General features: G+C 71.0%; 53 protein-coding genes and 1 other RNA gene (1 of these 54 running past the window's edge). 14 read left to right on the forward strand and 40 right to left on the reverse strand.

Features of this window, described 5'->3' with window-relative positions; all coding sequences use genetic code 11:
* Positions 1-125: 125 nt before the first annotated feature.
* The 3 genes from ABD295_RS06290 to ABD295_RS06300 all read right to left on the reverse strand — a co-directional run bounded on the left by ABD295_RS06290 (position 126) and on the right by ABD295_RS06300 (position 3,837).
* A complete protein-coding gene (locus ABD295_RS06290; protein WP_344302819.1) occupies positions 126-380 on the reverse strand; it encodes a hypothetical protein in 255 nt (84 codons plus the stop codon).
* 74 nt (positions 381-454) lie between these two features.
* Complete coding sequence (locus ABD295_RS06295) at positions 455-3,190, reverse strand: winged helix-turn-helix domain-containing protein (RefSeq protein WP_344302820.1); 2,736 nt, start codon at positions 3,188-3,190, stop codon at positions 455-457.
* Positions 3,191-3,219: 29 nt separating this feature from the next.
* Positions 3,220-3,837 (reverse strand): helix-turn-helix domain-containing protein, encoded by a 618-nt coding sequence (locus ABD295_RS06300; RefSeq protein WP_344302821.1) that lies wholly within the window; start codon positions 3,835-3,837, stop codon positions 3,220-3,222.
* Between the two features lie 76 nt (positions 3,838-3,913).
* On the opposite strand from ABD295_RS06300, the gene ABD295_RS06305 reads away from it, so the two are divergent.
* The 5 genes from ABD295_RS06305 (at position 3,914) to ABD295_RS06325 (ending at position 9,254) form a co-directional block, all read left to right on the forward strand.
* The gene (locus ABD295_RS06305) at positions 3,914-4,891 is read left to right on the forward strand and encodes an NAD(P)/FAD-dependent oxidoreductase (RefSeq protein WP_344302822.1); all 978 of its coding nucleotides are present in this window, start codon (positions 3,914-3,916) and stop codon (positions 4,889-4,891) included.
* Positions 4,884-5,114 (forward strand): putative antibiotic biosynthesis monooxygenase, encoded by a 231-nt coding sequence (locus ABD295_RS06310; RefSeq protein WP_344302823.1) that lies wholly within the window; start codon positions 4,884-4,886, stop codon positions 5,112-5,114. Before ABD295_RS06305 ends, ABD295_RS06310 begins: the two co-directional genes overlap by 8 nt.
* 143 nt (positions 5,115-5,257) lie before the next feature.
* Positions 5,258-7,498 (forward strand): MMPL family transporter, encoded by a 2,241-nt coding sequence (locus tag ABD295_RS06315; RefSeq protein WP_344302824.1) that lies wholly within the window; start codon positions 5,258-5,260, stop codon positions 7,496-7,498.
* Positions 7,495-8,391, forward strand: a complete 897-nt coding sequence (locus ABD295_RS06320; protein ID WP_344302825.1) for an ABC transporter ATP-binding protein — start codon at positions 7,495-7,497, stop codon at positions 8,389-8,391. Before ABD295_RS06315 ends, ABD295_RS06320 begins: the two co-directional genes overlap by 4 nt.
* Positions 8,388-9,254, forward strand: coding sequence for an ABC transporter permease (locus tag ABD295_RS06325; protein WP_344302826.1), 867 nt, complete (start codon positions 8,388-8,390; stop codon positions 9,252-9,254). Before ABD295_RS06320 ends, ABD295_RS06325 begins: the two co-directional genes overlap by 4 nt.
* Before the next feature lie 228 nt (positions 9,255-9,482).
* Here ABD295_RS06325 and ABD295_RS06330 read toward each other — a convergent pair whose 3' ends face one another.
* Positions 9,483-10,139, reverse strand: coding sequence for a response regulator transcription factor (locus tag ABD295_RS06330; RefSeq protein ID WP_344302827.1), 657 nt, complete (start codon positions 10,137-10,139; stop codon positions 9,483-9,485).
* Positions 10,136-11,272, reverse strand: coding sequence for a sensor histidine kinase (locus ABD295_RS06335; protein ID WP_344302828.1), 1,137 nt, complete (start codon positions 11,270-11,272; stop codon positions 10,136-10,138). Before ABD295_RS06335 ends, ABD295_RS06330 begins: the two co-directional genes overlap by 4 nt.
* A gap of 108 nt (positions 11,273-11,380) precedes the next feature.
* Here ABD295_RS06335 and ABD295_RS06340 point away from each other — a divergent pair, with 108 nt between their 5' ends.
* Complete coding sequence (locus tag ABD295_RS06340) at positions 11,381-12,076, forward strand: hypothetical protein (protein ID WP_344302829.1); 696 nt, start codon at positions 11,381-11,383, stop codon at positions 12,074-12,076.
* A 182-nt stretch (positions 12,077-12,258) separates the two neighbouring features.
* On the opposite strand, the gene ssrA is transcribed toward ABD295_RS06340, so the two are convergent.
* From ssrA to ABD295_RS06425, 17 genes are all read right to left on the reverse strand, one after another.
* Positions 12,259-12,629, reverse strand: a transfer-messenger RNA (tmRNA) gene (ssrA, locus tag ABD295_RS06345).
* Positions 12,630-12,802: 173 nt separating this feature from the next.
* Positions 12,803-13,660: an amidohydrolase family protein gene (locus ABD295_RS06350; protein WP_344302830.1), complete on the reverse strand. Its 858-nt coding sequence runs from the start codon at positions 13,658-13,660 to the stop codon at positions 12,803-12,805.
* Positions 13,657-14,136 (reverse strand): SsrA-binding protein SmpB, encoded by a 480-nt coding sequence (gene smpB, locus ABD295_RS06355; protein WP_344302831.1) that lies wholly within the window; start codon positions 14,134-14,136, stop codon positions 13,657-13,659. The genes ABD295_RS06350 and smpB overlap by 4 nt, the downstream gene beginning before the upstream one ends.
* Positions 14,137-14,225: 89 nt before the next feature.
* Positions 14,226-15,557, reverse strand: coding sequence for a peptidoglycan DD-metalloendopeptidase family protein (locus tag ABD295_RS06360; protein WP_344302832.1), 1,332 nt, complete (start codon positions 15,555-15,557; stop codon positions 14,226-14,228).
* Between the two features lie 148 nt (positions 15,558-15,705).
* A complete protein-coding gene (gene ftsX / locus ABD295_RS06365; protein ID WP_344302833.1) occupies positions 15,706-16,611 on the reverse strand; it encodes a permease-like cell division protein FtsX in 906 nt (301 codons plus the stop codon).
* Positions 16,612-16,669: 58 nt separating this feature from the next.
* Complete coding sequence (gene ftsE, locus ABD295_RS06370; RefSeq protein ID WP_344302834.1) at positions 16,670-17,359, reverse strand: cell division ATP-binding protein FtsE; 690 nt, start codon at positions 17,357-17,359, stop codon at positions 16,670-16,672.
* A gap of 115 nt (positions 17,360-17,474) precedes the next feature.
* Positions 17,475-18,590, reverse strand: a complete 1,116-nt coding sequence (gene prfB / locus ABD295_RS06375) for a peptide chain release factor 2 (protein WP_344302835.1) — start codon at positions 18,588-18,590, stop codon at positions 17,475-17,477.
* A 107-nt stretch (positions 18,591-18,697) separates the two neighbouring features.
* The gene (locus ABD295_RS06380; protein ID WP_344302836.1) at positions 18,698-19,507 is read right to left on the reverse strand and encodes a hypothetical protein; all 810 of its coding nucleotides are present in this window, start codon (positions 19,505-19,507) and stop codon (positions 18,698-18,700) included.
* Between the two features lie 295 nt (positions 19,508-19,802).
* Entirely contained in the window at positions 19,803-20,036 is a 234-nt protein-coding gene (locus ABD295_RS06385; protein WP_344302837.1) for a hypothetical protein, read from the reverse strand.
* An 89-nt stretch (positions 20,037-20,125) separates the two neighbouring features.
* A complete protein-coding gene (locus tag ABD295_RS06390; RefSeq protein ID WP_344302838.1) occupies positions 20,126-20,464 on the reverse strand; it encodes a hypothetical protein in 339 nt (112 codons plus the stop codon).
* A gap of 678 nt (positions 20,465-21,142) precedes the next feature.
* The gene (locus ABD295_RS06395; protein ID WP_344302839.1) at positions 21,143-21,595 is read right to left on the reverse strand and encodes a pilus assembly protein TadG-related protein; all 453 of its coding nucleotides are present in this window, start codon (positions 21,593-21,595) and stop codon (positions 21,143-21,145) included.
* On the reverse strand, positions 21,592-22,065 hold the full coding sequence (locus ABD295_RS06400) for a hypothetical protein (protein WP_344302840.1): 474 nt from the start codon (positions 22,063-22,065) through the stop codon (positions 21,592-21,594). Before ABD295_RS06400 ends, ABD295_RS06395 begins: the two co-directional genes overlap by 4 nt.
* Entirely contained in the window at positions 22,062-22,457 is a 396-nt protein-coding gene (locus ABD295_RS06405; RefSeq protein WP_344302841.1) for a TadE/TadG family type IV pilus assembly protein, read from the reverse strand. Before ABD295_RS06405 ends, ABD295_RS06400 begins: the two co-directional genes overlap by 4 nt.
* Positions 22,458-22,459: 2 nt before the next feature.
* A complete protein-coding gene (locus ABD295_RS06410) occupies positions 22,460-22,759 on the reverse strand; it encodes a hypothetical protein (protein ID WP_344302842.1) in 300 nt (99 codons plus the stop codon).
* Between the two features lie 71 nt (positions 22,760-22,830).
* Positions 22,831-23,772, reverse strand: coding sequence for a type II secretion system F family protein (locus ABD295_RS06415; RefSeq protein WP_344302843.1), 942 nt, complete (start codon positions 23,770-23,772; stop codon positions 22,831-22,833).
* Positions 23,769-24,629 (reverse strand): type II secretion system F family protein, encoded by an 861-nt coding sequence (locus tag ABD295_RS06420; protein ID WP_344302844.1) that lies wholly within the window; start codon positions 24,627-24,629, stop codon positions 23,769-23,771. Before ABD295_RS06420 ends, ABD295_RS06415 begins: the two co-directional genes overlap by 4 nt.
* Positions 24,629-25,996 (reverse strand): TadA family conjugal transfer-associated ATPase, encoded by a 1,368-nt coding sequence (locus tag ABD295_RS06425; RefSeq protein ID WP_344302845.1) that lies wholly within the window; start codon positions 25,994-25,996, stop codon positions 24,629-24,631. Before ABD295_RS06425 ends, ABD295_RS06420 begins: the two co-directional genes overlap by 1 nt.
* Positions 25,997-26,319: 323 nt before the next feature.
* Between ABD295_RS06425 and ABD295_RS06430 the strand changes: the two genes are divergently transcribed.
* Positions 26,320-26,682 (forward strand): HNH endonuclease, encoded by a 363-nt coding sequence (locus ABD295_RS06430; RefSeq protein WP_344302846.1) that lies wholly within the window; start codon positions 26,320-26,322, stop codon positions 26,680-26,682.
* Positions 26,683-26,695: 13 nt separating this feature from the next.
* On the opposite strand, the gene ABD295_RS06435 is transcribed toward ABD295_RS06430, so the two are convergent.
* Together ABD295_RS06435 and ABD295_RS06440 are read right to left on the reverse strand one after the other, a co-directional pair.
* The gene (locus ABD295_RS06435) at positions 26,696-27,811 is read right to left on the reverse strand and encodes an amidohydrolase family protein (RefSeq protein WP_344302847.1); all 1,116 of its coding nucleotides are present in this window, start codon (positions 27,809-27,811) and stop codon (positions 26,696-26,698) included.
* Complete coding sequence (locus ABD295_RS06440; RefSeq protein ID WP_344302848.1) at positions 27,808-29,250, reverse strand: APC family permease; 1,443 nt, start codon at positions 29,248-29,250, stop codon at positions 27,808-27,810. Before ABD295_RS06440 ends, ABD295_RS06435 begins: the two co-directional genes overlap by 4 nt.
* Before the next feature lie 58 nt (positions 29,251-29,308).
* Here ABD295_RS06440 and ABD295_RS06445 point away from each other — a divergent pair, with 58 nt between their 5' ends.
* Positions 29,309-30,703, forward strand: coding sequence for a type I glutamate--ammonia ligase (locus ABD295_RS06445; RefSeq protein WP_344302849.1), 1,395 nt, complete (start codon positions 29,309-29,311; stop codon positions 30,701-30,703).
* A gap of 398 nt (positions 30,704-31,101) precedes the next feature.
* Here ABD295_RS06445 and ABD295_RS06450 read toward each other — a convergent pair whose 3' ends face one another.
* The 6 genes from ABD295_RS06450 to ligD (ABD295_RS06475) all read right to left on the reverse strand — a co-directional run bounded on the left by ABD295_RS06450 (position 31,102) and on the right by ligD (ABD295_RS06475) (position 37,573).
* Positions 31,102-32,037, reverse strand: a complete 936-nt coding sequence (locus tag ABD295_RS06450) for a bifunctional helix-turn-helix transcriptional regulator/GNAT family N-acetyltransferase (protein ID WP_344302850.1) — start codon at positions 32,035-32,037, stop codon at positions 31,102-31,104.
* Between the two features lie 32 nt (positions 32,038-32,069).
* Positions 32,070-33,404 (reverse strand): MFS transporter, encoded by a 1,335-nt coding sequence (locus tag ABD295_RS06455; RefSeq protein ID WP_344302851.1) that lies wholly within the window; start codon positions 33,402-33,404, stop codon positions 32,070-32,072.
* A 61-nt stretch (positions 33,405-33,465) separates the two neighbouring features.
* A complete protein-coding gene (locus ABD295_RS06460; RefSeq protein WP_344302852.1) occupies positions 33,466-34,227 on the reverse strand; it encodes a glycoside hydrolase family 16 protein in 762 nt (253 codons plus the stop codon).
* A gap of 45 nt (positions 34,228-34,272) precedes the next feature.
* Entirely contained in the window at positions 34,273-35,607 is a 1,335-nt protein-coding gene (locus tag ABD295_RS06465; RefSeq protein ID WP_344302853.1) for a calcium-binding protein, read from the reverse strand.
* 110 nt (positions 35,608-35,717) lie between these two features.
* Entirely contained in the window at positions 35,718-36,635 is a 918-nt protein-coding gene (ligD, locus tag ABD295_RS06470; RefSeq protein ID WP_344302854.1) for a non-homologous end-joining DNA ligase, read from the reverse strand.
* Entirely contained in the window at positions 36,635-37,573 is a 939-nt protein-coding gene (gene ligD, locus ABD295_RS06475; protein WP_344302855.1) for a non-homologous end-joining DNA ligase, read from the reverse strand. The genes ligD (ABD295_RS06470) and ligD (ABD295_RS06475) overlap by 1 nt, the downstream gene beginning before the upstream one ends.
* An 85-nt stretch (positions 37,574-37,658) precedes the next feature.
* Between ligD (ABD295_RS06475) and ku the strand changes: the two genes are divergently transcribed.
* Positions 37,659-38,576, forward strand: a complete 918-nt coding sequence (ku, locus tag ABD295_RS06480) for a non-homologous end joining protein Ku (RefSeq protein WP_344302856.1) — start codon at positions 37,659-37,661, stop codon at positions 38,574-38,576.
* A 98-nt stretch (positions 38,577-38,674) separates the two neighbouring features.
* On the opposite strand, the gene ABD295_RS06485 is transcribed toward ku, so the two are convergent.
* Entirely contained in the window at positions 38,675-39,574 is a 900-nt protein-coding gene (locus ABD295_RS06485) for a carbohydrate kinase family protein (protein ID WP_344302857.1), read from the reverse strand.
* 7 nt (positions 39,575-39,581) lie between these two features.
* Positions 39,582-40,496 carry a pseudouridine-5'-phosphate glycosidase gene (locus ABD295_RS06490; RefSeq protein WP_344302858.1) on the reverse strand — a complete coding sequence of 305 codons (915 nt, stop codon included), beginning with the start codon at positions 40,494-40,496 and terminating at the stop codon, positions 39,582-39,584.
* A 52-nt stretch (positions 40,497-40,548) separates the two neighbouring features.
* Here ABD295_RS06490 and ABD295_RS06495 point away from each other — a divergent pair, with 52 nt between their 5' ends.
* On the forward strand, positions 40,549-41,301 hold the full coding sequence (locus tag ABD295_RS06495; protein WP_344302859.1) for a sulfite exporter TauE/SafE family protein: 753 nt from the start codon (positions 40,549-40,551) through the stop codon (positions 41,299-41,301).
* 86 nt (positions 41,302-41,387) lie between these two features.
* Positions 41,388-42,320 carry an alpha/beta fold hydrolase gene (locus tag ABD295_RS06500; protein ID WP_344302860.1) on the forward strand — a complete coding sequence of 311 codons (933 nt, stop codon included), beginning with the start codon at positions 41,388-41,390 and terminating at the stop codon, positions 42,318-42,320.
* Positions 42,321-42,381: 61 nt separating this feature from the next.
* Here ABD295_RS06500 and ABD295_RS06505 read toward each other — a convergent pair whose 3' ends face one another.
* The 4 genes from ABD295_RS06505 to ABD295_RS06520 all read right to left on the reverse strand — a co-directional run bounded on the left by ABD295_RS06505 (position 42,382) and on the right by ABD295_RS06520 (position 50,792).
* Positions 42,382-43,452, reverse strand: coding sequence for an ABC transporter permease (locus ABD295_RS06505; protein WP_344302861.1), 1,071 nt, complete (start codon positions 43,450-43,452; stop codon positions 42,382-42,384).
* An 11-nt stretch (positions 43,453-43,463) separates the two neighbouring features.
* The gene (locus ABD295_RS06510) at positions 43,464-44,363 is read right to left on the reverse strand and encodes an ABC transporter ATP-binding protein (protein ID WP_344302862.1); all 900 of its coding nucleotides are present in this window, start codon (positions 44,361-44,363) and stop codon (positions 43,464-43,466) included.
* A 101-nt stretch (positions 44,364-44,464) separates the two neighbouring features.
* Positions 44,465-45,844 (reverse strand): amidase, encoded by a 1,380-nt coding sequence (locus ABD295_RS06515; RefSeq protein ID WP_344302863.1) that lies wholly within the window; start codon positions 45,842-45,844, stop codon positions 44,465-44,467.
* A 7-nt stretch (positions 45,845-45,851) separates the two neighbouring features.
* Positions 45,852-50,792, reverse strand: a complete 4,941-nt coding sequence (locus ABD295_RS06520) for an NAD-glutamate dehydrogenase (protein ID WP_344302864.1) — start codon at positions 50,790-50,792, stop codon at positions 45,852-45,854.
* A 91-nt stretch (positions 50,793-50,883) separates the two neighbouring features.
* Here ABD295_RS06520 and ABD295_RS06525 point away from each other — a divergent pair, with 91 nt between their 5' ends.
* Positions 50,884-51,372: a DUF2505 domain-containing protein gene (locus ABD295_RS06525; protein ID WP_344302865.1), complete on the forward strand. Its 489-nt coding sequence runs from the start codon at positions 50,884-50,886 to the stop codon at positions 51,370-51,372.
* Here ABD295_RS06525 and ABD295_RS06530 read toward each other — a convergent pair.
* The 4 genes from ABD295_RS06530 to ABD295_RS06545 form a co-directional block, all read right to left on the reverse strand.
* A complete protein-coding gene (locus tag ABD295_RS06530; RefSeq protein ID WP_344302866.1) occupies positions 51,351-51,497 on the reverse strand; it encodes a hypothetical protein in 147 nt (48 codons plus the stop codon). The genes ABD295_RS06525 and ABD295_RS06530 overlap by 22 nt on opposite strands.
* On the reverse strand, positions 51,494-53,122 hold the full coding sequence (gene pruA / locus ABD295_RS06535; protein ID WP_344302867.1) for an L-glutamate gamma-semialdehyde dehydrogenase: 1,629 nt from the start codon (positions 53,120-53,122) through the stop codon (positions 51,494-51,496). The genes ABD295_RS06530 and pruA overlap by 4 nt, the downstream gene beginning before the upstream one ends.
* 396 nt (positions 53,123-53,518) lie before the next feature.
* On the reverse strand, positions 53,519-53,851 hold the full coding sequence (locus ABD295_RS06540) for a DUF6912 family protein (protein ID WP_344302868.1): 333 nt from the start codon (positions 53,849-53,851) through the stop codon (positions 53,519-53,521).
* The gene (locus ABD295_RS06545) at positions 53,848-55,317 is read right to left on the reverse strand and encodes a WS/DGAT/MGAT family O-acyltransferase (protein WP_344302869.1); all 1,470 of its coding nucleotides are present in this window, start codon (positions 55,315-55,317) and stop codon (positions 53,848-53,850) included. Before ABD295_RS06545 ends, ABD295_RS06540 begins: the two co-directional genes overlap by 4 nt.
* A gap of 267 nt (positions 55,318-55,584) precedes the next feature.
* Here ABD295_RS06545 and ABD295_RS06550 point away from each other — a divergent pair, with 267 nt between their 5' ends.
* Together ABD295_RS06550 and ABD295_RS06555 are read left to right on the forward strand one after the other, a co-directional pair.
* On the forward strand, positions 55,585-55,923 hold the full coding sequence (locus ABD295_RS06550) for a hypothetical protein (RefSeq protein WP_344302870.1): 339 nt from the start codon (positions 55,585-55,587) through the stop codon (positions 55,921-55,923).
* A gap of 10 nt (positions 55,924-55,933) precedes the next feature.
* Positions 55,934-56,708, forward strand: partial view of a hypothetical protein gene (locus ABD295_RS06555; protein WP_344302871.1) — the 5' portion only. 569 nt of this gene lie beyond the right edge of the window; 775 of the gene's 1,344 nt are visible here — the first part of the coding sequence; the start codon lies at positions 55,934-55,936; its stop codon lies off the right edge, out of view.

The raw sequence follows: 56,708 nt of genomic DNA on the forward strand, positions 1-56,708 counted from the left end.
CTGGCACCACCACAAGATCCACGACCCCCGATACCAGACCACCTACCACCCCAACGGCACCATCACCCTCCACCGGCGCACGTGAGCCGGCCCTCGCGAGCAAATCGTCAAGGGCCGCCGCGCGATCAGCGCAGGTCGTCCGGAGCGGACGGGGCAGGGATCTGCCGCACCTCCACGAGCGGGATCCCCAGGTCGCGCAACCGGGCAAGCAGACCGTGCAGCGCGGCCTGATCGACGACGGGGCCGCGGATGATCGTCTGTCCCGCCTGCCCGGCATCGATGGCCATGCCCTCGAACCACGCGGCCCAGCGTTCTTCCAGACGACCCCGGATGCTGATCTCGTACCAACCTGCGTCGTCGTCGGAGGGGTCGCTGTTCACCCGGCAGACGCTACGAGCCAACCCCTCAGGGGTCTTCACATCATGTGGTGACTCAGCTGGTGATCTCGCCGCCGTCAGGGCTGACGCGGCCGGACGAGCAGGCCGAGCTGGTGCGCCTTGGTGACGGCGGACCGGCGGTTGTTCACGCCGAGCTTGGTGTAGATGTGCTTGGTGTGGGTCCGCACGGTGTTCAGCGAGACCACCAGCTCACGGGCGATGGCGGGGCCGTCCAGATCGGAGCCGAGCAGGCGGAGCACGTCGAGCTCCCGGTCGCTGAGCGGATCGAGCAGCACGTCGTCGTGAGGGAACGCAGCCGGTTGGGCTGCCACCGGCAGGCCTCCCGGCGCGGCCTGGCGCACCAGCTCCCGCACGAAGTCGGAGTGGGGACGACGTACGACGAGCTCGGCGAGCGCCGCTGCCAGCTCCGGCCCGGCATCGACGAAGAAGCGGACCCAGCGATCAGGTTCCGCCAGGTCGACGGCGTGCTCCAAGGCTGCGAGAGCCGCGTCCGCGTCACCCGACGCGCGATGGGCCAGGCACCGCAGCACCTCGATCTCGAGCACCGATCCGTCCCTGCCGCCGGACTCGGCCGCGGTCAGCAGGCGGTCCAGGAGCTTGAGGAGGTCCGACAGCCGCGCCTCGCCCGGGTGCGTGCGGTGCTCGGCCAGCATCAAGCGGGCCAGGGTCAGGTGCTCGTACTCGCGCAAGTACGACACCTCGTCGTCGGCGGCGAGCCGGTGTTCGCGCGCCCAGGCCCGCGCGGCGCTCAGGTCGCCTGCCGCCGTCAGCACCCGGGCCTTGGTGGCGTGGATCGGGTGGACCTGCGGTGAGTAGTCGCCCACGTAGACGCGTTCGGCCTGGTCGAGAAGGTCGAGGGCGTCGGCCAGGTCGCCCGCACCAGCCCGCAGCCGGGCCAGCGCCACCCGCCATCGATAAGGATGCTGCGCGAGCCCTGCGGACTCCCCGAGGTCCTCGGCACGCCTCAGGTACGTCGCGGCACCGGACAGGTCGTTGCGGTGCCACGCCACGCGGCTCCTGGCGACGAGCATGTCAGCGGTCCCGCGCATGACGTCCCCGCCCGCGGGGCGGTGGAGGTCGGCCAGCGCGAGGGCGTGCTCCAACGTGCGGTCGGCCTGCTCGAGCCGACCCAGGGTCAGCTCCATGTCGGCAAGCGCGAGCGAGCACCCGAGCACGTCCGCGATGTGCCCCACTCGGGTGAGGCCCTCGATCGCGACCCGGTAGCCCGCGGTGGCCGCTTCGAGATCGCCGGTCGCCCACGATGCCAACCCCGCCAGCGCCGCCGCGGACGCGCGGGTGAGGTGGTCGTCGGCCCGGGTCTGGGCCACCGCCTCGGCGGCGTACACGATGCAGCCCGCGGGGTCGCCCGCGTTCAGGGCCAGCGCGGCGCGGTACATCGCCAGGGACGCAGGGATGCGCGCCAGGTCATCGGGGTCCACGACGACCACCTCGTCGACGGGTCGCCGCATCAGCTCCTCGATGTGCTGCAGCCTCTGCTCGACCCCGTCGAACTCGTTGGTGGACATGAAGCCCCCGACCAACCGGATGCCGAGCACCGGGCGATCCCGCAACACCTCGTCGGGGAGCTGGTCGGCCCAGGCACGGATCACCGCCTCCCGGCGGTCGCGGGCGAGGTCCGGGATGGCGACCTCGACCAGGTCGGCGGCGCGGTCGGCGTCACCGGCAGCCAGCGCGTGCCGGACTGCGGCGACGGGCTCCCCGGCCTCGGCGAACCACCCGCTCGCTCGCCGATGCAGCTGGGCGACCTGCTCCGGACGCTCGGCGAGCAGGTGGCTCCGCAAGACGTCGGCGAACAGGTGGTGGTAGCGGTACCAGCGTCGCTGCGCGTCGAGCGGCACGACGAACAGGTTGCGGCGCTCGAGCGACTCGAGCATCTTCGCGCCGCCGGTGCCACCGCTCACCGCGTCGCAGAGCGGGCCTGAGAGGCGCTCGAGGATCGCCGTGTCGAGCAGGAACTCGCGAACCTCCGCCGGCTGTCGGTCGAGCACCTCCTCGACCAGGTAGTCCACGACATACCTGTCGTCGCCAGCGAATCCAGCGATGAACTCGGACGGGTCGTCGCGATCACGCAGCGAGAGTGCCGCCAGCTGCAGTGAGGCGATCCAGCCCTCCGTTCGTGCGCCCAGCGCGGCCACGTCGGCCTCGGGCAGGTCGAGCCCGGTCACGGTGGCGAGGAAGGCCCCGGTCTCGTCGTCGGTGAACCGCAGGTCCGCCGCCCGGAGCTCGGTGAGCTCACCCCGTGCACGCAGCCTGGCCAGCGGCAGCGCGGGATCCGCGCGGGTGCCGATGACCAGCCGCAGCTGCGGTGGCAGCCGCTCGATCAGGAAGGACATGCCGGGCTGGATCCCCGGGTTCTCGGCGAGGTGGTAGTCGTCCAGGACCAGGTCGAGGTCCTCGGCGAGCACGCTGACCTCGTTGAGCACCGCTGTCAGGACGGCCTCGATGGGCTGCCCGGCGCCCAGCAGGGACAGACCCGCACCACCAGTGCCCGGCGACGCGCGCTCCAGCGCGGTCAGCAAGTAGGACCAGAACGACTCCGGGTCACGGTCGGCCTCGTCGAGGGACACCCACGCACACCTCGCCGCGGACTTGCCCCGCGGGTTGGCGAGCCAGGCGGCCAGCAGCGTGGTCTTGCCGAAGCCCGCCGGCGCGGAGACGAGGACGAGACGACTGCGGCGTACCCACGGCAGGGCCTCGAGGCGGGGACGGGCGAGCAGGTCCTCGCGCGCGTGGGGAAGGAAGAACTTGGTCTCCACCAGCGCGATCGACACCGCGGCTCCCTCCCCTGCCGTGTCGGAGCCTAGTGTCCGTCGGGCTCGTCCGGGCCGCGGTCCGCCTGGGCGAGCGCGGCCCGCAGCTGGAGCTGCTCCCCCGGCCGTCCGAAGATGCTCAGCACCTCCGCAGGCCCTCCGCCCGTGCTCCCGAACCAGTGCGGCAGCCGGGTGTCGAACTCCGCCGCCTCCCCCGTTTCGAGCACGAGGTCGCGGTCACCCTGGATCAGCCGCATCCGCCCGGACAGGACGTAGAGCCACTCGTACCCGTCGTGGGTGCGCAGGCGCGGCTCGGACTGGCCCTTAGGGATGAGGATCTTCCACGCCTGGATGCCGCCGGGATGCGTGAGCGGTACGACGGTGCGACCGTTGACCTTCCGCGGCTTGAGCCGGATCCGCGGGTCGCCGACCTCGGGTGCCCCCACCAGGTCGTCGAGCGGGACCCGATAGAGCTGCGCCAAGGGCAGGAGCAGCTCGAGGCTCGGTCTCCGCTGCCCGTTCTCGAGGCGCGACAACGTGCTCTTCGAGATCCCGGTCCGGTCCGCGACGTCTGTCAGCGTGACGCCACGCTGCTCGCGGATCTTGCGGAGCCGGGGTCCCACGAGCTCCAGGGTGTCCGCGATGGGTGGCACGGGCGACGACGTCATCCGCCCATTCCACCGGTCGTTCCCAGATTCGGCAACATTCATTGCCGCCAGCCGCGAGCCGGACGAGCCTCGGGGCATGAACACCTACGACGTAGCCGTCATCGGCGGTGGAGCCGCCGGCCTGTCCGCCGCCCTGGTCCTGACTCGGGCGCGCCGCTCCGTGGCCGTCATCGACGCCGGCAAACCGCGCAACGCACCCGCCGGGCACCTTCAAGGATTCCTGTCCCGTGACGGCATCCCTCCGACGGAGCTGCTGGCGCTCGGCGCCGAGGAGGTGACGGCGTACGGCGGCGAGCTCCTCCACGGCACGGTCTCGTCGATCTCCAGGGTCGACGACGCCACCTTCGAGGTGACGTTCGGAGAGGGACAGGTCCTCTCCGCTCGCCGGATCCTGGTCACCACCGGCCTGCGCGACGAGGTCCCGGACGTCCCCGGTGTCAGCGAACGCTGGGGCCGCGACCTGCTGCACTGCCCCTACTGCCACGGTCACGAGGTCCGCGACCAGCGCCTCGGCGTCCTCGGCGGCACTCCCGGCGCCGTGCAGCATGCCCTGCTGCTCCGCCAGTGGTCCCACGACGTCGTCTACTTCGCCCACACCGGGTCCCTCACCGCCCTCGACCGTCAACAGCTGGTCGCCCGGGCGATCGGTGTCGTCGAGGGGACGGTCACCCGACTGGTCGTCGAGGACGACGCGCTCCAGGGCATCGAGCTCGCTGATGGTCAGGTCGTGCGCCGCGACGCGGTCTTCGTCCGACCGGTCTTCGTGCCCAACACCGGGTTGCTCGTCGAGCTCGGGTGCGTCACCCACGACAACGGCTGGGTCGTCGCCGACGCAACCGGCGGCACCAGCGTGGCCGGGGTGTGGGCGGCAGGCAACGCCGTCGATCCACGAGCCCAGGTCATCACCGCAGCCGGCCAGGGGTCGGCGGCTGCGATCGCGATCAACAACGACCTCGTCGACGAGGACGTCCGGCACGACGTGGCCGACTTCCTCACCGGCCACGCCGACGACGTGACCGCCACCACCGCACCCAAGGAGAACAACCATGCCTGACGTCCCGCCGCCCACCCGGCACCAGCTCGCCCTGATGATCTGGATCGCCGTCTTCCCGACCCTCACCGTCCTCAACCTCACGTTCGGCGAGCAGCTCTCGCAGCTGCCGAGCGTGCTGCGGACCTTCGTCCTCGCGACGGTGGCCGTCCCGATCGTCATCTACCTGCTGATGCCGCGCCTGCACCGTGTCCGGTCGCGGATCCTCGCCAGGGCCGCGGCCTGAGGGGCCGCTCCCCGAGGACCACGGCTCGAGGCGACGCGGGCGAATCACCCTCGCGCTCACCACCTGTGGTGACGACCGCTCACCACGTCGCTGCCTAGCTTCGCGCTGCAACAGACCAGCACCTCTCCTGAAAGGCACTTCCCATGAACAGGTTCACCCGTGCCATCGCCATGGCGAGCGCGAGGCGCCCGTGGCGCACCATGGCCGGCTGGCTGGCCGTCCTGGTGGCCGTCGGGTTCCTGGCGGTCAGCGGCGGCGGCAGCTTCGCCGACGACTTCTCGGCCGACGGCAGCCAGAGCGACCGCGCCATGGAGCTGCTCGGCAAGAGCTTTCCCGAGGCCGCCAAGGGCAACGCTCTCGTCGTCCTCGCGGCGCCGGACGACTCGACACTCTCCGCACAGCAGGCTGACGTGACCGCCGTGCTCGACGACGTGGCGGTCCTGGAGCACGTCGAGTCCGTCACCGATCCGTTCAGCGCCGGCACCGTCTCCGGCGACGGGCGGATCGGGTACGCCGTGATCACCCTCGACGTCCCGGAGCGCGACATGGGCAAGCCGGCGTTCGCCGTCCTGTCCGACTCGGTGTCCGGCATGGGGGCTGACGGCCTGCGCGTGGAGCTCGGCGGCGACGCCGTCTTCCTCAACGCCCAGGACGAGAGCAGCAGCCACACCGCCATCGGGCTGCTCGTCGCCCTGATGGTCCTGCTCGTCGTGTTCGGCACCCTCGTCGCCGCGCTCCTGCCGATCGCCCTCTCCTTGATCGCGGTGGGCGCGGGCATCGGCGGCATCACCCTGCTGGCGAGCACGATGGACGTCTCCGTGTCCGCGATCCCCATCGCGGGGCTCGTCGGGCTCGGCGTCGGGGTGGACTACGCGCTCTTCGTGATCGCCCGCTACCGCGAGAACCGCGGCCGCGGCGACGACAACGCCACGGCCCTGGCCGGTGCCATGAGCTCCTCCGGCGCGGCCGTGGTCTTCGCAGGCGGGACCGTCATGGTCGCCACCGCCGCCCTGGCCTTCACCGGCCTCGGCGTGCTGACCTCCATCGGCCTGGCCACCGCGATCATGGTCTTCTTCGCGGTCGCCGCCGCCATCACCCTGCTCCCCGCGCTGCTCGCCCTCCTGGGCGACCGGGTCGACAAGGGGCGCATCGGCCGGCGCCACCGCCCCGCGAAGGCAGCCGAGGAGACCGCCTGGTGGCGCTTCGCCCACCGCGTCTCGGGGCGCCCCTGGCCCTACCTCGCCGGCGCCGTCGTCACCCTGGTCGCCCTGGCCATGCCGGCGTTCTTCCTCCAGACCGGCTTCCCCGCGGCGGGGGACGCACCCGCGCACACCACCCACCGACAGGCGTACGACCTGCTCACCGAAGGCTTCGGCGTCGGCATCAACGCGCCTCTCACCGTGGTCGCCGACCTCAGCCGCCCCGGGGTCGACACAGGCGGCATCACCGTGCTGTCGGCGGACCTCGCGGCCGTCCCGGGCATCTCGTCGGTCGGCGCCCCACTGACCTCGGAGGACGGCGACACCGTGGTCCTCGTCGCCACTCCGACCACGGGACCCGCAGACCGCGACACCTCGGCCACCATCGAGCGGGTGCGGGCGATCATCCCCGACAACGTCTACGTCTCCGGGATCACCGCAGTGACCGACGACCTCAACGCCCAGCTGAGCGACACCCTGCCGCTCTTCATCGGCGCGGTCATCGCCGTCTCCTTCCTGCTCCTCATGCTGGTCTTCCGGTCCGTCGCCGTACCGCTCAAGGCGGCGCTGATGAACCTGCTGTCCATCGGAGGGGCGTACGGCGTCCTCGTCGTGGTCTTCCAGTGGGGCTGGGGAGCCGAGCTGCTCGGCCTGGAGGGTCCGACCCCGATCACCTCGATCATCGTCGTCATCATGTTCCCGATCCTGTTCGGGCTCTCGATGGACTACGAGGTGTTCCTGCTGTCCCGGATCCGGGAGGAGTACGTCCGGACCGGAGACAACGCCGAGTCGGTGGCCCGCGGGCTGGCCGGCACGGGACGGGTCGTCACCTCCGCCGCGCTGATCATGATCGCGGTCTTCCTCAGCTTCGTCGGCAGCCCGGTGCCGTCGCTCAAGATGCTCGGGCTGGGCCTGGCGACCGCGATCCTCATCGACGCGACCGTCATCCGCATGGTCCTGGTGCCTGCTGCCATGGCCCTGCTGGGCGACGCCAACTGGTGGCTGCCGTCCTGGCTCGACCGTGTCCTGCCGCGGCTCACCGTCGACGAGCCCCACACCGTCGACGAGCCCCACACCGTTGACGAACCCCACGCCGTGGACGAGCCCCACACCGTTGACGAAAAGGGCACCCCCACCTCGTCCGACCAGCCGGTCGAGCGCCTCACGACAGGAGCAACCGCATGATCACCGTCGAGCACGTCACCAAGAGGTACGGCGAGTACACCGCCGTCGACGACGTCTCCTTCGTCGCCAGGTCGGGCCGGGTCACCGGGTTCCTCGGACCGAACGGCGCCGGCAAGTCCACGACGATGCGGATCATGGTCGGGCTCACCCCGCCGACCACCGGGGAGGTCCAGGTCGACGGTCGTCACTACCGCGACCTCGCCAACCCGGGCCGTCAGATCGGCGTCCTGCTCGACGCGTCGGCCCAGCATGCGGGTCGCACGGGTCGGGAGATCCTCACCATCGGCACCGAGACCATGGGCCTCCCCCGAACCAAGGTCGACCAGCTCCTCGAGCGGGTGTCGCTCAGCGCGGACGAGTCACGCAGACGGTTGCGCGACTACTCCCTCGGCATGCGCCAGCGCCTGGGGATCGCCCACGCCCTGTTGGGCGATCCGTCGATCCTCATCCTGGACGAGCCGGCGAACGGGCTCGACCCTGCCGGCATCCACTGGATGCGGGGTCTGCTCCGCGACTACGCCGCCGGTGGGGGCACCGTGCTGCTGTCGTCACACCTGCTCCACGAGGTCGAGAGGATCGCCGACGACCTCGTCCTCATCGGGCGCGGGCGGATCGTGGCCCAGGGGACGAAGGAGGAGCTGCTGCAACCTCGCGGCAGCTTCGTCCGGGCAGAACGTCATCGCGACCTCGCACTGGCCCTCGAGACGGCCGGCATCTGCACCTCGGTGTCGGGCCAGGGACTCCGGAGCGACGCCGCCCCCCGACAGGTCGGAGCCGTGGCCGCTGCCCACGGCATCCCCCTCGACGAGCTGCGCCCCGCGGAGGGCGCAGGACTCGAGGACCTCTTCCTGCAGCTCACCGCAGACACCCAGCGCGAAGGAGTAGCAGCATGACCACCACAGCCAGGACCAGCCCAACCACGACCAGCCCAGCCACGACCAGCCCAGCCACGACCAGCCCAGCCACGCCGGTGCCCGTCCCGGCCCGCCGCGGATCACGGCGTACGACGGGGTCCCCCGTCGACGTCCCGATCCCGATGTCGCGACTCGTCCGGGTCGAGCTCCGCAAGATGGCCGACACCCGATCGGGGCTGTGGTTGCTGCTGGGGCTGGCCGCCATCACGCTGGTCATCGTCGTCGTCTACTTCGTCACGGCGACCCAGCCCGAGCGGACCTTCCTGCACTTCATGGGCGCGACCCTCGGCCCGCAGGGCTTCCTGCTGCCCGTGCTGGGGATCCTGCTCGTGACGAGCGAGTGGAGCCAGCGCACCGGTCTCGTGTCCTTCACCCTCGTGCCCCTCCGTGGCCGGGTGCTCACCGCCAAGGTGCTCGCCGGCCTGCTGGCCGGGGTGGGGGCGATCGTCGTCAGCGTCGCGTTCGCCGCCCTGGCCACCGTGGTCGGAGGGGCCCCCGACGGGTTCGCGCACTTCGGCCTCGTCGAGCTCGGCAAGTTCGGCATCCTGCAGCTGACCGGGATCCTCCAGGGCCTCGCCTTCGGCCTGCTGTTCCTCAGCTCGGCTCCAGCGATCGTGAGCTACTTCGTCTTCCCGACGGCCCTCAACATCGTCGGCAGCCTCTGGAAGCCGCTGCAGGACGTCCAGCCGTGGATCGACCTGTGGGCCGCGCAGGCGCCGCTGTTCACCGCGGACAACCTGACCGACCAGCAGTGGGCGCAGATCGGCACCAGCAACCTCATCTGGGTGGTGCTGCCGTTCGTGTTGGGTCTCGTGCGTGTGCTGCGCGCCGAGGTGAAGTAGAGACAGCTCGGCCGCGGCGGGCGCTAGGCGCCGGCCGCGGCCGAGTGAAGAGGGCTGTCTGGTGGGGTCTTCGTGGATTCGAGGATGCGCAGGTCAGCGGATCAATTCCGCGAACCGGCAGCAGGTCTTGCACCCACCGCCCTCAGGATCAGCACCCATGAGGGCTGGTCCCGTCCCACAAGCCGCGGACCGGCAGCACTCGCCCGTAGCCACTGGCTTGCCCAGCAATCACTCGACCGGGTCCGTCTCCCCCGCTCGCACCAAGCCCGACTCGTAGGACAGGACTGCCAGCTGCACCCTGTCCCGCACGCCGAGCTTGGCGAGGAGCCGGGAGACGTAGGTCTTCACCGTGGCCTCGCTCAGGACCAGGTGGGCAGCGATGCCAGAGTTGGACCATCCGCGGGCGATCAACCGGAGCACCTCAGTCTCCCGCTCGGTGATCCCTCCGAGGGCTGCGCCGGGGTCGGGGCTGAGGGTGTACCTGGCCAGGAGACGGCTCGTCAGCTGGGGCGCGAGCATCGCGTCGCCCCTCGCGACCACCTCCACCGCCCGCACCAGATCGCCCGGCGAGAGGTCCTTGAGCAGGAAGCCCGACGCGCCGGCGCGGACCGCGTCGAAGACGTACTCGTCGAGGTCAAACGTGGTGAGCGCCAGCACGCGTACGGCGGGGGCGCGAGCGACGATCCGTCGGGTGGCGTCGATGCCGTCCAGCCGCGGCATGCGCACGTCCATCAGCACCACGTCGGGCAGCAGCGTGAGCGCCCGGTCGATCGCCTCGACGCCGTCGCTGGCCTCCCCGACGACCTCGTGGCCACCCTGCTCGAGGATCATCCGGAACCCTGCGCGCAGCAGCTCCTGGTCGTCCACCACCAGCACCCTGCTCATCCCGCCTCCAGCGGCAGCGCCACCTCGACCGCGAAGCCGCGGTCCGGCCGCGGCCCGGTCCTGAGCTTGCCGCCGTACAGAAGCACCCGCTCGCGCATGCCGATCAGCCCATGCCCGGTTCCACCCGTCCCCGGGCACGCGGTCCCGTCGTCGTGGACCTCGATGCTTACCTCCTGGTCCGTGAAGTCCAGCCTGACCGCGACTTCGGTGACCGCACGGGCGTGGCGCTGGGCGTTTGTCAGGGCCTCCTGCACGACCCGGAAGGCCGTGAGGTCCAGCCCTGCCGGCAGGTCGCGTGGCTGCCCCGTCACCTCGAACGAGATCGGCAGCCCGGTCGCACGTGCGTCCGCCACCAGGGACTCCAGAGCCGCCAGCCCGGGCTGCGGCGCTCTGGAAGCCGCCTCGTCGGCGTCGCGCAGCATCGTCACCACACGGCGCATCTCGGTCAACGCTCCCGACCCCGTCTGACGGATGGTCGCGAGGGACCGGCGTACCGCTTCTGGCGTCTCCGCCATCCCCTCCGCGGCCCCGGCCGTCACCACCATCTGGGTCACCGCGTGCGCGACCACGTCGTGGAGCTCTCGCGCGATCCGCGTGCGCTCCTCCAGCACGGCCGCGACCGCGCGGGCCTCAGCAGCCACGGCCCGGTCGCGCGCCTGCTCTGCCCTGTGTGCAGTCAGCCGCTGCCAGGTACCGAGCACGTAGGTCAGTCCCAGGGCACCCCAGTGGAAGATCATCTCGGAGGCGCTGCCGAGCTCCGGGATCGTGAAGTCACCGAGCAGCATCGTGCCGCCCACGAAGAGGCCACCGAGATAGGGATCGCGCCCTCGGCCGTAACGGGCGACTGCGAAGGTGAGCAGCAACAACGGCACCAGCTGGCCGTTGAAGAGCAGGTAGGCGACGCCGGCCGCGTGGAACGTGATCATGGCGAAGCCTGCGACGATCACCGCCGGGAGCGGCTGCGTCCGTCGCCAGCACAGCGCCAAGGCAAGGATCAGCACCTGCAGGGTGGACCACCCCGGGTCGCCGGTCCCGGCGCGCGACTCGAATGGCACCCAGATCTCGGCGATGGCCACGAGGAGCACGACGAGGGCGAGCGCGACGTCCGCAGCCCGCTGCCACCTCCCAGCCATGGGCTCACCGTAGGGGACGTGAGCGCTGGGCGGAGTCATCCCACGGATGACACCGCAGCCCTCCACAGACTGACGACACGAACCGGCCGTGCCCCGTCCACTGGTGCCATGAACCGAAACCTTCGCACCCTCACCGCCCTGTGCCTCGTCGCCACTGCCGCCCTGTCGCTGCTCTGGACGCTGCTTGCCCCCGAGTTCCACAGCGACCCGGCCGAGCAGCTCGCCGGACTGGCCGAGGCAGGCTCCCGCGCCACGATCAGCGAGATGGCCTTCGTGATCAGCCAGCTGCCGTTCCTCGTCGCGATGTCCGGCTTGGCCGTTTGGCTGCACCCGGCGAGTCCTCGGCTGGCCACAGCCGGCGGAGTCCTCGCCGTGCTCGGCGCCTTCGGTCACGCAGTCGTGGGCGGCACGACGACGATGCAGGTGGTCATGGCCGACTCACCCGACCATCGCCAGGCGTACGCCGACCTGCTGCGCGACACGATGGACTCGCCCTTGATGCTGCCCTTCTTCGCGGCCGGGCTGCTCGGCACCGTGCTCGGCATCCTGTTGCTGTCGATCGCCCACTTCCGCAACCGCCAGCTCCTCCGGTGGGTCGGTCCCGCGCTGTGGGCCTTCCTCGTGCTCGAGTTCGTCGGCTCCAACGTGAGCGAGTGGTCCGCCTACCTCGCCGGAGTGCTGTACCTCGCAGCCCTGTGCGCCCTGGCCGTCGCCATCCGGTCGGACCTGGTCGTGACGCCTTCGGACCACCCGCCCGTCACCCAGGACGAGAGTGTCGCGGCGCAAGCGCGTCGTGCTGAGTAGGCCGGTCGGGAGGATCACCTACGCCGCCCGGCCCCGAGCGGCACCCGGGACCGACCCGCTACCGCCACCTCGGACGACCACCCGGCCCAGACCCCGAGAACACAGAAGGCCGGACCCCAGTTCGGGGTCCGGCCTGTCCGTTATCTCGTGAGAGATCACAAACGTGAGAGTGCGTGATGAGCTGGTGGAGCTGGCGGGAATCGAACCCGCGTCCTCGAGCGTCGAACCAGGTCTTCTCCGGGTGCAGTTCGTGGAGTCGCTTTTCTCGGCCCCGGCGCTCCCACGAACAGGTCGCCGACGGGCTCAGTCACGAAAAAGTCCCGCTCAGCCCTCGTGACAGAGGATGAGCAGCAAGTCTCCTAGATGAGGCCAGGGTCCGGGACGGAGACAGATGCCCGGTCTGACCCTTCGGTCACTGCTCAGGCAGCGAGAGCGAAGTCGTTGCGCTCAGAATTGGCAACTATGGTTTTCCGGCGTTCGTTAACGAGATGTCGCCGGCTCCTCGACCCGCTTCTCCTGGAACTAACGTCCCAAGTCGAAACCGATCAGCCCCTCTTGAGTTGTCACGTGCTGCCTGGCTGCTGCAACACAGCCAGCCTAGTCAGGCCAGCGTAGTTCACAACGCCGACGCAGGCCCATTCGATTCCCCGGTCGTGCGGGCTCGACCACCGTCGTCCGTGCCCTCGTCGTCCGGGCCCTCGTCGTCCGGGCCCTCCTCGTCCCGGCTCAGCCGAGCCCGATCAGGCGCACGGCGTTCTCCCAGAGCACCCCCCGCAGCCAGTCGTCGCCGAGCTCGAGCCGGTCGAGGGCGTCGAGCTGGTGGCCGTACGCGTAGGGGATGTTCGGGAAGTCCGAGCCCAGCAGCACCCTGTCGCCCAGGGCGGACAGCCGGGGCAGCAGCTCGCGGGGGTACGCCGCCCCCAGCTCGTCGAAGAAGTCGGTGAACACCATCGTGGTGTCGAGGTGGACGCGCTCGTGGGTCTCCGCCAGCGCGAGGAACTCGGCGTACTCAGGGGCCCCCATGTGCGCCAGCACCAGGCACAGCGTCGGGTGCCGGCGCAGCAGCTCGGCCACCGGGCCGGGGCCGGTGTGCTCGGTCGGGACCGGCCCCGAGCCGGCGTGCAGCACCACGGGTGCGCCGGCCTCGGCGAGCAGGCCCCACGCCTCGTCCAGCAGCGGGTCGCGCACGTCGAAGCCGCCGACCTGCACGTGCACCTTCCAGACCCTCGCGCCCTCGGCGAGCCGGCGGGAGGTGTACGCCGCCGCGGACTGCTCCGGGTAGACGGTCGCGCAGCGCAGCGCTCCTGGCGTGCGCTTCGCGAAGTCCGCCGACCAGTCGTTGAGCCAGTCGGCCATGTCGGGCTTGTGGGCGTAGGCGAGCGCGGTGAAGCGGCGTACGCCGACGGCCTCGAGGGTCGCGACGAGCTCTGCCTCGTCGCCGCGGTAGTGCAGCGGCCACTCGCGCCCGATCAGCGGGCCCGCCCGATCGAACTGGGCGCGCACCTTCACCGCCATCCGTGGGGGGAGGAAGTGGGTGTGGACGTCGTAGAGGCCCGGCAGGCCCAGCCTCTCGTGGAGGTTCAATCCGTGTGGCCCTTGAGCCGGCGCTGCACGGCCTGCTCCTGCTCGCGGTTGGCCTGCCGCTCAGCGAGCGAGTGTCGCTTGTCGTAGGCCTTCTTGCCGCGGGCCAGGCCGATCTCGACCTTCGCCCGACCGTCCTTGAAGTAGAGCTGCAGCGGCACCAGCGTGTAGCCCTTGTCGGTGATCTTGCGCTCGATCTTGGCGATCTCGGTGCGATTGAGCAGCAGCTTGCGCTTGCGGCGGGCGGCGTGGTTGGTCCAGGTGCCCTGGGTGTACTCGGGGATGTGCACGCCCTGCAGCCACACCTCGTGGTCGTCGACCTCGGCGAACCCGTCCTGCAGCGACGCGCGACCGGCGCGCAACGACTTCACCTCGGTGCCGACCAGGACCAGGCCGGCCTCCCAGGTGTCCTCGATGTGGTAGTCGTGCCGAGCCTTGCGGTTCTGCGCGACGACCTTCTGACCCTTCTCCTTCGGCACCCGAGCATCCTCTCAGGCGAGCTCAAGCGGATTCACATCACCGCTGGTCGAGGAGGAGCGTCAGCGACGTCACGGGACCGAGGTGCGTCTCACAGCCAGTTCATCGGGTCGACCGCACGCCCGTTGACCATCACCGTGAAGTGCAGGTGGCAGCCGGTGGACCAGCCGGTGTCGCCGACGTACCCGATCACCTGGCCGCGCGCGACGGAGTCGCCCACCGACACGGTGTACGACGCGGCGTGGTTGTAGATCGTGGCCAGCCCGACGCCCTGCTGGAAGCCGTGGTTGACCACGAGCCGGTTGCCGTAGGCGGTCTGGTAGTACTCCGCGACGACCCGCCCGTCGGCGGCGGCGTACATCGGCTCACCGCACGCGACGCCGAAGTCGGTGCCGTCGTGCAGCCCGTAGTAGCCGTAGATCGGGTGGATCCGCATGCCGAAGGACGACGTGACGGGTCCCGGGACCGGTCGGTTGAGGAAGCCGCCCGTGTTGCCCGGTGCGGTCTGGTTGGCCCGGGCTCTCTCCTGGGCCTTGCGCAGGGCGCGCAGCCGCGCCTTGCGGGCGAGCTCCTTGAGCTGGGCCTCGATGCGGGCCTGGTCCCGCTGCGCCTTGCGCCACTGGAACCGGTCCCACTTCTTGAGCCGCTGGGCCTCCTCCTTGGCGCTCTTGCGCTCGGAGACCAGACGGACGACGTCGTCCTTGGCGGTCTCGGCCTCACGCTCGAGTCCCTCGACCACCTTGACCTGCTCGGCCGCGTCCTCGGCCTTCTTCGCGACGTCGTCGCGCGCGGCGCTCACCTCGTCCTCGCGCACTGCGAGGAGCAGCTCGGCGGCGGAGAGGTCGTCGTAGGCCTGGGTCTGGGTGCCGACCACGACGCGGCGGCCCTCGTCGCCGCGCACCAGGTCGGCCGGGCTCTCGGCGTTCAGCAGGGACGAGAAGGCGTTCAGGTCGGGGTCGCCCTCGCGGTAGATGTCCGCGATCAGCTCGGCCACCTCGGCCTTCTGGTGGCTCACCTCGACCTCGCCGACATCGTGGGAGAGCTCGGCGTGGTCCAGCTCGGTCTGCGCGTCGACGAGCGCGGCCTTCATCTCGAGGTCCTTGGCCTGGGCGTCCACGAGCCGGTCACGGGTGTCGTCGAGATGGGAGCGCGCCGCGCTCAGGTCGGCGCGCGCCGACTCGAGGGCGAGGTGGGCGCTGACGACCTTCTTGCTCGAGAACTCGAACTCCTCGTGAGCGTGGTCGACGTCCTGCTCGGCCTGCTTCTTCTGCTTCTTGAGCCGGTCGGCCTTGTCGCCGGCCGAGAACGAGGCAGCGGACAGCTGGGCTTGAGCGGTGGGTACTGCCGCCACGCCGGCTGCGAGGGCGACGGCCAGGGCCGTCACTCCTACGCGACGACGTACGGCGCGGGGGAAGGTGCGCACCGGTGGTTGCCTTCGCAGGTATTGGGGAAGTGGTGCTCCCCCGCCCTTTCGGCCGAGGCAGCACGACGACGCTAACGCGCAGTGCGGCCGGTTGCGGTGACCTTCGTCGGAGTGTCGCCGGTCAGCGGACGGCCCTCCGACCGGGTGGTCAGACCTTGAGGTACCTGCGGGTCAGGAAGGCGGTCGGCAGCAGGGTCAGGACCGGCCCCAGGACGCCGATGCAGAGGACGGCGAGCCAGTACTCCGACATGCCGATCCAGGGGATGAACTTCAGCGCGTCCGAGGCGCGCTCGAGGATGCCGAACCTCATGAACGCGTAGAGGGCGCCGGCCGCGAGCCCGACACCGAGGATGGCGGTCACCAGCGCCTCCATGAGGAAGGGCAGCGCGATGTAGAGGGTCGAGGCGCCCACCAGCCGCATGATGCCGATCTCACGGCGCCGGGCCAGCGCGGCCAGGCGGATGGTGTTGGCGACGAGGAGGAGCGCGGCGATCACCAGGAAGCCGGCCGTGCCCAGCGCGCCGTATTGCAGCGCGTTGATGGTGCCGTAGATCGGCTCGAGCTTGTCGCGAGCGTCGCGTACGTCGCTCACCCCGTCGAGGCCCTTCACCGCGCTGGTGACGCCGAGGTACTCTTCCGGGTCCTTCAGCTCGATCCACACCGACTGCGGCATCGCCTCGGCGGTGGCCGCGGGGTTGTCGCCCTCGAACTGCTCAGGCCCCAGCAGCTCCTTGACCTTCTCGAACGCCTCCTCCTTGGTCTCGGCCCGGTAGCCGGCGACCTCGGGGCTCGCCTCGACCGCCTCGACGACCGCTGCCTTCTGCGCCTCGGTCACCTCACCGGTGCACCCGGGGTCGTCGTCGTTGTCGGTGCAGAGCCAGACGGTGATCTCGAGCTGGCTGCCCCAGTAGTCGGCGGCCTTCGCGGCCTGCTGGTTCAGCAGCACGCCCAGACCGACCAGGGTGAGCGAGACGAAGAGGGTCAGGATCACCGCGACGTGCATGGACAGGTTGCGGCGCAGGCCTTGGCCCAGGTTGGACAGGACGTATCGCATAGCGGTGAAGGAGCCTCGTGATCGTGTGGATGAGGGGCTGGATCAGGTTCAGGTCAGGTCAGTTCTGGAAGCCGTAGACGCCCTGTGCCTCGTCGCGCACCACGCGGCCGTGCTCGAGCTCGATCACGCGCTTGCGCATCTGGTCGACGATGCCGTGGTCGTGCGTGGCCATCAGGACGGTCGTACCGGTGCGGTTGATGCGGTCGAGGAGGTTCATGATCCCGACCGAGGTGGTGGGGTCGAGGTTTCCGGTGGGCTCGTCGGCGATCAGGATCATCGGCCGGTTGACGAACGCGCGGGCGATGGCGACGCGCTGCTGCTCGCCTCCGGAGAGCTCGTCCGGCATCCGGTCGCCCTTGCCGTCGAGGCCCACCAGCTCGAGGGTCTCGGGGACGACCTTGCGGATCTGGGCGCGCGGCTTGCCGATCACCTCGAGGGCGAAGCCGACGTTCTCCGAGACGGTCTTGTTGTTCAGCAGGCGGAAGTCCTGGAAGACGGTGCCGATCTGGCGGCGCAGCCGCGGCACCTTCCACCCTGCGAGGCGGTTGATCTCCTTGCCGGCGACGTACACCCGCCCCGCGGTCGGCCGGGTCTCGCGCAGCACCAGTCGCAGCGCCGTGGACTTGCCGGAGCCGGACGCGCCGACGAGGAACACGAACTCGCCCTTCTCGATGTCGACCGTGAGGTTGTCGAGGGCCGCGTGTCCCTGGCCGGGATAGGTCTTGTTGACCTTTTCGAACCGAATCACCGGATCGAGGTTAGACGTAGAACCTGAGAGGCCGTGAAACGTCGCCGGGCGGGTCGCACTCGGTGGTCGAGCAGCGAGCGGAGCGAGCGATCAGTCGAGACCACACTCGCGAAGGTCACGCCTCGGCGCGCTCGGCCCCACGACGCCAGCGGATCCCGGCCTCGAGGAAGCCGTCGAGGTCGCCGTCGAAGACGGCGGTGGGGTTGCCGACCTCGTAGCCCGTCCGCAGGTCCTTGACGATCTGGTAGGGGTTGAGCACGTAGTTGCGCATCTGGTCGCCCCAGCTTGCCTGCGCGTCGCCGCGCATCCCGTCGAGATGGGCCTTCTCCTCGGCCTTCTTCATCGCGAGCAGCTTGGCCTTGAGCACGACCATGGCGCTGGCCTTGTTCTGCAGCTGCGACTTCTCGTTCTGGCAGCTCACGACGAGACCGGTGGGGATGTGCGTGAGCCGCACGGCCGAGTCGGTCGTGTTGACCGACTGCCCGCCCGGCCCGCCGGAGCGGTAGACGTCGATGCGGATGTCCTCGTCGGGGATGTCGATCTCGTCGGTCTGCTCGAGCACCGGCACCACCTCGACGGCGGCGAAGCTGGTCTGCCGGCGTCCCTGGTTGTCGAAGGGGCTGATCCGCACCAGGCGGTGGGTGCCGCCCTCGACCGAGAGGGTGCCGTAGGCGTAGGGCGCGTGGATCGCGAAGGTGGCGGACTTGAGCCCGGCCTCCTCGGCGTACGACGTCTCGAAGACCTCGACGGGGTAGTTGTGCTGCTCCGCCCAGCGGACGTACATCCGCATCAGCATCTCGGCGAAGTCGGCGGCGTCGACGCCACCGGCGCCGGAGCGGATGGTGACGAGAGCCTCGCGGACGTCGTACTCGCCGGACAGCAGCGTCCGGACCTCGATCGCCTCGACCGCCTTCTTGACCCGGACCAGCTCGCGCTCGGCCTCGGCGATGGCCTCGGCGTCGCCCTCCTCCTGGCCGAGCTCGACCATGATCTCGAGGTCGTCGACGCGGGTGTTGAGCTCGGTGAAACGGTCGAGCTCGCTCTGCAGGAGCGACAGCCTGCCGGTGACGCGGGTGGCGTTGGCCTGGTCGTCCCAGAGGTCGGGCGCGGCGACCTGCTCGCCGAGGTCGGCGATCTCGGCCCGCATGGCGTCGAGGTCCAGCACCTGGCCCACTGTCTTCATGGTCGCCTGGAGCTGCTTGATCTCGGAGTCGAAGTCAGGGCCTGCCACAACCGGCAAGGGTACGGCGCGGCCCCGACGGGTGTCGAAACGCTCTCGACTCCCCGCCGGGGCCGTCCCCCGAACGCTGCTGCTAGCCGGCAACTAGTCGCCCAGGATCAGTCGCACAGCACCCGTGCCGCGGCAGCGGTCGGCTCGGTGTCGGGCGTGGTGGTGACCTGACCGAAGTCGAGGCGCATCCGGTAGACGTCGGTCACGTCGATGGTGCGCAGCTCGGACTCGCCGAGGTTGAAGGTGCGCGCGTACTTCACGACGCCGTCGCTGGTCACGACGATGCCGCCCTGGCCGCCGGTCTCGGTGCGGTCGGACAGGCCGAGGGTCGACTCGAAGACCGTGCACTTGCGTCCGAAAGTCCACTCCTCGAAGCCGGAGTCCTTGGTGCGGTCGAGCACCAGGTTGCGGCGGTAGGTCTCGCCGTTCACCGGGATCTCGTAGATGTCGAGGACGTCGGCGCCGGCGCTGGTGGTGAAGGAGTCCAGCCACTTCCACGCCTGCACCTCGACGGCGCGCTCACGGCTGATGCCCTTCGCGCCGCCGGCGTCCTTGCCCTTCACCACCCGATAGCTGCGCTCCTGGCTGGTGCCGGGCTTGTCGGAGAACGCGAAGGAACCGTCCTTCTTGACCCCGACGGTGCGGACGGTCTTCCACCTGTCCTTGCCTTCGTACTGGATCTGCAGGCTGACCGGGCTGCCCTTCTCGGGCTTCGGGCGGACCTTGCCGGTCAGGGCGAGCTTGGTCTCCCCGGCGATGGCCGCGGACTCCGAGACCTTCAAGGTGACGCGGTACGGCGCCTTTGCGGCGGCGTCCGCGGTGCCCGCGTTCGCGGCCGTCGTCAGGCCGGCCGATCCGGCGATGACGAGTCCAGTGGCGAGCGCCCCTGCGAGCGAGATCGAGCTGAGCTTCTTCATGGCGGTTCCTCCCGTGTGCGTGCCGATGCACCGCCCTCGCGAGTCGTTGGCGACTCCCAGGTGGTGTGGTGTGTGGTCCTTGTGACCCGCGCTGGGATGGATTGGTTCGGCAAAATTCATTTGTCTGGACAACCAGTTCCACCGTCGAACTTCTCAGCCGATCGGGGCGTCAGACCTTTCCTTCGCCGGACCAGATTCGTCTCGACGAAGGGACACTCGGTGATCCACGCGGTGAGCACGGTCAAGGACGCCGATCCTTCGGCACGCTGCACACGCGGTAGGAGAGGGGCCAACCTCAAACTCGCAGTGACCGCCTTGCGAGAGCAGCATGAACCGTGCTGAGCGACAGCCCAAATGCAGCCAACGCGATGAGCACTTCGGGCATGAACGTTTTGTCTTGGACAAACCAGACGATTACCACCAGCGCAGCAAGAATGAAGGCGATTCTCAGCCAAAGCGGAACGCGCTTCTGGGTAAGCGCGAATCCCGCACCGGCTGTGACGCCTATCACTGCCGACAACCAAATCATCCGCATCTCCTGTTCAAGGCCTGGCGACTCCTCAGCCTAGACGCTGAGGAGCCGCCGGGAAGGCAACACCCTTCACGAGGGGCGACTTGTCACCAACTGCCGCCTCCACCCCCGGGCGACGTGCTAATGGCACAGGTGTAGTGACCGGGCACGATTGCTCCGTTCCACATCATGTACAGCCGCAGGCACTTCCCTGCATCGATGGCCGTCGCTGCCACGACTGTCGCGAGCCCGCAGTAGGGAACCACGGCTTTCGTCCAGACCCACGGGAAGGTCCCAGCGACCGTGGTGCACGCACCGTAGCCAATCGCCATTGTCTTGGTTTCCGCCTTGTTGAGAAAGATCGTCATTTGAGCGGGATCGATTCGGTAGGCGTTTGCCGGCGCAGCCTGAAGAAAAGTCGCTATCACCGAGAGAATCAACGCCATCAAGGCAACACAAACCGCAAGCTTGACTTTCGCTCCATTCCCATTGTCGACCGAACCAGGATTGCCGGTCTACGAGTGAAGGAAAGGCTGGCACGCATATACCGTGAACAACTCATGTCAAGTGCTCATAACATTTCAGTTATGGGCGCATTCAGGCGCAATTGAGGCCCCAGTGAACCTTCTCGCATGACTCCTTCGGGTGGTATGCGTGCGTGCGTGCGCGAGCGTGGGCGAACAATCCTCTCGTGTCACTCCGACACAGAAGACGAGAGAATCGAACGATGCCCCCAACGCTGCGACTTCGGACGACGCGGCCACGGTCGTCGTCCGGGATCATCGAGACCGGGCTGAGGCCGCTCGGACGATCAAGGCGATCGGCTTCCGAGGCCTCTCGACACTGTCGCAGCCTCGCTCCAGGAGGACCCGGCGCGGCGTGCTCGGTCACGATGGAGGCGCGCTTTTCGCGACGAGTCGGTGTTCAACTCCATGACAACCATCTCGCCTCAAGAATCGTCCCGGCGCCACGCGTCTCGGCAAAGGGACCGTTCCTTGTGGTCATGTAACAACCGCCTCGACGGCGGGGTGGTCGAGCAGTGGCTGGCGAAGACCGAAACCGGCCACGGGCGCCACCCGCTCGACGATCATCACCTCGGGGTCGGACACTCTGCTCGGAGGCCCTCAGCCCTCTGGTGACACGGCGGCTGCGCCAGTGGCCGCGATGGTGGCCGTGGCTGGTCCGCCGGGGACGCGGAGCGGGAGGTCGAGGGGCGCACGCACCGTGACCCGCACGGAGCGGGTGTCGAGGTCGACGTGGACGGTGCGGGTGAGGCCGGGGTACGCCGCCCGGGCGCCGGTGCTGGACAGGTAGTCGTCGACCGCGCGCCGCGCCGCTGCCTCGAAGAGCACGAGCCGCGACTTGTCCAGACCGCCGTCGTACACGTCGGAGCCCTCGGCGCCTGCGTCGGCAGCCATCAGCGCCGCACCGTCGGCGAGGCTGTCGAGGCTCTGGCGCTGGAGGTACGCCGCCGACACGTTCACGACCATGCCGACCGCCGTCATCAGGACCACGGCGAAGCCGACGATCATCACGGTCGTCTGGCCGCGTTCGTCGCGTGGCGGCAGCGGTCTCACCGCGACTCCTGGAAGCGCCCGATCGGCACAGTGTGCGTCGAGGTCAACGCGAACGTCGAGCGCTGATCACCGAACAGCGAGGGCACCATCGGCAGGTGCACCGCCGTCGAGATCCGCACGGTGATCACCGCTCCCCCGCTGTGGCAGTCGCCGGCGGGCACGCACGTCACCTCGACCGCGGCCGTCGGGTCGTCGTGTCCTTGGTCGACCAGCACCCGCCGCGCCGCCTGACGTGCGGCCGTCCGGCCGCTGCTGTCGTCGGGTGCGAGCGCGAACGCCCGCGCGGCCGACCGGGCGGCTCCGGCGGTGGCGAAGGCGCCGCGCTGCACCTCGAAGACGGACAGCACGATCCACACCAGCGGCACGAGCAGGAGAACGCCGAGCCAGGTCAGCTCGACCAGAGCACTGCCGCGCTCGTCGCGACGCCTCGCCGGCTTCCCCGACCCAGTGGGCAACGTGGGCGGACTCATGGCACCCGCTCCTCCACCGCCGTGCCGCGGACGGTCAGCTCGACTGCTGGTCCGCCGAGCCCCAGCGCCGGCACCCGGGCCCGGGCCACCACCTCGACGCCGGGGAGCCCACCGATGTCGATCACTCGCGCGGAGACGTCGTCGCCATAGGCGGGGTCGAGCACGCCCGCGATCTGCGCCCGGGTCTCGGCGACACCCTCGTCCAGGCCGCGGTCACTCGTGGCGGCGTACCGCGCGCCCTCCGAGACCGCCGACGTGAGGGTGTTGCGGACGTGGAGGACCAGTGCCAGCTGCAGGATGCCGAGGAAGAGCGGGATCAGGACGACGGTGACGAGCACGAAGTCCACGATCGCCGCGCCACGCTCGTCACGTCGGCGCGGCCCGATCAGCACCGTCAGCCCTTGCTCACCGAGTTGAGGGCGGTGGTGAGCATCGCCGTCAGCTGGTCGTCGGCGACCGCCCAGATGGCGCCGACGATGGCCACGGTCATGACGGTGATCATCACCCAGCCGGGGACGTCTCCCCGCTCGTCCAAGCGGCGCTCGTCGTGGCGGGGCTCGTCGTGGCGGGGCTCGTCGTGGCGGGGCTCGTCGTGGCGGGGCTCGTCGTGGCGGGGCTCGTCGTGGCGGCGCTGCGCGCGGCGGCGCTCGACGAGACGGCGGAGCAGGGCCGCGCGGCGGCTCTTGCGTGTCATGGGTTCCTCGGTCTCTCTTGTCGGTGTTGATGCGGTTGATCAGCGCTGATCAGCCTTGATGCAGCGCTGGTCTAGGGAGTGCTGAAGCCGATGCCGACGGCACCGGGCCAGAAGGCGAAGAGGATGGTCACGGGCAGCACGAGGAACACGACCGGCACCATCATGAAGACCTCCTTGCGGGCGGCCGCCTCGATCAGTCCGCGGCGCCCCGCCTCCCGCACATCGGCCGCCTGGGCATGCAGCACCTCGGCGAGCGGAGTGCCGCGCTCGACGGCGACCGCGACCCCCTCGGCGAAGCGGGCGACGAGCGCGATGCCGGTGCGGGCGGCCAGGCCGTCGAACGCCGCCGCCACCGGCTCGCCCGTGCGGATCGCCGCCAACACGCGACCGAGCTCGCGGGAGAGCTCGCCGCCGCTGCGCCGCACGACGCGATCCAGCGCGGCCACCGGGCTCTCACCGGCGGCGACCGCGAGCGCCAGCAGCTCGGCGAGGGTCGGGAACTCCTGGAGGATCCGCCGCTCCCGCGCGGCCACCTGGCTGCTCAAGTGGTGGTCGCGCCCAAGGACACCGCAGGCGAACGCCGCGGCGCAGAGCAGCAAGGACGAGACCAGGCTGGACGGGTCGGAGACGGCCCGGACCAGGCTCCACACGGCCGCCGCGGCGAACGCCGCCAGGCCCCACATCACCTGCTCGATGCGCAGGTCGTGCACGGTCTTGTCCAGGCCCGCCCGGTCGAGCCGTCGGCGCACCGAGGTGGCGCCGCCCAGGACGCGCTCGACCGCGTCCGCGGCGCTGCGCAGCGGGGGCCCGAAGACTCCCGACACCACGGACACCGGCGCCGCTGTCGCGACCGCGAGCGCCGGTGTGGCGCCGATCCTCGGCAGGTCCCGGACGTAGGGCAGCACGCGCGTCGCCATGCGCGTCCGGCCGTGCTCCCGCAGGCGTGCGGCGACGACGAGGACGCCCGTGCCAGCGAGCGCGCCGAGCAGCGCGCCCCAGATCGTCGTCGTCACGTGAGGATCCGCCGTTCGGTGGGGAGCCGGCCGATCCGCATCATCAGCGCATAGGCGATGACGCAGAGCGCGGCGCCGAGCACCAGGACGAAGGCGCCGCCGGCTGAGGCGTACTGCCCGATCACCTCGGGACGGAACGCCATGAAGAGCAGGACCAACCAGGGCGCTGCGACCGCGAGGCGAGCGCCGTTGATCGTCCAGGACTGGCGTGACTCCATCTCCGAGCGGGTGCGAGCCTCGTCGCGCAGGTAGGACGACAGGTTGCGCAGCAGGCGACCGAGCTCGCCTCCCCCGACCTCACGGGCGATGCGCAGTCCCTCGACCACGCGATCCCCGACCGGGTCGGAGAGCCGGTCCTTCAAGCGGTCCAGGCTCTCCCCGAACCGACCGGACACCTGGTAGTCGAGCGCGAACGCAGCGAAGGGCTCCCGCAGCGGCTCCGGACCTCTCGTGCCCAATGCGCCGAGCGCGTCGGGCAGGGAGAGCCCGGCGCGGACCCCGGAGGCGAGGTTGTCGACCGCCTCCGGCCACACCTCGGCGAACTCACGCTGTCGTCTGCGCGCTCGACCCGAGACGACGGCGACCGGCAGGTAGCCGCCGATGATGCCGAACACGACCGCCACCGGCGGCGTGCGCGACACCGCCTGCAGCACCAGTCCCGACGACGCTGCGCAGGTCAGGCAGAGGACGACGAAACCGTTCACGGCCACCTGTCCGAGGCCGGCACGAGCGAGCAGCGTCGCGAGCCGGCCGGGGCGCGGACCGCTCGTCGCGGCGCGGGGCAGCCTCGGCAGGGCGAAGGCCGACCACACCAGCATCAGCCCGATCCCCACGCCGAGCCCGACCACGGCGCCCATCAGGCCTCCCCGGGGGCGTGGCGGCCCTGGTCGGCGCCCGCGAGGATGCCGTGCACGTCGATGCCCACCTGCGCGTAGCGCTCGATGTGCGGCGGCATCCCGCCGGTGTGCCGGAGCTCGCCCCGGTGTGCCGGCGGACGCTCGAACACGGTCTCGGTCTCGATCACGTCGTTCTCCACGCGGCCGGGAACAGCCACGATCTCGCTGACGCGGCGTACGCCATGCGGGTCGAGGCCGAGGTGCACGACGAGGTCGACGGAGGAGGCGACCGTGGGGACGACGAACCTGGCGCCGATGTTCTCCCCCGCCAGCAGCGGGAGGGTGCACATCTTGACCAGCGCCTCGCGGGCGCTGTTGGCGTGCAGCGTGCACATGCCCGGCAGGCCGGAGTTGAGCGCCAACAGCAGGTCGAGGCACTCCTCGGCCCTGACCTCGCCGACGATGAGTCGGCTCGGCCGCATCCGCAGGCTCTCCTTCACCAGGTCGCGCAGACGGATCTCGCCGGTGCCCTCCAGCCCGGCCTGTCGCGTCTGGAGCGGCACCCAGTCGGGGTGCGGGAAGCGGAGCTCGAAGACCTCCTCCGCGCTGACCACCCGGTCGCTGCCGGGGATGGCGGCAGCCAGGCAGTTGAGCGCGGTGGTCTTGCCGGCCTGGGTGCCGCCGCTGACCAGGATGTTGAGGCCCGCGCGAACGGACGCCTCGAGGAACGCGGCCGCTGTGGCGGTGAGCGCTCCGAGCTCGACCAGGTCGCCCAGGCGTGCCGCGCGGAGCACGAACTTGCGGATGTTGACCGCCGAGAAGCCCCGGCTGATCCCGTCGAGGACGACGTGGAGCCGGTGGCCCTCGGGGAGCATGGCGTCGACGAACGGGTTGCTGACATCGATGCGGCGACCGCTGCTCTTGAGCATCCGCTCCACGAGCTCGTCGACCTGCGCGGTGCTGAGCACCAGGTTGGTGAGCTCGTGCCGCCCACGGCGGGCGACGAAGACCCGGCTGGGGTCGTTGATCCACACTTCCTCGACGGCGGGGTCGTCCAGCAGCGGCTGGAGTGGACCGAACCCCGCCACCCGCGCCACCAGCTCGTCGATCATCGCCTCGGGGTCGGACACCGGTGAGACCGCGCCGGTCAGGCTGACGTCGTCGTGGACGCGGACGACGCCCTCGGCGATCCGGCGGACGAGCACCGTCTCGTGCTGCGGGTCGACCGCCTCACGACGGACCAGCTCCTGGACCCGCGCGACGAGGTGCTCGACCAGCTCGACCGGGTCGGCCCCGTACGGCCCGGTTGCCGGCCCCGCTGCAGGCCCCGTCGCAGGCCCCGTCGCAGGCCCCGTCGCAGGCCCCGTCGCAGGCCCCGTCGCAGGCATGGGTGCAGCCAGAAAGGTGCGCGACATCGCTCCTGCCCTTCCCGAGATGGCGCGTCCGAGGACGACGCCACGCGTGCTGCCAGACGATCCGGGGGCGGGAGCGGTCAGGAGCTCGACCAGGCCTGGCGGGCCAAACGTAGTACAGCCCGCGGTAGCCGTGCCCTCGGTCGTCCACAGCCCGGACGGTGACTGGTCACCGGGCTCGCACGGTGACCGCAGCGGGCGGTGGCCCAGGCCGGATCTGCGGCCAGAACCCGTCTGTCTCAACGCCACGTGCGCTCGGCCTCCCCGAGGAGACCGGCCGATCGCTCTAGGCTCGGCGGGTGCCTGCCACCCCGACCCGACGGCCCGTCACCCGAAAGGCGCGGATCGCCAAGCGCCGCCGGCGCCGGGTGGCGGCAGCGATCAACGACCTCACCGAGACCCAGTGGCTGGCCCTCATGGAGGCGTGGGCGGGGTGCGCCTACTGCGGCAACCCCGACAGCGCCCTGCAGAAGGACTGCGTGCTGCCGATCTCGCGCGGCGGCCGCTACACCCTCGACAACGTGGTGCCCGCGTGCCGCAGCTGCAACGCCAGCAAGTGCAACGACGAGGTCACCGGGTGGCTGCGGCGCAAGCGGCTCGACGAACGGGCCTTCCTGACCCGGCTGGTCGAGGTGCGCTGGCTGCTGGTCGGCACGCTCTGAACGAGCGCGGGCCTCAGTCGAGGGCGTACGCCCGGCGCGCGTTGTCGCCGGCGACCAGGCGGCCGACGTACGCCCCGTCGGCGGCGGTCATGTCACCAGCGGCGACGAGGTCGTCGAGCACCCCACCGAGCCCGGCGCGGAAGAGCAGCGCCCCGATCAGGTAGAGCTCGGCCAGTCCGTAGGCGTCGGTGGAGAAGAGCAGCTTGCCGAAGGGCGCGAGCTCGAGCGTCTCTGCGTAGAGGGTGCGCGACAGGGCACCCGTGTTGTGGGTCGACAGGCCGAGGTCGAGGAAGACGTGGTCGAAGACCTGGGCCAGGTAGCCGGCGTTGCGGTGGTAGGGGTAGCTGTGCAGCAGGAGCACCGGCACCCCACGCTCTTGTGTCGCGCGCAGGAACGCCGTCAGCCGGAGCGGGTCGCAGTCGAGCAGGTCGAGGTCGCTGTCGCCGTACCCGACATGGAACTGCAAGGGCAGCCCGAGCTCGAGCGCCGTGTGCGCGAGCCAGGCGCTCACCGGCATCGACACCAGGCGGAGGGGGCTGGCACCAGCCAGCGCGCGATCGAGCTCGACTGCCGAGGGCTTGGCGGCGGGCAGCCCGAGGCCGACGCGGTACGCCGCGATCGACTTCGCCCCGACGGCGCCGGCGCCCTGCGCCGACCGCAGCCGCGCGACGACGTCACCGGCGAAGTCGGACGTGCCGGCTCGCAGCACCTGCTCGGCGACCTGCTCGAGCCGCACGATCTCGCGCGCCGTGCCGCCGGCGATGCCCGCCAGCTCGTCCGGCCCGCAGATGACCCCCTCCCCCAGGCCCGTGTCGACCAGAAGCGTGTCGATGCCGGCGGCGGACATCAGGCGGCGGTTGACCTCGGCGGCGCCGAGCTCGAGCCGTCGGGCGAGGTAGGCCTCGGCCGGTGCGAGCGGCTCGAGGTCGAGCAGCGGGGAGCAGTGTCGCCGGATCGCCAGCCCGAGCATCGAGTCGAAGAGCGTGGTGCCGAGAGGCGAGGGACCCACCGCCTCGTTCATCAGCGCCTCGAAGCCCGCGCGGTCGAGGTCGGTCAGGACCAGCCCGTGGCAGTGGTGGTCGACCAGCGGGCCCCAGTCGGGGAGCACCGATGCGGGAGGAGAGGTCATCGATCTGCGGTCTCGTCGCGGTCCAGCGTGGCCAGCCCGACACCGAGCCGCTGCGCGAAGCCGGGCACCGCGAAGGCGACGACCGTGACGAGCGCGAGCCAGCCGAAGGCCACGACCGGGAACCACCGCGGCGAGCCCTCGGTGGGATAGGGGATCACGTTGCGATAGATGGTGTAGCCGAGCATCACCAGCGCGAGGACCGGCACGCCCACCTCGTACGCCGGCACCCGGATCCGCTTGTCGACGAGGATCAGCTTGAGCAGACCCAGGGTGGCGAGCACGTAGGCGACCAGCAGGATGAGCGTGCCGATCGTGCCGCTCCACAAGAACGTGTCGAACGGCTCGGCGTCGAAGAACACCGCGCACACCAGCGCGATCGCGGCCACGGCGCTGGCCACCGCCACGGCCGCGGCGGCAGGCGTCTCGTTGCCGCCCGTGCGGCCAAGCGCGTGCCCGGGCGACAGGTCGCGGGTGATCGCGAAGAGCAGGCGGCTCGCCCCGACCACGCACGCCAGGCAGCAGCCGAAGGCGCTGATGCACGCGCCGAGAGTGATCAGGTCGCCCATCCACGCGCCGATGTACGACGCCCCCAGTTCACCCATCAGCGCGGGCGAGGAGACGAACCGCTCGACCCCTTCGGGCGTCGAGGTGAACGCCATCATCTCGATCGCGGTGACGACCGTGAAGAAGACGCCGCCGAAGAGCGCCGTCCAGAGGATGGCCCGCGGGATGTCGCGCCTCGGGTCCCTGGCCTCCTCCCCGAGGGTCGCCGCCGCCTCGAAGCCCGCGAAGGACAGCAGGCCGAAGATGATGCCGAGGAAGAGCGTGGACGAGTCGGTGCCTTCCTGGATCTTGAAGACGTCCAAGGTGAACGACGCGTCGCCCGGCGCCGTACCGGCCAGCATCCGCACGAGCACGACCGCCGCGATCACCAGGATGAGCGCGACGGTCGCGCCTTCGACCGTGAGCAGGATGCTCGCCGCGCGGCGGGCGGGCACGACGGTGAGCGCCAGCGCGAGCAGCAGGCCGACGGCTCCGACGAGGAAGCCCGCCCACCACGGCTGGTCGGTCCAGACGCCGATGATGTCGAGGAACGACGCGCCGAAGATGCCGGTCGCCGACGCTGTCACCAACGCGTAGAAGACATACGTGCCCATCAGCCCCAGGCCCGCCACGGCTCCCGCCCGCGCGCCGAGGGTCGCGCCCGCGAAGACGTAGACCGAGCCCGCGTGCTGGTAGTGCTGGCAGAGGCGGACGAACACGTGAGCGATGAGCAGCACCGCGATGGCGGCGAGCAGGAAGGCCAGGGGCGTCGCCCGGCCGACCAGGCCCGCCGTGCCCTGGGGGTTGATGTTGGCCGCCATCGACGGCGCCATCAGCGCCACCGAGATGCCGACCGCCTGCCAGACCGAGAGGCTGGGACGCAGGCCGCGGTGCACGTTCGGAGTCTGGTCGCCGCCCTATTCTCTTGTCCACCGGTGCCGGAGGGAGCCCGACATGACCGAGCCCGTGCTGGACGAGGCCGAGCGCGAGAGTCGACGAGTCCACGCTGAGGAGCTGGTGCCCGGTCTCGCCGATGCCGGCATCGTGGCAGTGGCGACGTCGTTCGTCGACAACGCCGGCATCTCGCGCGCGAAGTCGGTGCCGCTCGACCGGCTGCCCTACCTCGCCTCGTGGGGCGTCGGCTTCTCCCCGTCGTTCGACTTCTTCCGCGGCGACGACTGGGTGGCCGCGCCTGCGACGGGTGAGGGACCGGTCGGCGACCACCGCATCGTCCCGGACCTCGACCGGCTCGTCGTGCTGGGGGCGCAGCCCGGCTGGGCCTGGGCGCCGGGCGAGCGCTGGGAGCAGTCAGGAGCGGCGTACGCCGCCGACAGCCGGCTGCTCCTGCGGCGACTCGTCGGCTCGCTGGCCGAGCGTGGGCTCTCGGTCCGCGCCGCCTACGAGATCGAGTGGGTGGTGTCCGCGGGGACCGGTGACGAGCACGCGCCCGCCACGCTGGGGCCGGCGTACGGGCTGACCCGGCTGGCGGAGCTGTCGGACTACTGCCGGGACGTGCTCACGACCTTGGCGGGCCAGGGTGTGGTCGTGGAGCAGTTCCACCCCGAGTACGCGCCGGGCCAGCTCGAGCTGTCCGTGGCGGTCGAGGACCCGATCGGGGCCGCCGACACCAGCGTGCTCGTGCGGCACACCATCCGCGCGGTCGGGCTGCGCCATGGACTGCGCACGTCCTTCAGCCCCAAGGTCGACGCGGCCGGGGTCGGCAACGGCGGCCACGTGCACCTCAGCCTCTCGCGGGACTTTCGCAACCTGATGAGCGGCGACGAGCAGGGGCTGCACGGCCAGACCGACGAGGGCCAAGGCTTCGCCGCGGGCATCCTCGAGCACCTGCCGGGGCTGCTCGCCCTGGGGGCTCCGTCCGCGGCGTCGTACCTCCGGCTGGTGCCGCAGCACTGGGCCGGGGCCTACGCCTGCTGGGGCCTGGAGAACCGGGAGGCAGCGCTGCGGTTCGTCACCGGGTCGGCCGGGCAGGAGTCCTCGGCGGCCAACCTCGAGGTCAAGTGCGTCGACCTGCACGCCAACCCCTACCTCCTGCTCGCCGGCTTGCTCGTGGCCGGCACCGCAGGCCTGGACAGCGGCGCGCGCCTCCCGGCGCCCGTCGACGTCGACCCGGCGTCGCTGGGCGACGACGTCCTGGCCGAACGGGGGGTCCAGCGGCTCCCCGTGGACCTGCGGGCCGCGCTGGACGCCTTCCTGGCCGACGAGATCCTCACCGCGGGGTTGGGCGCAGCGCTGGTGACAGGGATCCGAGCGGTCCGCGAGTCCGAGATCGAGCGCTTCGACGGGGTCGCCCCCGAGGACGTCGCCGCCGCGAGCAGATGGGCTCACTGAGCGTCATTTCGCGGCTGGACGCCCCGGCCCGGCTGCTTGGTCAGCGGGTCAGAGCCCGATCTGAACGTGCGAACTTGACGGTCGCCTAGACGGTTCACGGCAGATTTCGCTGCCTACAGAGAAAAAATCGAGGAAATCCTCGTCATTTCGCATCATGGACCCACATTCATGACGTTTCATTGGCGTTAACGACGCGAGATCCGGGGGGACTCGCGAAGTTGAGAAGACGTGGCTCCACAGATCCGGGGGGACTGTGGGACTGCAACCGCGGTGGTCGCTCTGCGACCACGCTGTAGTGAGCTGCAACGAGGCAGGGTGCTTGGTTCGGGGGGACCGAGCACCCTGCCTCTCAGCATTTCGGCGCCCCAGCATTTCGGCGCCCCAGCATTTCGGGGGTCTCAGCACTTCGGGACCGGAGTCTGGGGCCGGACCTGGAGCGCCTTCACGAACCACGCCTGCGCGTAGGGGTTGTCGTTGTAGCGCTCGATGGCGGCGTAACCAGCCCGCTCGTACATCGCGATCGCCTCGCCGAGCGTGCCGTTGGTGTCGAGCACGACGCGGTCGTGACCGAGCCCTGCACCCACGGCCTCCAGATGGCGCAGCAGCCGCGACCCGAGCCCGGCTCCGCGCCAGTCGGGGTGCACCCACATCCGCTTGATCTCCGCGACCGAGCCGTACGCCGCCGTGTCGATGGTCTGCACGCCGCCACACGCCACCGGTCGACCGTCACTGGTCGCGATCACGAACCTGCCCCGCCCCGGCGCCATCGCGACGGCGTCGTCAGCGCGGGCGTCGGTGGCGTCGAAGCCTCCTGGGAAGCGCCGGTCGAGCTCGGCGAAGTAGTGCTCGACCGCCTCGACGGCGCTCGGCGCGGCCGGGTCGACGTCGCGCAGGTGCACCGTGGCGGCCCGGACCAACAGGTCGGCGGCCGCCAGCGCCTCCACCAGGCGGCCGCGCTGCCGCTCGGTGAGCGGCGCGAGCAGGGCCTCGGCGAGCTCCTCGGACCGTTGGTCGAGCCGACGGCGCGTCGACCGGCCGCGCGCGGTCAGGGTCACCCAGCGGCGGCGCCGGTCGCTGCGGTCGGGCCGCACGTCGACCAGCCCCCGCGCCTCGAGCGTGCGCAGCAACCGGCTCAGGTAGCCCGAGTCGAGGTCGAGCCGGTCGCGCAGCTCGCGGACGGTCGCCCCGCCCCTGCCGGAGGGAGCCGACCCGATCTCGAAGACCAGCCGCGCTGCCCCGAGGGGCAGCCCCAGACCGAGGAACGACTCGTCGAGCGCGCCGATGCGCTGGGTGTAGGTGCGGTTGAACCGCCGCAGGGTCTCCGTGCCGTCCATTCTCTGACTTTAGTCAGAGATTGTGCCCGGCCTCAATGGTCCACAAGCTCCCGTGCCACCCGGTCCTCGCGCACGAGAGGGCGGAGCAGCGGGACGCCCGCCAGGGGCAGGAGGGCGAGCAGCGCCAGGCTGGCCGGGATGCCGAAGAGGTCGCCGAGGCCGGCCACCGCGGCCGAGCCGACGCTCCCGCCGACCAGGAACACCAGGGTGGCGATGCCGAGGGCGACGCCGCGTACGTCGCTGGGCACGGCGGCGCCGACCGCGGCGCCGAGCGTGGGCTGACCGAAGCCGAACGCCACCGCGACCAGCGCCATCGAGAACACCAGCACCGGTGCGGACACCCACGACGTGCCGAGTGCCGCCATGACGAGGGCGACCGCAGCCAGCACGCCACTGACGACGAGGGTGAGAGGCACCCCGATCCGGACGTGCACCGGCGCGACGAAGCGCGGCAGGATCAGCGCGATGACAGCACTGGGGACGAGCAGCACCCCCACCTGCCAGGTCTCCCAGCCGGCGTGGACGAGCACCACCGGCACGCCGACGAGCGAGCCGAACCACGCGGCCGGCACCGCCGCCGCGGCCGCGGCGCCGCGGACGACCGTGGGGTTGCGGATCACCGTCTCCGGGAGGAAGCCGTCGGGCCGGCGGCGGACCCAAGCGGCCACGGCAGGGATGCCCAGCACGATCAGCAGACCACCGACCACGGCCACCAGCACGCCGGTCGTCGGCGACTGCACGAGCAGCACGCCACCGCCGGCGGTCAGGGCCACCAGGGCGGCGCCGAGGACGTCGAGACGGTCGCCGGTGCCGCCGCGAGTCAGGTCACGCCACAGGAACGGAAGCACGACCGTGCTGAGGACCGGGATCGCCATCACGGCACGCCAACCCAGCAGGTTGGTGACGAGGCCGCCGGCCAGCGGGCCCAGGCAGGTGATAGCCGCAGCCGTCCCCGCGAGGCGGGCGAGCGCCAGCCCGCGCAGCGCGCCGTCGTACCGCAGCGTCAGGATCGCCATGCCGAGCGTCGGGATCGCCGCGGCCCCGGCTCCCTGGAAGAGCCGCGCCGCCAGCAGGACGGGGAACGTCGGCGCCACCGCAGCGACGAGCGCGCCACCGACCATCAGTGACAGCCCGACGAGCAACGGCGTGCGGATGCCGACCAGGTCGGCCACGCGGCCGTAGAGCGCGGTCGTGATGGCCAACGTCAGGACGTAGAGGCTGATCGACCATGCGGCGACGCCCACGCTCACGCCGAGGTCGGCGGCGAGCCCGGGCAGCACGATCGTGGCCGAGGACGACCCCATCCCGGCGATGCCGAACAGCACGCCCAGGAGCACGGGGATCCGGCGCGGCGTCGAAGTGGGCACGACCGGTGACAACCAGGCGGCAGACGCGGGCATTCCGGCCCGCCCGACCGAACCGGTCGGCTCAGGACGGCCGGGTGCTGATCCAGTCGAGGCGCATCGAGGGCACGTGGCGGTCGACGGCCGGGTCCCCGGTGGCATCGTCGGGGAAGTCGAAGACGCCGATCATGACCTGCAGCGGGTACGCCGGCGGCCGCGGCGTCCGGCGCACGAGCTCACCATCGACCGTGAACACCGCCTCGTCGGCGTCCCAGTCGACGGCGTAGGTGTGCAGCTCGGAGGGATCGATCGGGAGCCGCGGCGCGGCGAAGTCGTGGACGAGCCGGGGGTCGCGGAGCTGCTTGAGCCCCATCCCCACCTCAGCGGACCCGTCACGCACGGCGTTCCCGAAGATCTCGACGACGCAGATCTCGCCGCACCTCTCGGGCTCGTCCTCGAAGCCGCACAGCCACAGCGCCGCCATCGAGCGTGGCGTGATGTCCATCGAGCAGCGCACCTCCAGGTGCCCGCCGTCGGTCAGGAAGCCCTCGAAGCGTTCCTGCTCCTCGCGCACCTTCTGACCGACGAAGATCGCCTGCTGACCGATCGTGCTGCCCACAGGTCCCGAGTGGTTGCCCGACATCATCCCGGACACCCTCAACGGCGTCGGGTGCTCCTCAGGACACCAGAGCGGGTGGTCCTGCGGGAGGTCGAGCACGAGACAGGAGTCCTCGAGGCGGTACGACGCCGCCGCGGCTGTGCGGGACGACCACACCGGCAGGTAGGACGGCACCCAGACCGAGGTGTCCAGCTCGGGTCCGTCAAAGTCGTCTCGCCAGCCGCTCACGCAGGCCACCGTGCCAGCGTCGCCGCTGACCGTCCAGGCTGCGCCTCAGCTCTCGCAGGGGTCCTGCGCGGGAGACCACTCGACCGAGCGGCACGTGTCGCGACCGCCCCCGGGACGGGCCGAGTCGAGGCCCGCTCCCCCGTCGATCACGTCGTCGCCCGGCCCGCCGAAGACCCGGTCGTCACCGCCGCCCATCCGTGCGACCACGCGCGACTCGTCCAGGAACGGACCGTAGACGGTCTCGTCGCGGCTCGTGCCACGCACCTGCCACGTGCCCTCTGGCACGCCGACGATCTCAACGCCGCTCACCGAACCGCTCGCGCGCTCGTTGCCGGCGGTCGACGCGACGATGCGTGCGCGCCTCAGGTTCACGGTCCCCGTCGTCGAGCGGGCGAGCGTGCCGCCCTTGCTGACCGAGATGTTCAGCTCGTCCTGGCCGGAGTTGCCTTGGACTCGGGTCTCGAGGTCCTGGTCCACCACCACGGCGACGGAGAGCTCGTCGTCGCCCGTGCCTCCCCCCACGATGGAGGGACCGAAGAGGTCCTCGATCCGGTCGTCGCCGGGCCCGCCGCGCGAGGTGTCGGTGCCCCGCCCGGGCTCGATGTTGTCGTTGCCGGCGCCGCCGGAGAAGTAGTCGTCGTCGCGCGTCGCGCTCGGCGAGCCGATGTCCTGCTGGTCCACCAGGTTGTCGCGACCCCCGCGTCCGTCGACGAAGTCGTCGCCCGAGAACGCCACGATCGAGTCGATGCGGTTGGTGCCGATGATGACGTCGTCGAAGTCGCTGCCGTGCACCTCGACACGGCCTTCGAGCAGGATGGTGTCGGTGCCCTCGCCGTAGCCGATGCCACGCTCGAGATCGATGATCACGCCCACCAGGGAGTCGCGGTAGCTGATGGTGTCAGGCAGGAAGCCGCCGCCCACGTCGGTGTGCTTGTCCCACCCCGGGTCGATGACGTCGTCGCCCGGGCCGCCGGCGAGGACGTCGCCGACGTTGGTGGCCGGCTGGTCCTCGCGGGGACGCAGGCCGTTGCGCTCGCCGTACAGCCGGTCGTTGCCGTCCTGGCCGTCCAGCTTGTCGGTCCCACGGCCACCGCACACGATGTCGTCGCCCGCTCCGGCGTTCACGGTGTCGTCACCCTTCAGCGCCACGATCACGTCGGGGCCGGGCGTCCCGGCGAGCACGTCGTCGCCGGCCGTGCCGACGATCGTCGCCGCCAGGCCCTGGCACGTGAGGCTGTTCGCCGCTGAGACAGGCGCCCCCGAGACAGGCACCGCCGAGACAGGCGCCGCCGAGACGGGCGCGACCGGCCCGCCCAGCACCGACGTCGGAACTGCCACGAGGGCGATCACTGCGAGCAAGCGGAGGTGCAGTCGGTTCATGTGTCCTCGAGATCCGGGAGGCGCAGGTGGACGGGTCTGTGCTCACTACGACGCTGTCGGGCGCTGAATGGTTCGCTCCGGCGGACGACGAGCCGCAGCGCGAGACAGCCTCAAGGCGCGTCGAAGAGGTCGCCCAGGTCGTCGACGCGCTCCAGCACCGCCTCGAAGCGGAACTGCTCGAGGTCCAACGGGTCCTCGGCGCCCGCCTCGACCTCCTCCCACGACAGCGGGGTGGCCACGGTCGGCTTGTCCTTCCCGCGCAGGGAGTACGGCGTCAGCGTGGTCTTGGAGCCGGCGTTCTGCGACCAGTCGAGGAAGACCTTCCCCGTGCGGCGTGACTTGGTCATCGTGGCGGTCACCAGGGAGCCGTGCTCGCCCTGGAGCTCCTCGGCGATCTCCTTGGCCAGCGCGGAGGTCTCGTCGGAGTTCAGCTTGCCGGGCAACCCGGCGTACAGGTGGATGCCTTTGCTCCCGCTGGTCACCGCCGTCGCCTCGAGGTCGCGCTCGGCCAGCTTCTCGCGCACGAGCAACGCCACCTTGGCGCACTCGTGCAGGCCGGCGGGCTCACCCGGGTCGAGGTCGACGACGAGGCGGTTGGGGTTCTTGGGCTGGCCGTTCTTGCCGACGGTCCACTGGTGCACGTGCAGCTCGAGCGCGGCCAGGTTGGCCATCCAGGTCAGCGTCGCCAGGTCCTCGACGATGGGGAAGACAAGCGTGTCGCCGTTGCGCGACGGTCCCCGGCTGCCGGTCGTCGGGACCTTGGCCGTGCGCACCCAGGACGGCGTACCGGCCGGCACGTTCTTCTCAAAGAAGCTGGCCTGGTGGGTGCCGTGCGGCCAGCGCACGCGCGTGACGGCGCGGTCCTTGAGGTGCGGGAGCAACGTCGGGGAGATGCGGGCGTAGTAGTTGAGCACCTCGCCCTTCGTCGTGCCCGTCTGGGGATAGAGCACCTTGTCGAGGTTGCTCAGCTTGAGCGTGCGTCCCTCGACGTCGACGTGGACCTCGGTGCCGGACTTCTCGGGGGCCATCACAGATCAGCCGCCGTGAGGTCGCTGCGGACGCCGCGGTACGACGGCTGCCGCAGCCGTTGGTTGCGCGCGGTCGCGTGGCTGTCGACGTCGATGACGACGACCGGGTCGACCCAGTGAGTGCCGAGCGCGTCCACCCTGGGCACCTCGTCGTCGAACGGGCTGTCGGTGCGGGCGAGGCCGGCGAGCAGCCCCGTCAGCAGCCGACTCGCCTTGCCGCCGATCCCGCTGCCGACACGGCCGCGGTACATCAACCCGTCGGCGGTGGGCTCCCCCACCAGGAGCGCGGCGAGGTGTCCGGCCGACGAGCCCTCCTGCGGCCGCCAGCCGCCCACCACGAACGAGGCGCTCAGCCGGTGCGCGAACTTCTGCCAGTGGGGGGTGCGCGAGTCGAAGGTGTACGTCGACCGGCGGCGCTTGCTGACGATGCCCTCGAGTCCCTGCTGCAGCGTGGCGTCGAAGAGCATCGCGCCGTCGTCGTACACCGCCGGCACCTGCCAGGCCGAGCCCCCCTCGATCGAGCCGAGCCCGAGCCCCTCGAGACGTCGGCGCCGCTCGTCGAGCGAGAGCCCGCTGAGGTCCTCGCCGTCGAGGCGGAGCAGGTCGAAGACCATGTAGGTCGCCGGCACGGTGCTCATCAACCGCCGCGCGGTCGTGGCGTTGCGCACGTGCATGCGGTCCTGGAGCACGCGGAAGTCGGGGAGCCCGTGCTCGTTGAGCGCGATGATCTCGCCGTCGACGAGCACGTCGCGGTCGGCCAGCGGCGAGGTGCTCAGCTCGGGCCAGGCGATGGTGATGTCGTTGCCGTTGCGGCTGTACATCCGCACGCGCCGGTCGCGGACGTCGGTGAGCGCGCGGACGCCGTCCCACTTGACCTCGTGCACCCACTCGTCGCCGGTGGGCACGTGGGTCCCCTTGGACGCGAGCATCGGACGCATGGGGCCATTCTCGCGTGTCGCTGGTCGGGTCGAGACCACCTTTGAGTGCGAGGCGACCGTCCCTGCCGCGTGCCACACTGGCCCCATGCGTGCGATCTGGAAGGGCGCGGTCTCGTTCGGGCTGGTCAGCGTGCCCGTGAAGCTCTACAGCGCCACCGAGTCCCATGACGTGTCCTTCCGCCAGGTGCACGCCAAGGACGGCGGCCGCATCAAGTACCAACGCGTCTGCTCGATCGACGGCGAGGAGGTGCCGTACTCCGACATCGCCAAGGGTTTCGAGACCGAGGACGGCGAGATGGTCATCCTCACCGACGAGGACATGGCCGAGCTGCCGTCGACGTCCTCGCGCGAGATCGCGGTGGAGAAGTTCGTGCCCAGCGACCAGATCGACCCGATGACGCTCGAGAAGTCCTACTACCTCGAGCCGGAGAAGACCGGCGCCAAGCCCTATGCCCTGCTTCGTCAAGCGCTCAAGGACGCCGACCGGATGGCCGTGGTCACGGTGGCGTTGCGCAACCGCACGACGATCGCGGTGCTGCGCGTCAAGGACGACGTGATCGTGCTCCAGACCATGATGTGGCCCGACGAGATCCGCCGGCCCGACTTCAACATCGAGGGCGGCGACATCAAGCCGGCCGAGGTCAAGATGGCCAACATGCTGGTCGAGACGCTGGCGGGCGACTTCGACGCCAGCGAGTTCGAGGACGACTACGCCGACGCCGTCAACGCGGTGGTCAAGGCCAAGATCGAGGGCGGGGAGGTCAAGAGGACCGCCACCTCCACCAAGTCCTCCGGCGAGGTCGTCGACCTGCTCGCCGCCCTGCAGCGCTCCGTCGAGGCCGCCCAGAGCTCCCGCGGCGAAGGCGCTGCCGACAAGGGGTCCGAGGACGAGAAGCCGGCCGAGAAGACCGCGGCGCAGAAGACCGCGAAGAAGTCCACCGCCAAGAAGGCCACCGCCAAGAAGTCCACCGCCAAGAAGGCCGCGAAGAAGAAGGCCAGCTAGCACGTCCGGGGCACGGGGGTAGCTTCCCCGCTTGGGCGGGGAAGCCGGACGTTCCAGGCGGATGCTTCCGCCACGAAGTGACAGCTTCCCCGGGAGGTTCAGCGCGGCCGTGCGCCCACGGTCGCCACCGCGCGGCTGGCCAGCGAGTTGGCCGCCGCCATCGCGTCCGGGAGATCGAGACCTCCGGCGAGGGCGCCGAGCAGTCCCGCGGCGAAGGCGTCGCCGGCGCCGGTGACGTCGACGGGTCCGGGCGGCGGAGCGGGTACGGCGGACGCGGTGACCACGGCGTCCCCCGAGCAGGCGAGCGCGCCTGCCGGCCCGAGCGTGATGACGACGAGGTCGTGGTCGAGGGCCAGGGCGCGCGCCGCCCGCTCCGGATCCGCCTCGCCGGTCAGGAGCACCGCCTCGTCCAGGTTGGGCAGCAGCAGCTCGACGCCTTCGACGAGCCGGCGGAAGCGAGCCGGACCGTACGTCGCCAGCAGCTGCGCCGACCCGGGGTCCACCGACCGCACGACCCCGAAGGCGGCTGCCCGGTCGAGCAGCGCGTGCCACTCGGTGTCGCGAGGAGTGCTCTCGACGGACGGGCTCATGAGGGGGTGCCCGGTCAGGTGGAGGCGCTCAGCCCCGGAGAGCAGGTCGTCCGACACCGACTCCGGCCCCGTCTCGACGTTGGCTCCCCTGCTGGTGAGCATGGTGCGCACCGAGCCGTCGGAGATCACCACGATCGCGCCGGTCGGCAGGTCGCTGCCGTGCAGGGCCGCGTCCACGCCGGCAGCGGCCAGCACCGCCCGATGATGCGCGACGTCGTCGTGGTGGACGGTGCCCACGAAGGCGACGTCAGCACCCGACGCCGCCAGCCAGCAGGCCGTGTTGGCCGCCGAGCCGCCGCCGCTCCGCTCGATCGTGCTGGGCGTGTCGGTGTCGACGTTGATCGGCCCGTGCGGACGGACGATCACGTCGTCGATCAGGTCGCCCACGACCACCACGCGACCCTTCATCGCGTGGTCATCGGCTCGACGCGGCGTACGCCGTCGCGATCTCGGTGGCCACGCGGACGTTGTTCCGCGCGAGCGCCAGGTTGACCTCCAGCGACCGTCCGCCGGACGCGTCGACGATGAACGACAGCAGGAACGGTGTCACCGCCTTGCCGCGCAGCCCGGCCGCCTGGGCCGCGTCGAGCGCCTCGCCGAGCACGCGGTCGTGCTCGGACGGGTCCCACTGCTCGTCAGCGGGCACCGGGTTGGCGACGACCAGCCCGCTCGCTGCTGCCCCTGCCGCCCGGGCCTCGTCCTGAGCGCGCAGGATCGCGGCGACCTGCTCGGCGGTGTCGACGCGCCAGTCGAGCGCGTACGCCGACTCGCGCAGCCAGAAGCTCGGGAACACCTCGGTGCCGTAGCCGACCACCGGCACGCTCAACGTCTCCAGCCGCTCGAGGGTCGCGGCGACGTCGAGGACGCTCTTGACGCCGGCCGACACCACGGCGACCGGGTGGGTCGCGAGCGCCCCGAGGTCGGCCGACTCGTCGTACGTCGTCGCCGCTCCCCGGTGCACGCCACCGAGGCCGCCGGTGGCGAACACCCGCACCCCCGCCCGGGCGGCGAGGTGCACGGTCGACGCGACGGTCGTCGCCGCGCTCCCCCCGCGGGCCGCCAGGACGGGGAGGTCGCGGATGCTCGCCTTGGCCATGTCCTCCAGCGCGATGCGCTCGACGCCGGCGTCGTCGAGGCCGACACGCGGCACGCCGTCCAGGACGGCGATCGTGGCCGGGGTGGCGCCGGCGTCCCGCACGAGGGACTCGAAGTCGCGCGCCGCCTCCAGGTTGCGTGGGCGGGGCAGGCCATGGCTGATGATCGTGGACTCGAGCGCGACGACCGGCCGGCCGTCGGCCAGCGCGTCGGCGACCTCCTCGGAGAGCAGCACCCGCGCAGCCTAGGCGGTGTCGCCGGTCCAGGGACGCCTAAGGTGTGGCCCCGTGACCTGGGGCGAGACGTTGGCGGTGCTCGCCGCCGGGCTCGGCTCCGGGATCGTCGTCTCGACCGTCGGTGTCGCGAGCCTGATCAGCTTTCCGGTGCTGCTCGCGATCGGCCTGCCGCCGGTGGTCGCCAACGCGTCCAACACCGTCGGGCTGGCCCCGGCCGGACTGAGCGGGTCGTTCGGCTACCGCGAGGAGCTGCGCGAGCACCCGCGCGTCACCCTGGCGGTCCTCGGCACCTGCTCGATCGGGGCGGTGGCCGGCGCCGCGCTCCTGCTGACCATGCCGCCCGGCGTCTTCGAGGCCGTCGTGCCGTGGCTGATCCTGCTGGCCTGCCTCGCGGTCGGCGGGCAGCCGCTCCTGGCGCGCTGGCTCGACCGGCAGAGGGACGACTCACCCGACAAGGTGCTCACCCCCGCGACGGCTGCCTGGTCGACGCTCACGGGTGTGTACGCCGGGTACTTCGGCGCCGGAGCAGGCGTGATGATGATCGCGGTCATGGCGATCGGGCTCGACCTCGACCTCCGCCTCGCGACCGCCCTCAAGACCCTGTCGATCCTGGTCTGCAGCGTCGTCGCCGGGATCGTCTTCGTGGTGGCGGGCGAGCTCGACTGGCACGTCATCGGACTGCTCTGGTCGGGCGGGGTCGTCGGCGGCTACGTCGGCGCGCGGGTGGGGCGCCGGCTCCCCGAGACGCTGCTACGGGTGCTCGTCGTGATCTCGGGCGTCGTGGCCTTCGTCTCGCTCGTCTAGGCCCGCACGCGGTGTCCGACGAGCGGTCTCAACGGCCGTGACCCGGCCGCGACCCGGCCGTGATCCGCGCGGTCCACACTCGGGGAATGCTGCTCCGACCCCGCGGCCCGGCGTTGGCCCTCGGTGGCCTGGTGGTGGCGCTCGCCGGATGCGGCGGTGGCGACCCGGCTGCCTCGCCGGAGCCCACGGCATCGACGGACTCAGCGGACTCATCGCCGGAGTCATCCCCGGAGTCATCCCCGGACTCATCGCCGGAGTCATCCCCGGAGTCATCCCTGGAGCCGTCCCCGACCAGGGCTGCGTCCCTGGCCCTCGAGTGCCACGGCGACGGCGCGCCGACGGTCGTCTTCGAGGCCGGGCTGGACACCAGCGGCGACGCCTTCGCCGGCCTCGTCGAGCGGATCCCCACGTCCATGCGCGTGTGCACCTACGACCGGGCGGGCGTCGGGGCGAGCCCGCCTCTGGCCGTCACCGATCCCGCCCCCTGGCCGGGCAGCTCGGCCGACGCGCTGGTCGAGGCTCTGGCAGCCGCGGGCGAGCAGGCACCGTACGTCGTCGTGGGCTGGTCGTACGGCGGCATGGTCGCGCAGGCCTTCGCCACCAGGCATGCCGACGTGACCGCCGGGCTGGTGCTCGAGGACTCGTCGGTCCCCGAGCAGCTCGAGGACCCGGAGTGGGGTGACATCGCCTGGGTGGACGGCGGCCGCGACGTCGACACCCGCAAGACGGTCGCGCAGCTCTCGGAGATCGACCTCGGCGACCTCCCCGTCATCGTGCTGACCCAGGACCGGCTGCCCCGGCGGCTGGCGACGCTGTGGGACGCCTACCACGATCGCCTCGCTGGGTCGTCCACCGACGCCGTGCACGTGCGCGCCGTCGGCGGGTCGCACGAGCTGCACGAATCCGCCCAGGACCTCGTCCTTCAGGCGGTCGAGGAGGTCGCGGCGGCGGCCGCGGCCGGCGAGCCGCTCAAGCCGTGCGACGACCGCTTCGCCGACGTCGGCGGCCGCTGCCTCTAGGGCGCACCTGCGCTCGAGGGTCCCGACTGTCCGCTCGCCTGGCTCGCTGCGCGACCACCTGTCACGCCGTCTCCCAGCGGAACAGCTTCGCCGCGAGGCCGGTCACCACCACCGCGAACGCCGCGAGGATGCCCATCGGCACGAGCGCCGCGGTCCAGGGCTCGCCGCGGACCATCACGTCGAGCATGCCCTCGTTGAGCCAGCGCAGGGGCAGGAGGTGCGAGACCGTCTGGAGCCACGCCGGTGCCGCGTCGAGCGGGAAGAACGACCCGCTCAGGAACGCCATCGGCAGCACCAGGAAGTTGGCCATGTTGACCGCCCCCTCGGTGGTCTTGGCGACCGCGCCCGACAGCAGGCCGATCGCCATGAAGCACAGCGTGCCGACGACCAGGAGCGGGATGGCGACCGGCCACGCACCGGTGAGCTGCAGCCCGAACGCCGCCGCGCCGAGACCCAGGAAGATCGCCATCTGCACCAACGCGATCCCGATGGTCACCGAGACCCGCGCCGCCACCACAGTGCCCGTCGACACGGGTGCGAGCTGGAGGCGGCGCAGCAGCTTGGAGCTGCGCCAGCCGTTCAGCGTCGCGGCCGCGCCGAAGGACGCGCTCATCGCGATCGCCCAGCCGAGCAGGCCCGGCGTGACGAACTGGATCGTGCTCAGGGAGTCGTCCTCGACGCGTTCGGTCTTCAGCGTGTACGCCGGCGGCGCCCCGCTCAATGCGACGTTGGTGCCGTCGACGAAGGCACGCAGCGTCCCTTGCACGATCGCGGCCTTGACCTGCTCGGCCTGCGTGTAGTGGGCGACGATCTCCCCGCGCTGCTCCTCGATGGCCACGTCGGCGTCGCCCTTGCGCACCTGCTCGAGCGCCGCGTCGAGGTCGGACTCCTCGGTGATCTCGAAGGTCTCGTCGAAGGCGGTCTTGGCCTCCGCCGGCATTTCGTCGACGAGGCTGACGTCACCGACCTGGATCATCTCGATCCTCGACTGGTCCTGGTCGCTGAAGATGCCGCCGAAGAGCACCAGGAACATCAGCGGGAAGATGAGTGCGAAGAACACCGAGGCCTTGTCGCGCACGAACCCGCGCATGATCGCCAGCGACAGGCTGGCGAAGGCCCCGCCCGAGCCCACCCGCCCCGCCCTCACGCCCGGTACTCCCGCCCGGTCGTGGCGAGGAAGACGTCCTCCAGCGTGCCCGCATGCACGCGTACGCCGTCCAGGGCACCTCGAGCCGCGAGCTCGGTCAGCACCGCCGCGGGTGCGCGCGTGGCCAGGACCAGGCCGTCCGTCGTCTGCTCCACCGACTCGACGCCGTCGAGCCGCTCGGCGTCCTCGCGCGGCATCGACTCGGGCAGGACCGTGATCCGCGTCGCCGCGTCGAGCCCGCGGACCAGCGCCGCGGGCGAGTCGAGCTGCAGGATCCTGCCCTGGTCCATGATCGCGACCCGGTCGCAGAGAGCCTCCGCCTCGTCCATGTAGTGCGTGGTGAGGACGACGGTCCGCCCGGAGTCGTTGAGCCCGTCGAGGAGGTCCCAGAGGTTGCGGCGGGCCTGCGGGTCGAGCGCGGCCGTCGGCTCGTCCAGGAACACGATGTCCGGCTCGTGCACCAGCGCGCAGGCGATGGAGAGCCTCTGCATCTGGCCTCCCGACAGCGCCTCCACCCGCGTGGAGGCCTTGTCGACCAGGCCGACCCGCTCGATCCACTCGTCGACCTTGGCCGGCCTCACGCCGTACAACGCACCGAAGGTCGCGAGCTGCTCGCGCGCCGTCAGCCGCTCGAAGAACGACGACGCCTGGAGCTGCACTCCCATCCGCGGCAGCAGCGCCGGGTTGCGCGGCCACGGCTGCTCGCCCAGGACGCGGACCTCACCGGCGTCCGGGCGGCGCAGCCCCTCGATCATCTCGAGCGTGGTCGTCTTGCCCGCGCCGTTGGGGCCGAGGATCCCGAAGAACTCGCCCTCGGCCACCTCGAAGCCGACCGCGTCGACCGCCTTGGTCTCGCCGTACGACTTGGTCAGTCCGGCGACCTCGATGGCTCCCACGACCAGCCAACCTAGAGGGACCGACCTAAGTCAGGCCCGATGGGTCCCTCGGACTACCTGACTCAGACCGGCTATCTCGGGACGGGCCATCTCGGGAGGGGCTATCGCGGGAAGGGCCAGGGCCGCGCCGCCTCGATCTGCGCCGACAGCGACAGCAGCACCTCTTCGCCGTCGGTGGGCCCGACGAGCTGGACCGCGGTGGGCAGCCCGTCGTCCGCGAAGCCGGCCGGCACCGATGCGGCGGGGTTGCCCGCGACGTTCCAGAGGGCGGCGTAGGCGACGGTCGGCATCGATCCCAGGGAGGCACGGATCACGCCCTTGCCGATGAAGGCGCCGACCGCAGGCGGTCGGTTGGCCGTCACCGGTGTCATGAGAACGTCGACCTGCTCGAAGACGCGGTTGGCCTTGCGGGCCACCTTCTCGCCCTGGCGGATCCCCCAGTCGCGCACGCGGGGGGTCACCCAGAAGCCCCAGGTGTTGGCACTCCGGTTGCGCACGGAGAGCCGCTCAGGGTGCTCGAGCGCGTCCGTCTCGGCTCGGATGCTCGCGAAGAGCTGCGGCACGAAGGCAGCGGACGGATCGGGGTAGCGCGGGTCGACCTCGCGCACGTCGTGACCGAGGTCGACCAGCAGCCGCGCCGTCTCCTCCACGGCACGCACGTGTGCGGGATCGCACGTGACGCCGCGGGTGACGGGCTTCGTCGACCAGCCGATGCGCAGCCGCCCCGGCTCACGCCGAGCGGCCTCGACGAAGGAGCCGACCTCGCCGGCGCGGAAGAGGTCCGTGTCGGCGGCGCCGCGCACCACGTCGTAGACCAGCGCGCTGTCCAGCACCGACCGGGTCAGTGGGCCGGCGGTCCCCAGTGCCCACCACAGGTGCGGGTCGGGTGCGGTCGTGACCCGGCCGCGCTGGGGCTTGAGACCGAAGAGGCCGACGTACGACGCCGGCACCCGGATCGAGCCGCCACCGTCGCCTCCCATCGCCGCCGCGGCCATCCCCGTCGCGACCGCCACCGCACTGCCCGCGCTGGACCCGCCGGGCGAGCGGGCCGGGTCCCACGGGTTGCGCGTCGAGCCGTGCGCGTCGGAGTCACCGAAGGGCACGCTGCCGAACTCCGGCATGTTGGTCTTGCCGACGATCACCGCACCTGCCGCGCGCAACCGTCGCACGACCTCGGCGTCCGCAGCGGCGGGCGTCACGTTGCCCAGCCCTCCGAACGTCGTCACCGTCCCGGCGACGGCGATCTCCTCCTTGATGGCGATGGGTACGCCGTGCAGCGGTCCGAGCGGCTTGCGCGCGGCCACCACGAGGTCCCGCTGGGACGCTTCGACGCGGGCGGCGTCGGCGAGCAGCACGGTGATCGCGTTGAGCTCGGCGTTGTCCCGGGCGTAGGCGCCCAGGCAGCGCTCGAGCGCCGCCGACGCGGTGATGTCCTCGGCGGCGACGCCCGCAGCGGTCGACGCGACCGGGGAGCTGTCCATGCGGGGTCTAGCCCGCCAGCAGGCCGCGGACCAGCCGCAGCCCGACCGACATCCGGGCCAGATCGGCGGTCTCGTCGCGGCAGATCTCCTGGAGCGTCGCCACCGCGCGCGACACCACCACTTGGTCGTCGTCCTCCCACTCCGCGATCCGTTGGGGAGCGGGGTCGTCGGGCGAGGTCGTCTGCAGCACCTGCTGGGTCAGCTGGGCGTGCACGGTGTAGAGGTCGTCGCGCAGGGTCGCCCGCGCCATCGTCTGCCACCGGTCGTCGCGGGGAAGCGCGAAGATCCGCGACACGAGGGCAGGCAGGCCGAGCCGCTCGCCCAGCGCGAAGTGCACGCGCGCCACCTCGGCGGCGTCCACGCCCATCCGGTCCGCGACCTCGACCACGTTGAGCAGGTTGTACGCCGGGTGCAGCACCGCCACCCGAGCGGCCAGGTCCTCCGGGACCCCGGCGTCCACCAGCGCGTCGCGGCGCGAGACGAATGACGCGAGCTCGCTGCCCGACATCAGGTCGGGCAGCTGCGCCATCACCTCTTGGACCCGGTCGCGGAAGAAGTCGACGGTGGCCTGGCTGTCCAGAGGTGGGCGCCTGTTGGTGACCAGCCAGCGCGAGCAGCGCTCGACGAGGGTGCGCATCTCCGTGCGCATCCGCGTCTGCAGGGCGGCGTCCAGCTTGTTGTCGAGGGCGTTCAGCTCCTGACGCAACGCCAGCGAACCGAAGATCTCGCGCGCCACGAAGTTGGCGTTGGTCAGCTCGGCCGCCGACGCCCCCGTCTCCCCCGCCAGGCGCGGCCAGAAGGTCATGCCCGCGCCGTTGACCAGGTCGTTGACGACCTGGGTCACGATGATCTCGCGCCGCAGCGGGTGCTCCCCGATCTGCGTCTCGAAGCCCTCGCGGACGGGCGTGGGGAAGTAGGCCATCAGGTCGAGGTGCAGGTAGGGGTCGTCGGGCAGGTCGGAGGCGACCAGCTCCTCCGCCAGGACGATCTTGGTCCAGGCCAGCAGCACCGACAGCTCCGGCAGGCTGAGCCCCTCGCCCCGGTCGAGCCGCCGGCGCACCTCACGGGTGCTGGGCAGTCCTTCGAGCTCGCGGTTGAGGACGCCGTCGCCCTCGAGCTTCTTCATCCACGACTCGTGCACGTGGAGGAGACCCGTCGCGTTGGCGTCCGCGTTGGCCAGCGCGAGGTTCTGCTCGTAGTTGTCGCGCAGCACCAGCGCCGCGACCTCGTCTGTCATCTTCGCCAGGAGCGCGTTGCGCTGCTTCTCGGTGAGGTCACCGGCCGCCACCACGCGGTCGAGCAGGATCTTGATGTTGACCTCGTGGTCGGACGTGTCGACCCCGGCGGAGTTGTCGATGAAGTCGGTGTTGATCCGGCCGCCCTCGCCGCCTCGCCCCCGGCGGGCATACTCGATGCGCCCGAGCTGGGTGAGACCGAGGTTGCCGCCCTCCCCGACGCAGTGGCAACGCAGGTCCTCGCCGTCGACCCGGATCGCGTCGTTGGCCTTGTCGCCGGCGTCGGCGTGGGTCTCGTGCGAGGCCTTGACGTAGGTGCCGATGCCGCCGTTCCAGAGGAGGTCGACCGGCGCGAGCAGGATCGCCTTCATCAGCTCCGCCGGGGTCGTCGCCGCCACGTCGCCGGCGATCCCGAGCGCCGCGCGGACCTTCGCGTTGAGCGGGATCGACTTGGCCGAGCGCGCGTAGACGCCGCCCCCTTCGGAGATGAGGTCGCGGTCGTAGTCCTGCCACGACGAGCGGGGCAGGCCGAACAAGCGCTTGCGCTCGGCGTACGAAGTCGCGGCGTCGGGGTCGGGGTCGAGGAAGATGTCGCGATGGTCGAACGCGGCCACGAGACGGGTGTGCTCGGAGCAGAGCATGCCGTTGCCGAAGACGTCGCCGGACATGTCGCCGATGCCGACCGCGGTGAAGTCGGTCTCCTGACAGTCGATGCCGCGCTCGCGGAAGTGCCGCTGCACCGAGACCCACGCGCCGCGGGCGGTGATGCCCATGGCCTTGTGGTCGTAGCCGACCGAGCCGCCCGAGGCGAACGCGTCGCCGAGCCAGAAGCCGTAGTCCTTGGCCACCCCGTTGGCGATGTCGGAGAACGTCGCCGTGCCCTTGTCGGCCGCCACGACGAGGTAAGAGTCGTCGCCGTCGTGGCGTACGACGTCGCGCGGCGGCACCGTCTCGCCGCCGACGAGGTTGTCGGTGATGTCCAGCAGCCCTGAGATGAAGGTCTTGTAGCAGGCGATGCCCTCGGCCATCCACGCGTCACGGTCGGACGGGTCGGGGAGCTGCTTGCAGAAGAACCCGCCCTTCGCCCCGACCGGCACGATGACGGTGTTCTTGACCATCTGCGCCTTGACCAGACCGAGCACCTCGGTGCGGAAGTCGTCGCGGCGGTCGGACCAGCGCAGCCCACCTCGCGCGACGGCGCCGAACCTCAGGTGGACGCCCTCGACGCGCGGGGAGTAGACGAAGATCTCGAACTTCGGCCGCGGCTCGGGCAGCTCCGGGATCGCGGACGGGTCGAGCTTGAACGAGATGGCCGACCGGACTCCGCCGTCGGGCGCGGCTTGGAAGTAGTTGGTGCGCAGCGTCGCGCGGATCAACGTCAGGTAGGAGCGCAGGATCCGGTCGTGGTCCAGGGAGGCCACGTCGTCGAGCGCACGCCCGATCCGGTCGACGACCTCCTGCACCCGCGCGGTCCTGGCCTCCGCATCGGCCGCGAGGTTGTCGCGACCGGGGTCGAAGCGCGCCTCGAACAGCTGGACGAGCAGCCGGGTGATGTCGACGTTGGAACGCAGCGCGTCCTCGATGTAGTCGAGGGCGAACGGCGTGTTGCCCTGCTTCATGTACTTCGCGTAGGCACGCAGGACCGTCGCCTGACGCCAGGTCAGTCCGGCGCCCAGGACGAGCGCGTTGAAGCCGTCGGTCTCGTTGCGGCCTTCCCAGACCGCACGCAGGGCGTCCTGGAACCGCTCCCTGCTGTGCGTGGGGGTCTGGCCCACGTGGGTGCGACTGGTGAAGCGGAGGCCGAACTCGTAGATGTAGGTCGGCCTGTCGAGCTGGAGCTCGTAGGGCCGCTCGTCGATGACCTCCACACCCATCGACGAGAGCATCGGCAGCACCTCGGAGAGCGAGAGCGGCGACCCGACGCGGTAGACCTTGAGACGGGCCTCGCCCCGCCCGGCGTCGACCCGCTCGTAGAGGGACAGGTCGATGCCGTTGCCGTCGGGCCCGAGCTGCAGCGCCTCGATGCGGCCGAGGTCGACCGACGCCGTGCGCGCGCTGAAGTCCTCCTTGTAGGCCTCCGGGAACGCGTCGAGGTAGATCTTCGCGAGACGGGCGCCCCGCTCCTCGCCGAAGTCCGCCGTGATCGCCGAGGACAGGTCGTCGCGGTAGGAACGGGCCGCCTCGGTCAGCCGGCGCTCCAGGTCCTGGGTGTCGATCTCGGAGATCAGCTCGCCCTCGGGGGGCCGGACCACGAAGTGGACCTGGGCCATGTAGGCCTCGTTGAGACGCACGGTGAACTCGACGTTCCCGCCACCCAGTGCGTCGGCCAGGATCGTCGCCATCCGCTCGCGAACCGCGGTGTTGTAGCGGTCGCGAGGGAGGTAGACCAGGCACGACACGTAGCGTCGGTAGGTGTCGCGGCGCACGAAGAGCCGCAGGTGGCGCCGCTCACGGGTGAGCATCACCGCCTCCGCGATCGGGATCAGCTCCTCGATCGGGGTGAGGAAGAGCTCGTCGCGGGGATAGTTCTCGAGGACGTTGAGCAGCTGCTTGCCGGTGTGGCTGCGCGGCTCGATGCCGCACCGCTCCAACACCTGGTCGACCTTCTCCCGGAGCATGGGGACGCGCAGCACCGACTCGGTGTACGTCGCCGAGGAGAACAGGCCGAGGAACCGGCGCTCCCCCACCACGAGGCCGTCCTCGTCGAACTTCTTCACGCCGACGTAGTCGAGGTACGCCTGGCGGTGCACCGTCGCCTTGGAGTTCGCCTTGGCCAGCACGAGCAGCCGGGGCTCCCGGGCCCGGACGCGCACCGCCTCCGGCAGCTTCTGGAACGCCGTCGACTGCAGCTGGTCGCCGCGCAGGATGCCCAGCCCCGTGGCCGGGATGGCGCTGAGGGCGAGCTCGTCGCCGTCCTCCTCCAGGCTGTACTCGCGATAGCCGAGGAAGGCGAAGTGGTCGTCGCACAGCCACCGCAGGAAGCCGGTGCCGCGGGCCACCTCGGTCGGGTCCTGGAGCTGCGGCGGGTCGGCCTCGAGCTCCTCGACGATCTCGGCGAGCTTGGCCTGCATGCGCGGCCAGTCCTCGACGGCGTCGCGGACGTCGCGGAGCACCCGCTGCAGCCGGGCCTCGATGGCGGCGAGCTCGTCTTCGTCGGTGACGCGGTCGATCTCGACGTGCATCCACGACTCCTGGACCGTCTCGAGACCGCCCTGGTCAAGCTGTCCGGTGCTCTCGTGGTCGTTGGTGAGCGCGCTGCGCCCCTCCTCGCCGACGCGGACCTCGCGCAGGTCGCCCGCCACGTCGCGCACGACCTCGAAGAGCGGGTGGATGACCACGTGCACGGTCCGGCCGTCCTCGGCCAGCGCCATCGTGGTCGAGTCGACCAGGAACGGCATGTCGTCGGTCACGATCTCGACGACGGAGTGGGCGACGGCCGACCAGCCGTGCTCCGGCACGGTCGGGGTGAACACCCGCACCCGCGCGGTGCCCTGGGGCCTGCTGTGGGCCAGCTTGAAGTGGCTCGCGAGCGCGCCGTAGAGGTCGACGTCGCTGCGGTCCACGACGTCCTCGGGCGCGACGTGGCGGAAGTAGGCCCTGAGCAGCCCCGCCGCGGACTCGGCCGGCGGCCCGCCGGTGCCGCGGGAGCGCGCGGCAAGATCGGACGCCTTCGTCAGCAGGTCGGCCTTGTTGTCCTCGAGGGTGGAGGTCACAGGGCCCAAGTTAGTGCGTCGGCCTGGGAGCAACCAGCAGACGGGTGTCGCGACTGCCGGGCCCCGGCACGGACAAGGGCATGATGGCCCCATGAGCACCCGGATCCGGCACACCCTGACGTACGACGCGTCGCTGAACGACGTCGCCGCGATGTTGGCCGACCCGGAGTTCCGCGAGCAGGTGTGCGAGGCGACCGGCATGGTGCGCCACAAGGTGACGGTCACCGGCGCCGGCACCGGGATGTACGTCGAGATCGACGAGGTGCAGTCGACGGCCGGCGTACCTTCGTTCGCGCAGAAGTTCGTCGGCGACGAGATCAACATCGTGCAGGTCGAGCAGTGGACCTCGGTCGACTCCGCCGACGTCGCCGTCTCCATCCCCGGCAGGCCCGGCGAGATGAGCGGCTCGATCACCCTGCGTGAGAGCGGCGGCACCACCACCGAGGAGGTCGTCCTCGACATCCGGGTGGGCGTCCCGCTGGTCGGCGGCAAGATCGAGAAGCTCGTGGGCGACCTGTTGGTGACCGCCCTCAAGATCGAGAACGCGACGGGCCGGGGCTACCTCTCAGCCCGGTCCTGACGCTTGCGCCACCAGATCACGGCACCGAGCACCACGAACGGCCCGAAGGCCAGCGTGAGCGTCAGGGCCTGCTCGAAGGGGTGCAGCGCGCCGAAGTGCAGCGGGACGATCCCGGCGAGCGTCATCCCATGAAGGGGTAGCGGTAGTCCTTCGCCGGGACGAACGTCTCCTTGATCGAGCGCGGCGAGGTCCAGCGCAGCAGGTTGATCGCGGCGCCGGCCTTGTCGTTGGTGCCCGATGCGCGGGCCCCGCCGAAAGGCTGCTGGCCGACGACCGCCCCCGTGGGCTTGTCGTTGATGTAGAAGTTGCCAGCCGCGAACCGCAGGTCACGCCGGGCGTCGGCGATCGCGCGACGGTCCTGGGCGATGATCGCGCCGGTCAAGGCGTACGGCGCGAAGGACTCCATCTGCTTGAGCACTCGCTCGTACTGCGCGTCCGGGTAGACGTGCACGGCCAGGATCGGCCCGAAGTACTCCGTGGAGAACATCTGGTCGGTCGGGTCCGTCGACTGCACCACGGTGGGCCGGACGAAGTAGCCGACCGAGTCGTCGGCCTTCCCCCCAACCAGGGTGGTGAGGTGCTTGTTGCGTGCCACGCGGGCCAGCGCCGCCTTGTGCTTGGCGAACGCGCGGTCGTCGATCACCGCACCCATGAAGTTCGAGAAGTCGGTGACGTCGCCCATGGTGATGTTCTCGACCTCGTGGAGGAAGGAGTCACGCATCTTGTCCCACACCGACCGCGCGACGTACGCCCGCGAGGCCGCCGAGCACTTCTGGCCCTGGAACTCGAACGCGCCCCGGATCAGCGCCACGCGCACCACGTCCGGGTCGGCGGACGGGTGCGCGAGGACGAAGTCCTTGCCGCCGGTCTCGCCCACGATGCGCGGGTAGGAGCGGTACGACGCGATGTTCTCGCCGACCGTGCGCCACAGGTGCTGGAAGGTCGGCGTCGAGCCGGTGAAGTGGATGCCGGCCAGGTCCGGGTGAGTCAGCGCGACCTTGGAGACGTCGAGCCCGTCACCGGGCAGCATGTTGATCACGCCCGGCGGCATCCCGGCCTCCTCCAGGAGGTCCATCGTCAGCGACGCCGCCAGCTGCTGGGTGGGCGACGGCTTCCAGACCACCGTGTTGCCCATCAGCGCCGGCGCGGTCGGCAGGTTGCCCGCGATCGCGGTGAAGTTGAACGGCGTGATGGCGTAGACGAAGCCTTCGAGCGGCCGGTGGTCCGTGCGGTTCCACACGCCGGGACTGTTGGCGATCGGCTGGTCGGCGTGGATCTGCTTGGCGTAGTGGACGTTGAAGCGCCAGAAGTCGATCAGCTCGCACGCGGCGTCGATCTCCGCCTGGAACGCCGTCTTGGACTGGCCGAGCATGGTCGCGGCGTTGAGCGTCTGCCGCCACGGACCGGCCAGCAGGTCAGCGGCCTTGAGGATGATCGCGCACTTGTCGTCGAACGGCATGGCCCGCCACATCGGGGCCGCGTCGAGCGCCGCCTTGACCGCCGCCTCGGCGTCCCTGGTCGTCGAGTTCTTCATGACGCCCAGCACGTGCTGGTGGTCGTGCGGCTGCACGACCTTGATCTCCGCTCCCCCGCCGTTGCGGCGACGCCCGTTGATGTAGGCCCGCATCGGGTGCTGCTTGCGCTCCAGGCGATCCAGCTCTGCCTGCAGCGCCGCCCGCTCGGGCGTGCCGGGCGCGTACGTCAGGTTGGGCTCGTTGATCGGGGTCGGAGGGGTGGTGACTGCATCCATGCGGGCGACTGTAGTTGCCCTCGGCTCGCATGGATCCCCTGCGGGGGGCTTTGCGTTTTCCGTCGGGTCGGGTGGTCTTCTGGGGTCCTCGGCAGTGCGCTGTGCGCCGGGCTCCGGCCCACCAAGGCCCCGCGCGCAAACCACCCTCTTCGCTCGTCCCTCACGAAGAGGGGGCCAGGCCCATCCACAGCGCGCGGGGCCTTGGTGGTCCGGAACCCGGCTTCGCGCAAACGCCGAGGACCAACACGGGCGGCCGGCTCACGGGTCCCGCGGGGTGGGGCAACGCGCCAGGTCAGCTCGGCGAGACCGCCGCTGGCGGCTACCCGGCGGCCGCCGACGAACGTCTCGCCGTGCCCGGCCTGTGCGTGCTCCTCTCACGCGCGGACCCGCAGGGGATCAACGACCGAGCAAGAGAGCGATCTCCGGGATCGCAAACCACGAGAGATCGTCGTCGGGATCCGCACCCGGCGCGCGGGCGGCAGCGTCCGCGTGGACGGCCACCACCTGGTCGAGCCGCACGGGGCCGTCGGGGTCCGCGACCTCGGCGACGACCACCACCCTGCGGGACGGATCCGGGCAGGAGGCGGCGGCGGTCATCAGGGCGGCGTACTCGGTCTCCTCGTCGTCGTCGGGGGCGACGACGGCTTCGGGCGACGGTGGCAGCAGCTGCTCGTCCACGAGCAGGGCGAGGCCGTCGAGGTCGGTGGGCACGTAGATGCGTGCGGTCACGACCGGCTCCGGCCAGGGTCGCCCTTGGGCCGCGCGGTGCCGCGCCGGCGTCCGCGCGGGGCTCGGGGGCGCGCGTCACCGGTGGTCTCGTCGAGCTCGTCGAGCGCCTCGACCAGGGTCTCGCCGAGCGTGTCGACGTCGGGGAGCAGGTCGCGGTCGGCGGTGAGCCCGTAGAAGACCCCGCCGTCGTAGGACGTCACCCCGATCGCCAGGGCGTGGCCGGGCAGGAGGGGGTGGACCGGGTACGTCGCCACCATCCGCGCACCGGCGGCGTAGAGGGGGAACTGCGGGCCGGGGACGTTGGTGACGCTGAGGTGGAAGCCCTTGTGCAGCTCCCCTGCTGCGACCCGCGACCCGAGCGCGTGGAAGGTGGTGGGGGCGAAGCCGGCGATGCCGGCCAGCCGGTTGGCGGCGACCGCGCGGCCGGTCTCGCGGTGCGCCTTGAAGGAGTAGGTCACCTGGTGGAGCCGGACGACCGGGCTCGCCTCGCCGATGGGCAGGTCGACGAAGTGCGGAGCCACCTGGGTGCCGAGCGAGGTCGCTTCGAGCTCGTCGTCGATGACCGACATCGGCACGACCGCCTTGAGACGGCGCAGTCCCGACATCGACTCCGACCGGGTCAGCAGCCAGCCACGCAGCCCGCCGGCGATGGTCGCCAGGATGACGTCGTTGACCGAACCGCCGTGCGCGTTGCGGATCCGCCGGTAGACGGCGAGGTCGGTGCGGACGGCGACGAACCTGCGTTGCCTCGAGAGCGGGCCGGTGACCGGTGAGTCCCGGACAGGTCGTCGGCTCGTCAGCGCCGCGCCCACCTCGGCGAGGCGCCGCACGCTCGCGCTGCCCGCACGCAGGGCCGCCTCCGCGGTGCTCTGCGCGGTCTCGATCACGGTCGAGGGATGCTGGAGGGACTCCTGGACGGCGTCGGCGACCAGTGCGGCGGCGGTGGGCCGGCTGCGCGGCCGCCACTCGTCGTGGGCGAGCACCTTCGGCTCGGGGCTGACGTCGAGGAGCACCTGGCCGAGATCGACGGTCTCGACACCGTCGACGAGGATCTGGTGCGACTTCGACAGGAGCGCGAAGCCGCCCTTCTCGAGACCTTCGATGAAGTAGACCTCCCACAGGGGACGGCTCCGGTCGAGAGGCTGCGACACGATGCGGGCGACGAGGTCGCGGAGCTGGTCGAGGGTGCCGGGGCGGGGCAGCCCCGAGCGGCGTACGTGGTAGGCGAGGTCGAACCCCGGGTCGTCGACCCACACGGGGTTGGCCAGGTGGCCGGGGACGGCCTGGAGCCGCTGCCGGTAGCGCGGCACGAACGCGATGCGGTCGGCGATCAGCCCGACCAGGTCCGCGTGGTCGAAGCCGGAGTCCTCGGGGTCGAAGATCTCGACGGTCGCGTTGTGCAGGGGCGCCGACGGTGACTCGATCGCGAGTAGGGCGAGGTCGCGGGCTCGCAACCGGTCGGACACGCGGGTGCAACCCCCTTAAGTCAACACTCAGGTCGGTCTGGGATCGTGGATCGCCGGATCCCGGCCCCCTCGAGTACAGCAAGGGAGAGGTTACTCATGCGTCACGCCACGTCCCCGCGTCGGTTTCGCCCGAGCCGGTCGGGCTCGAGCTCGTTGGGCAGGTGGGCCGTCGTCCCGCTGCTCCTGATGGTGCTGGGTCTGGCGGCCGGCTGTGGCGACGGTGACGGGGACGACACGGCCGGGGACGACCCGACACCTTCCGCGTCCATGAGCGAGACGCCCACGGACTCCGCCGGCACCGACGAGCCCAGCCCGTCGGAGTCGGAGTCGGACTCGGCACCGAGCGGCACCGTCGTGCAGGTCATCTTCAAGGACGGCCAGATCACGCCCAACGGCGACCGCATCATGGCCGACGCCGGCGAGCCGATCACCTTCGACATCGACGCCGACGCCGCCGGCGAGCTGCACTTCCACTCCACGCCCGAGCAGTCCATCGACTTCGAGCCCGGCACGTCGTCCTACGACATCGTGATCGACCAGCCGGGCATCGTCGAGGTGGAGCTGCACGAGCCCGAGATGCTGGTCGCGCAGCTCGAGATCCGCTGACCAGCCGCGCGTGAACGTGCCCGGCCGCTACTCCGACCACTGGGTCCTCGCGCACGGGATCGGGGGCGCGAAGGACCTTCCCCTCCCCACCGAGCTGGCCATCGCCGGCGCGGTGGCGGCGCTCACCGTGTCCTTCACGGTGCTCGTGGTCGCGTGGCGCGAGCCCAGGTACGACGCCGCGACCAGCGGCCGGCCCGCGCCGGCGTGGCTGGCGGGCGTCGTCGACTCCACGGCGTTCCGGGTCGCGCTGCGGGCGGTCGGCATGCTGCTCTTCGTCTACACCGCGTGGGTCGCGGTCTTCGGCGAGGACCTGCTGACCAACCCGTTCTTCGGCATGTTCTATGTCCTGCTCTGGGTGGGGCTGGTGCCGGCCTCTGTGCTGCTGGGCCCGGTGTGGAAGGCCGTCAGCCCGGTCCGCACCATCAACCTCCTCTTCGCCCGGCTCACGGGTGGCGACGCCTCGCGGGGGCTGTGGGAGTACCCCCGACGGCTCGGCTACTGGCCGGCCGCCGTGGGACTGCTGGCCTTCGTCTGGCTCGAGCTGGTGTACCCGCACTCGACCGAGCTGGGTCCCGTCCGGCTCTGGTGCGCGGTGTACGTCGCCGCGATGCTGCTCGGCGGAGCGTTGTGGGGCGACGACTTCTACGAGCGCGGCGACCCGTTCGAGGTCTACTCCACGCTGTCCTCCAAGCTGTCGGTCTGGGGACGCCGCGGAGACCTGCTGGTCGTCCGCAGCCCGCTGGCCAACCTCGACACGGTGGTGGTCCGCCCTGGCCTCGTCGCGG

This window comes from Nocardioides bigeumensis (genome assembly GCF_039531755.1).
GTDB lineage: Bacteria > Actinomycetota > Actinomycetes > Propionibacteriales > Nocardioidaceae > Nocardioides > Nocardioides bigeumensis.

Bases quoted from the DNA above. Each gene is read 5' to 3' on its own strand.
- ABD295_RS06300 (WP_344302821.1), bottom strand. From the start codon at position 3,837: ATGACGTCGTCGCCCGTGCCACCCATCGCGGACACCCTGGAGCTCGTG.
- ABD295_RS06305 (WP_344302822.1), top strand. From the start codon at position 3,914: ATGAACACCTACGACGTAGCCGTCATCGGCGGTGGAGCCGCCGGCCTG.
- ABD295_RS06310 (WP_344302823.1), top strand. From the start codon at position 4,884: ATGCCTGACGTCCCGCCGCCCACCCGGCACCAGCTCGCCCTGATGATC.
- ABD295_RS06315 (WP_344302824.1), top strand. From the start codon at position 5,258: ATGAACAGGTTCACCCGTGCCATCGCCATGGCGAGCGCGAGGCGCCCG.
- ABD295_RS06320 (WP_344302825.1), top strand. From the start codon at position 7,495: ATGATCACCGTCGAGCACGTCACCAAGAGGTACGGCGAGTACACCGCC.
- ABD295_RS06325 (WP_344302826.1), top strand. From the start codon at position 8,388: ATGACCACCACAGCCAGGACCAGCCCAACCACGACCAGCCCAGCCACG.
- ABD295_RS06330 (WP_344302827.1), bottom strand. From the start codon at position 10,139: ATGAGCAGGGTGCTGGTGGTGGACGACCAGGAGCTGCTGCGCGCAGGG.
- ABD295_RS06335 (WP_344302828.1), bottom strand. From the start codon at position 11,272: ATGGCTGGGAGGTGGCAGCGGGCTGCGGACGTCGCGCTCGCCCTCGTC.
- ABD295_RS06340 (WP_344302829.1), top strand. From the start codon at position 11,381: ATGAACCGAAACCTTCGCACCCTCACCGCCCTGTGCCTCGTCGCCACT.
- ftsX (WP_344302833.1), bottom strand. From the start codon at position 16,611: ATGCGATACGTCCTGTCCAACCTGGGCCAAGGCCTGCGCCGCAACCTG.
- ABD295_RS06380 (WP_344302836.1), bottom strand. From the start codon at position 19,507: ATGAAGAAGCTCAGCTCGATCTCGCTCGCAGGGGCGCTCGCCACTGGA.
- ABD295_RS06385 (WP_344302837.1), bottom strand. From the start codon at position 20,036: ATGATTTGGTTGTCGGCAGTGATAGGCGTCACAGCCGGTGCGGGATTC.
- ABD295_RS06390 (WP_344302838.1), bottom strand. From the start codon at position 20,464: ATGGCGTTGATTCTCTCGGTGATAGCGACTTTTCTTCAGGCTGCGCCG.
- ABD295_RS06400 (WP_344302840.1), bottom strand. From the start codon at position 22,065: ATGAGTCCGCCCACGTTGCCCACTGGGTCGGGGAAGCCGGCGAGGCGT.
- ABD295_RS06410 (WP_344302842.1), bottom strand. From the start codon at position 22,759: ATGACACGCAAGAGCCGCCGCGCGGCCCTGCTCCGCCGTCTCGTCGAG.
- ABD295_RS06420 (WP_344302844.1), bottom strand. From the start codon at position 24,629: ATGGGCGCCGTGGTCGGGCTCGGCGTGGGGATCGGGCTGATGCTGGTG.
- ABD295_RS06425 (WP_344302845.1), bottom strand. From the start codon at position 25,996: ATGCCTGCGACGGGGCCTGCGACGGGGCCTGCGACGGGGCCTGCGACG.
- ABD295_RS06435 (WP_344302847.1), bottom strand. From the start codon at position 27,811: ATGACCTCTCCTCCCGCATCGGTGCTCCCCGACTGGGGCCCGCTGGTC.
- ABD295_RS06445 (WP_344302849.1), top strand. From the start codon at position 29,309: ATGACCGAGCCCGTGCTGGACGAGGCCGAGCGCGAGAGTCGACGAGTC.
- ABD295_RS06450 (WP_344302850.1), bottom strand. From the start codon at position 32,037: ATGGACGGCACGGAGACCCTGCGGCGGTTCAACCGCACCTACACCCAG.
- ABD295_RS06465 (WP_344302853.1), bottom strand. From the start codon at position 35,607: ATGAACCGACTGCACCTCCGCTTGCTCGCAGTGATCGCCCTCGTGGCA.
- ligD (WP_344302854.1), bottom strand. From the start codon at position 36,635: ATGGCCCCCGAGAAGTCCGGCACCGAGGTCCACGTCGACGTCGAGGGA.
- ligD (WP_344302855.1), bottom strand. From the start codon at position 37,573: ATGCGTCCGATGCTCGCGTCCAAGGGGACCCACGTGCCCACCGGCGAC.
- ku (WP_344302856.1), top strand. From the start codon at position 37,659: ATGCGTGCGATCTGGAAGGGCGCGGTCTCGTTCGGGCTGGTCAGCGTG.
- ABD295_RS06485 (WP_344302857.1), bottom strand. From the start codon at position 39,574: ATGAAGGGTCGCGTGGTGGTCGTGGGCGACCTGATCGACGACGTGATC.
- ABD295_RS06500 (WP_344302860.1), top strand. From the start codon at position 41,388: ATGCTGCTCCGACCCCGCGGCCCGGCGTTGGCCCTCGGTGGCCTGGTG.
- ABD295_RS06515 (WP_344302863.1), bottom strand. From the start codon at position 45,844: ATGGACAGCTCCCCGGTCGCGTCGACCGCTGCGGGCGTCGCCGCCGAG.
- ABD295_RS06525 (WP_344302865.1), top strand. From the start codon at position 50,884: ATGAGCACCCGGATCCGGCACACCCTGACGTACGACGCGTCGCTGAAC.
- ABD295_RS06530 (WP_344302866.1), bottom strand. From the start codon at position 51,497: ATGACGCTCGCCGGGATCGTCCCGCTGCACTTCGGCGCGCTGCACCCC.
- pruA (WP_344302867.1), bottom strand. From the start codon at position 53,122: ATGGATGCAGTCACCACCCCTCCGACCCCGATCAACGAGCCCAACCTG.
- ABD295_RS06550 (WP_344302870.1), top strand. From the start codon at position 55,585: ATGAGCGAGACGCCCACGGACTCCGCCGGCACCGACGAGCCCAGCCCG.